Origin of the sequence: Serratia sp. X10, assembly GCF_017811775.1 — a bacterium.
Lineage (GTDB): Bacteria > Pseudomonadota > Gammaproteobacteria > Enterobacterales > Enterobacteriaceae > Serratia > Serratia ureilytica.
Genome location: NZ_JAEIOH010000002.1, coordinates 283,066 through 340,464 on the forward strand (window position 1 = coordinate 283,066; position 57,399 = coordinate 340,464).

Annotated in this window: 51 protein-coding genes (1 of these 51 only partly in view); 24 read left to right on the forward strand and 27 right to left on the reverse strand. The window is 59.6% G+C overall.

All coding sequences use genetic code 11. From position 1 onward, the window contains the following. Positions 1–20: 20 nt before the first annotated feature. Entirely contained in the window at positions 21–443 is a 423-nt protein-coding gene (locus J9788_RS06825) for an NUDIX hydrolase (protein ID WP_033652539.1), read from the reverse strand. A 247-nt stretch (positions 444–690) separates the two neighbouring features. Between J9788_RS06825 and fruB the strand changes: the two genes are divergently transcribed. Genes fruB through fruA form a run of 3 tightly spaced genes read left to right on the forward strand, consistent with a single transcriptional unit; the run spans position 691 to position 4,459 of the window. Further along, entirely contained in the window at positions 691–1,824 is a 1,134-nt protein-coding gene (fruB, locus tag J9788_RS06830) for a fused PTS fructose transporter subunit IIA/HPr protein (protein ID WP_046896363.1), read from the forward strand. Then, the gene (gene fruK / locus J9788_RS06835; protein WP_015378523.1) at positions 1,821–2,762 is read left to right on the forward strand and encodes a 1-phosphofructokinase; all 942 of its coding nucleotides are present in this window, start codon (positions 1,821–1,823) and stop codon (positions 2,760–2,762) included. The genes fruB and fruK overlap by 4 nt, the downstream gene beginning before the upstream one ends. A gap of 11 nt (positions 2,763–2,773) precedes the next feature. Next, the gene (gene fruA / locus J9788_RS06840; protein ID WP_182264143.1) at positions 2,774–4,459 is read left to right on the forward strand and encodes a PTS fructose transporter subunit IIBC; all 1,686 of its coding nucleotides are present in this window, start codon (positions 2,774–2,776) and stop codon (positions 4,457–4,459) included. Positions 4,460–4,520: 61 nt separating this feature from the next. Here fruA and nfo read toward each other — a convergent pair whose 3' ends face one another. Both nfo and J9788_RS06850 read right to left on the reverse strand, forming a co-directional pair. Further along, a complete protein-coding gene (nfo, locus tag J9788_RS06845; RefSeq protein ID WP_046896365.1) occupies positions 4,521–5,360 on the reverse strand; it encodes a deoxyribonuclease IV in 840 nt (279 codons plus the stop codon). A 98-nt stretch (positions 5,361–5,458) separates the two neighbouring features. Beyond that, on the reverse strand, positions 5,459–6,532 hold the full coding sequence (locus J9788_RS06850; RefSeq protein ID WP_033652542.1) for a YeiH family putative sulfate export transporter: 1,074 nt from the start codon (positions 6,530–6,532) through the stop codon (positions 5,459–5,461). Positions 6,533–6,726: 194 nt separating this feature from the next. Here J9788_RS06850 and J9788_RS06855 point away from each other — a divergent pair, with 194 nt between their 5' ends. From J9788_RS06855 to J9788_RS06865, 3 genes are all read left to right on the forward strand, one after another. Continuing rightward, positions 6,727–6,924: a hypothetical protein gene (locus J9788_RS06855; protein WP_046896366.1), complete on the forward strand. Its 198-nt coding sequence runs from the start codon at positions 6,727–6,729 to the stop codon at positions 6,922–6,924. Between the two features lie 97 nt (positions 6,925–7,021). Further along, a complete protein-coding gene (gene yieE, locus J9788_RS06860; RefSeq protein WP_021505917.1) occupies positions 7,022–7,888 on the forward strand; it encodes a DNA-binding transcriptional regulator YeiE in 867 nt (288 codons plus the stop codon). Between the two features lie 221 nt (positions 7,889–8,109). Then, entirely contained in the window at positions 8,110–9,588 is a 1,479-nt protein-coding gene (locus J9788_RS06865; protein WP_033643798.1) for an amino acid permease, read from the forward strand. A 45-nt stretch (positions 9,589–9,633) separates the two neighbouring features. Here J9788_RS06865 and J9788_RS06870 read toward each other — a convergent pair whose 3' ends face one another. Further along, entirely contained in the window at positions 9,634–10,734 is a 1,101-nt protein-coding gene (locus J9788_RS06870; RefSeq protein ID WP_046896367.1) for a GGDEF domain-containing protein, read from the reverse strand. A gap of 369 nt (positions 10,735–11,103) precedes the next feature. Between J9788_RS06870 and J9788_RS06875 the strand changes: the two genes are divergently transcribed. Both J9788_RS06875 and J9788_RS06880 read left to right on the forward strand, forming a co-directional pair. Continuing rightward, positions 11,104–12,186 (forward strand): iron ABC transporter permease, encoded by a 1,083-nt coding sequence (locus tag J9788_RS06875; RefSeq protein WP_033643796.1) that lies wholly within the window; start codon positions 11,104–11,106, stop codon positions 12,184–12,186. Next, the gene (locus J9788_RS06880; protein WP_033643795.1) at positions 12,183–12,971 is read left to right on the forward strand and encodes an ABC transporter ATP-binding protein; all 789 of its coding nucleotides are present in this window, start codon (positions 12,183–12,185) and stop codon (positions 12,969–12,971) included. Before J9788_RS06875 ends, J9788_RS06880 begins: the two co-directional genes overlap by 4 nt. Positions 12,972–13,004: 33 nt before the next feature. Here the strand turns inward: J9788_RS06880 and J9788_RS06885 are convergent, their stop codons facing one another. The 5 genes from J9788_RS06885 to puuR form a co-directional block, all read right to left on the reverse strand. Beyond that, entirely contained in the window at positions 13,005–13,952 is a 948-nt protein-coding gene (locus J9788_RS06885) for a siderophore ABC transporter substrate-binding protein (RefSeq protein ID WP_182264144.1), read from the reverse strand. A 55-nt stretch (positions 13,953–14,007) separates the two neighbouring features. Continuing rightward, complete coding sequence (locus J9788_RS06890; protein ID WP_182264145.1) at positions 14,008–15,996, reverse strand: ligand-gated channel protein; 1,989 nt, start codon at positions 15,994–15,996, stop codon at positions 14,008–14,010. Between the two features lie 244 nt (positions 15,997–16,240). Then, positions 16,241–17,236: an ABC transporter permease gene (locus J9788_RS06895; RefSeq protein ID WP_042785047.1), complete on the reverse strand. Its 996-nt coding sequence runs from the start codon at positions 17,234–17,236 to the stop codon at positions 16,241–16,243. After that, on the reverse strand, positions 17,233–18,744 hold the full coding sequence (locus J9788_RS06900; protein ID WP_182264146.1) for a sugar ABC transporter ATP-binding protein: 1,512 nt from the start codon (positions 18,742–18,744) through the stop codon (positions 17,233–17,235). Before J9788_RS06900 ends, J9788_RS06895 begins: the two co-directional genes overlap by 4 nt. A 154-nt stretch (positions 18,745–18,898) precedes the next feature. After that, entirely contained in the window at positions 18,899–19,456 is a 558-nt protein-coding gene (puuR, locus tag J9788_RS06905) for an HTH-type transcriptional regulator PuuR (protein WP_016927000.1), read from the reverse strand. A gap of 395 nt (positions 19,457–19,851) precedes the next feature. Here puuR and J9788_RS06910 point away from each other — a divergent pair, with 395 nt between their 5' ends. Beyond that, positions 19,852–21,270 (forward strand): glutamine synthetase family protein, encoded by a 1,419-nt coding sequence (locus J9788_RS06910; protein ID WP_182264147.1) that lies wholly within the window; start codon positions 19,852–19,854, stop codon positions 21,268–21,270. Positions 21,271–21,805: 535 nt separating this feature from the next. Continuing rightward, the gene (locus tag J9788_RS06915) at positions 21,806–23,173 is read left to right on the forward strand and encodes an APC family permease (RefSeq protein WP_025303526.1); all 1,368 of its coding nucleotides are present in this window, start codon (positions 21,806–21,808) and stop codon (positions 23,171–23,173) included. Between the two features lie 69 nt (positions 23,174–23,242). Here the strand turns inward: J9788_RS06915 and sbcB are convergent, their stop codons facing one another. From sbcB to J9788_RS06930, 3 genes are all read right to left on the reverse strand, one after another. Beyond that, positions 23,243–24,670, reverse strand: a complete 1,428-nt coding sequence (sbcB, locus tag J9788_RS06920; protein WP_033643788.1) for an exodeoxyribonuclease I — start codon at positions 24,668–24,670, stop codon at positions 23,243–23,245. Between the two features lie 90 nt (positions 24,671–24,760). Beyond that, positions 24,761–24,949, reverse strand: coding sequence for a DNA polymerase III subunit theta (locus J9788_RS06925; RefSeq protein WP_033643787.1), 189 nt, complete (start codon positions 24,947–24,949; stop codon positions 24,761–24,763). 54 nt (positions 24,950–25,003) lie between these two features. Then, positions 25,004–25,210, reverse strand: coding sequence for a hypothetical protein (locus J9788_RS06930; protein WP_046896373.1), 207 nt, complete (start codon positions 25,208–25,210; stop codon positions 25,004–25,006). A gap of 258 nt (positions 25,211–25,468) precedes the next feature. Here J9788_RS06930 and J9788_RS06935 point away from each other — a divergent pair, with 258 nt between their 5' ends. Then, positions 25,469–26,578 carry an SDR family oxidoreductase gene (locus J9788_RS06935; RefSeq protein ID WP_046896707.1) on the forward strand — a complete coding sequence of 370 codons (1,110 nt, stop codon included), beginning with the start codon at positions 25,469–25,471 and terminating at the stop codon, positions 26,576–26,578. Positions 26,579–26,614: 36 nt separating this feature from the next. Here the strand turns inward: J9788_RS06935 and J9788_RS06940 are convergent, their stop codons facing one another. Then, a complete protein-coding gene (locus tag J9788_RS06940) occupies positions 26,615–27,361 on the reverse strand; it encodes a helix-turn-helix transcriptional regulator (RefSeq protein ID WP_033643785.1) in 747 nt (248 codons plus the stop codon). A 176-nt stretch (positions 27,362–27,537) separates the two neighbouring features. On the opposite strand from J9788_RS06940, the gene J9788_RS06945 reads away from it, so the two are divergent. The 10 genes from J9788_RS06945 to araD all read left to right on the forward strand — a co-directional run bounded on the left by J9788_RS06945 (position 27,538) and on the right by araD (position 37,990). Then, positions 27,538–28,305, forward strand: coding sequence for an N-acetylmuramoyl-L-alanine amidase (locus J9788_RS06945; protein ID WP_182264148.1), 768 nt, complete (start codon positions 27,538–27,540; stop codon positions 28,303–28,305). A gap of 94 nt (positions 28,306–28,399) precedes the next feature. Beyond that, positions 28,400–29,467 (forward strand): FUSC family protein, encoded by a 1,068-nt coding sequence (locus J9788_RS06950; RefSeq protein ID WP_033643781.1) that lies wholly within the window; start codon positions 28,400–28,402, stop codon positions 29,465–29,467. 160 nt (positions 29,468–29,627) lie between these two features. Next, positions 29,628–29,945 (forward strand): PTS system regulator TmaR, encoded by a 318-nt coding sequence (gene tmaR, locus J9788_RS06955; RefSeq protein WP_004935612.1) that lies wholly within the window; start codon positions 29,628–29,630, stop codon positions 29,943–29,945. A gap of 354 nt (positions 29,946–30,299) precedes the next feature. Beyond that, a complete protein-coding gene (locus J9788_RS06960) occupies positions 30,300–31,367 on the forward strand; it encodes an alcohol dehydrogenase catalytic domain-containing protein (protein ID WP_182264149.1) in 1,068 nt (355 codons plus the stop codon). A gap of 136 nt (positions 31,368–31,503) precedes the next feature. Next, entirely contained in the window at positions 31,504–32,421 is a 918-nt protein-coding gene (locus J9788_RS06965) for an ABC transporter substrate-binding protein (RefSeq protein WP_015378502.1), read from the forward strand. A 54-nt stretch (positions 32,422–32,475) separates the two neighbouring features. Next, complete coding sequence (locus J9788_RS06970; RefSeq protein ID WP_182264150.1) at positions 32,476–33,966, forward strand: sugar ABC transporter ATP-binding protein; 1,491 nt, start codon at positions 32,476–32,478, stop codon at positions 33,964–33,966. Next, positions 33,963–34,952, forward strand: coding sequence for an ABC transporter permease (locus J9788_RS06975; RefSeq protein ID WP_147879934.1), 990 nt, complete (start codon positions 33,963–33,965; stop codon positions 34,950–34,952). Before J9788_RS06970 ends, J9788_RS06975 begins: the two co-directional genes overlap by 4 nt. Positions 34,953–34,960: 8 nt before the next feature. Beyond that, entirely contained in the window at positions 34,961–36,448 is a 1,488-nt protein-coding gene (locus J9788_RS06980; protein WP_182264151.1) for an FGGY-family carbohydrate kinase, read from the forward strand. After that, a complete protein-coding gene (locus J9788_RS06985) occupies positions 36,435–37,304 on the forward strand; it encodes an L-ribulose-5-phosphate 3-epimerase (RefSeq protein WP_182264152.1) in 870 nt (289 codons plus the stop codon). The genes J9788_RS06980 and J9788_RS06985 overlap by 14 nt, the downstream gene beginning before the upstream one ends. Further along, a complete protein-coding gene (gene araD / locus J9788_RS06990) occupies positions 37,298–37,990 on the forward strand; it encodes an L-ribulose-5-phosphate 4-epimerase (RefSeq protein WP_033651896.1) in 693 nt (230 codons plus the stop codon). Before J9788_RS06985 ends, araD begins: the two co-directional genes overlap by 7 nt. A 6-nt stretch (positions 37,991–37,996) precedes the next feature. Here the strand turns inward: araD and J9788_RS06995 are convergent, their stop codons facing one another. Further along, positions 37,997–39,001: a LacI family DNA-binding transcriptional regulator gene (locus J9788_RS06995; protein ID WP_182264153.1), complete on the reverse strand. Its 1,005-nt coding sequence runs from the start codon at positions 38,999–39,001 to the stop codon at positions 37,997–37,999. 513 nt (positions 39,002–39,514) lie between these two features. Here J9788_RS06995 and J9788_RS07000 point away from each other — a divergent pair. After that, positions 39,515–42,112 (forward strand): AAA family ATPase, encoded by a 2,598-nt coding sequence (locus tag J9788_RS07000; protein ID WP_182264154.1) that lies wholly within the window; start codon positions 39,515–39,517, stop codon positions 42,110–42,112. Between the two features lie 356 nt (positions 42,113–42,468). On the opposite strand, the gene J9788_RS07005 is transcribed toward J9788_RS07000, so the two are convergent. After that, positions 42,469–43,380: a LysR family transcriptional regulator gene (locus J9788_RS07005; RefSeq protein ID WP_182264155.1), complete on the reverse strand. Its 912-nt coding sequence runs from the start codon at positions 43,378–43,380 to the stop codon at positions 42,469–42,471. A 107-nt stretch (positions 43,381–43,487) separates the two neighbouring features. On the opposite strand from J9788_RS07005, the gene J9788_RS07010 reads away from it, so the two are divergent. Further along, positions 43,488–44,795, forward strand: a complete 1,308-nt coding sequence (locus J9788_RS07010) for a serine hydrolase (RefSeq protein ID WP_182264156.1) — start codon at positions 43,488–43,490, stop codon at positions 44,793–44,795. A gap of 108 nt (positions 44,796–44,903) precedes the next feature. Here the strand turns inward: J9788_RS07010 and J9788_RS07015 are convergent, their stop codons facing one another. The 10 genes from J9788_RS07015 to J9788_RS07060 form a co-directional block, all read right to left on the reverse strand. After that, entirely contained in the window at positions 44,904–45,677 is a 774-nt protein-coding gene (locus J9788_RS07015) for an ankyrin repeat domain-containing protein (protein WP_101453905.1), read from the reverse strand. A gap of 142 nt (positions 45,678–45,819) precedes the next feature. Beyond that, positions 45,820–46,578 (reverse strand): ankyrin repeat domain-containing protein, encoded by a 759-nt coding sequence (locus J9788_RS07020; protein WP_182264157.1) that lies wholly within the window; start codon positions 46,576–46,578, stop codon positions 45,820–45,822. After that, a complete protein-coding gene (locus tag J9788_RS07025) occupies positions 46,575–48,077 on the reverse strand; it encodes a phospholipase (protein ID WP_182264158.1) in 1,503 nt (500 codons plus the stop codon). The genes J9788_RS07020 and J9788_RS07025 overlap by 4 nt, the downstream gene beginning before the upstream one ends. Positions 48,078–48,300: 223 nt before the next feature. After that, a complete protein-coding gene (gene lptG, locus J9788_RS07030) occupies positions 48,301–49,380 on the reverse strand; it encodes an LPS export ABC transporter permease LptG (RefSeq protein WP_182264159.1) in 1,080 nt (359 codons plus the stop codon). Then, positions 49,377–50,447 carry an LPS export ABC transporter permease LptF gene (gene lptF, locus J9788_RS07035; protein ID WP_182264160.1) on the reverse strand — a complete coding sequence of 357 codons (1,071 nt, stop codon included), beginning with the start codon at positions 50,445–50,447 and terminating at the stop codon, positions 49,377–49,379. The genes lptG and lptF overlap by 4 nt, the downstream gene beginning before the upstream one ends. A 28-nt stretch (positions 50,448–50,475) precedes the next feature. Continuing rightward, on the reverse strand, positions 50,476–51,042 hold the full coding sequence (locus J9788_RS07040; RefSeq protein ID WP_182265081.1) for a YtfJ family protein: 567 nt from the start codon (positions 51,040–51,042) through the stop codon (positions 50,476–50,478). A gap of 20 nt (positions 51,043–51,062) precedes the next feature. Then, complete coding sequence (locus J9788_RS07045) at positions 51,063–51,932, reverse strand: hypothetical protein (protein ID WP_182264161.1); 870 nt, start codon at positions 51,930–51,932, stop codon at positions 51,063–51,065. Further along, on the reverse strand, positions 51,929–53,266 hold the full coding sequence (locus J9788_RS07050) for a lipopolysaccharide biosynthesis protein (protein WP_004935553.1): 1,338 nt from the start codon (positions 53,264–53,266) through the stop codon (positions 51,929–51,931). Before J9788_RS07050 ends, J9788_RS07045 begins: the two co-directional genes overlap by 4 nt. A gap of 72 nt (positions 53,267–53,338) precedes the next feature. Beyond that, a complete protein-coding gene (locus tag J9788_RS07055) occupies positions 53,339–54,133 on the reverse strand; it encodes a hypothetical protein (RefSeq protein WP_182264162.1) in 795 nt (264 codons plus the stop codon). Between the two features lie 30 nt (positions 54,134–54,163). After that, positions 54,164–54,889 (reverse strand): hypothetical protein, encoded by a 726-nt coding sequence (locus J9788_RS07060; RefSeq protein ID WP_182264163.1) that lies wholly within the window; start codon positions 54,887–54,889, stop codon positions 54,164–54,166. 368 nt (positions 54,890–55,257) lie between these two features. On the opposite strand from J9788_RS07060, the gene J9788_RS07065 reads away from it, so the two are divergent. After that, positions 55,258–55,989, forward strand: coding sequence for a thymidylate kinase (locus tag J9788_RS07065; RefSeq protein ID WP_182264164.1), 732 nt, complete (start codon positions 55,258–55,260; stop codon positions 55,987–55,989). A 65-nt stretch (positions 55,990–56,054) separates the two neighbouring features. Here the strand turns inward: J9788_RS07065 and J9788_RS07070 are convergent, their stop codons facing one another. Together J9788_RS07070 and J9788_RS07075 are read right to left on the reverse strand one after the other, a co-directional pair. After that, complete coding sequence (locus J9788_RS07070; protein ID WP_089194954.1) at positions 56,055–57,227, reverse strand: aminotransferase class I/II-fold pyridoxal phosphate-dependent enzyme; 1,173 nt, start codon at positions 57,225–57,227, stop codon at positions 56,055–56,057. Beyond that, a protein-coding gene (locus J9788_RS07075; protein ID WP_015378483.1) for an acyl carrier protein crosses the window boundary here: on the reverse strand, positions 57,214–57,399 show its 3' portion. Its footprint extends 75 nt past the window's final position; the window shows 186 of its 261 coding nt (coding positions 76–261); its start codon lies beyond the right edge, outside the window — the gene reads right to left on this strand; it ends in the stop codon at positions 57,214–57,216. The genes J9788_RS07070 and J9788_RS07075 overlap by 14 nt, the downstream gene beginning before the upstream one ends.

A 57,399-nucleotide genomic window follows, 5' to 3' on the forward strand; every position in this document is an offset into this window, starting at 1 on the left:
GCCGCGCGCTCGCGAAGGGCTCAGGCCGTTGGCAAGTAGGTTTGGCCGCTCAGCCACAGGCGGATCGCCGTGCGGCTGGCTTCGAAATGGGGTTCCGGCAGAGAGTCTGGCGCGCACCAGCGCCATTCGGCGCATTTTTCGGGTTCTTTCAGCTCGGCTTCGCCGCCGGGATGCGCCACCTGCAGACAGATGGACACCGTGTGTTTGCCTTCGGCGCGCCAGGTTTGCAGATTGTTGCTGACGCCAACGAAGCGCGGCGGATCGATGATCAACCCGGTTTCTTCGGCAATTTCGCGCTGGGCGCACTGCTCGAAGGTTTCACCGGCATCCAGATGCCCGCCGGGGATCGACCAAAAGGGCGCGTGGGAGCCGCAGCGTTTGCCCAGCAAAATCTCGCCTTGCGGGTTCACGATGATCACCCCGACGCCCGTCACTACATTCATGCTTTTCTCCGTCAGCAAAGTTTCAGCACAGTATGTCATTTTGCCCCGGCGCTGACCAATGCGCCGATGAAAGTGTGCGTAAGCTCAAAAATCTGCAATGGCGAAAGGGAGAAAGCTTGCTTTCATCTTGCGCTGCTTACACACTCCTTGAAACGTTTCAGCGTTATCCGACCGCTTGTGGGCAGCGGGTAACGCTCCTTTTTCTCAATGAAGCTGAAACGATTCAATTCAGCAGGAGAGGAGAATCATGTTCCAGTTGTCACCGCAAGACATTCATCTGGGCGCCGCTGCCGCCGATAAGCAGCAGGCCATCCGTCAGGTGGCCGCCGCGCTGACCGAAGCCGGCTGCGTTAGCGCCGGTTATGTGGACGGCATGCTGCAGCGCGAACTGCAGACGTCCACCTACCTGGGCAACGGCATCGCCATTCCGCACGGCACCACCGATACCCGCGATCTGGTGTTGAAAACCGGCGTGCAGGTGTTCCAGTTCCCGCAGGGCATCGCGTGGGGGGAGGGCCAGACCGCCTATGTGGCGATCGGCATCGCCGCCCGTTCCGACGAGCATTTGGCGCTGCTGCGTCAGCTCACCCACGTGCTGAGCGATGACAGCGTGGCGGAGCGGCTGGCGAAAACCACCTCCGCGGAAGAGCTGCGCAGCCTGTTGATGGGCGAACGGCAGAGCGCCGAATTCCAGTTCGACGTTTCGCTGATTGCGCTCGATGTCGCCGCCGACAGCCTGATGACGCTGCAGGCGCTGAACGCCGGCCGGCTGCAAAAAGTCGGGGCGGTCAACGCGCAGTTCGTCAGCGATGCCATCACCCGCAAGCCGCTGAATCTGGGGCAGGGCATTTGGCTGAGCGACAGCGTTGAAGGCAACCTGGCCAGCGCGGCCACCGTCAGCCGCCCGGCGCAGGCTTTTGTGGAAGACGGCGAGCCGGTGGCGCTGCTGCTGACGGTGTCGGTCGCCGACGCGCAGCCGCTGGCGGTGCTCAACTACCTCAGCGATCTGCTGCTGGCCAACAAAGCTGAACGCTTGCTGAAGGCGGATGCCACCGGCGTGCTGGCGCTGCTGACCAGCGACGTGGCGGAAGAGAGCAGCGTGCTGAGCGCCGAATTCGTGATCCGCAACGAGCACGGTCTGCACGCGCGGCCGGGCACGGCGCTGGTCAACGTGATCAAAAGTTTCAACAGTGACATCACCGTCACCAACCTGGACGGCAGCGGCAAGCCGGCCAACGGGCGCAGCCTGATGAAGGTGGTGGCGTTGGGCGTGAAGAAAGGGCATCACCTGCGCTTTACCGCCAATGGAGAAGATGCTGAAGCCGCGCTGAAGGCGATTGGCGAAGCGATTAATGAAGGACTGGGCGAGGGCGCAGCATGAGCAGAAGAGTAGCAACAATCACCCTGAACCCGGCGTACGATCTGGTGGGTTTCTGCCCGCAGATTGAACGCGGGGAAGTCAACCGGGTAAAAACCGCCGGCCTGCACGCCGCCGGTAAGGGCATCAACGTCGCCAAGGTGTTGAAAGATTTAGGCATCGACGTCACCGTCGGCGGCTTCCTGGGCAAAGATAATCAGGACGGTTTCCAGCTGCTGTTCAGCGATCTGGGGATCGCCAACCGCTTTCAGGTGGTGCCGGGGCGCACCCGCATCAACGTCAAGCTGACGGAAAAAGACGGCGAAGTGACCGATTTCAACTTCTCCGGCTTCGAAGTGACGCCGCAGGACTGGGATCGCTTCGTCAGCGACTCGCTGAGCTGGCTGGGCCAGTTTGACATGGTGGCGGTGAGCGGCAGCCTGCCGGCCGGCGTCGATCCCGACGCGTTCACCGACTGGATGACCCAACTGCGCGCCAAGTGCCCGTGCATCATTTTCGACAGCAGCCGCGAAGCGCTGGTCGCCGGGCTGAAGGCCTCGCCGTGGCTGGTCAAACCGAACCGCCGCGAGCTGGAAATCTGGGCCGGTCGACCGCTGCCGACGCTGGCGGACGTGGTCGAGGCCGCGCATGCGCTGCGCGAACAGGGCATCGCCCACGTGGTCATCTCCCTCGGCGCGGAAGGCGCGCTGTGGGTTAACGCATCCGGCGCCTGGATCGCCAAACCGCCGTCCTGTGAGGTGGTCAGCACCGTGGGCGCCGGCGATTCGATGGTCGGCGGCCTGATTTATGGCCTGCTGATGCGCGAATCCAGCGAACACACCCTGCGTCTGGCTACGGCGGTAGCGGCGCTGGCGGTCAGCCAGAGCAACGTCGGCGTGACCGATCGTCCCCAGTTGGCCGCGATGATGGCGCGCGTCGATCTGAAACCTTTCAATCAATAGCAGGAGGCAGAATGAAAACGCTGCTGATGGTAGACAGTTCGCAGGGACAGGCCCGTGGCCACCTGGCGAAACGCATGCTGGAGGCCGCCGCGGCCAAAGCCGGCCTGACGCTGGTCGAGTCGCTGCAGGACGCCGAACTGGTGGTGGTGGCGGGGCAGGCTGCGCCTGCTGACGCCGCACTGAACGGCAAATTGATCTATGTGGGCGAGGTAGAACAGGCGGTGCGTGAACCGGACGCGTTTCTGGCGCGCGCCCAGGCCGAAGCTGAAACCTATCAGGCGCCGCAGGCGACGGCTGCGGTGAAAGCCGATGGACAAAAACGCATCGTGGCGATCACCGCTTGCCCAACCGGCGTGGCGCACACCTTTATGGCGGCCGAAGCCATTGAAAGCGAAGCGAAGAAGCGCGGCTGGTGGGTGAAAGTGGAAACGCGCGGCTCCGTCGGCGCCGGCAACGCCATCACCCCGGAAGAAGTGGCGGCGGCGGATCTGGTGATCGTCGCGGCGGACATCGAAGTGGATCTGGACAAGTTTGCCGGTAAGCCGATGTATCGTACTTCCACCGGTCTGGCATTGAAGAAAACCGCGCAGGAACTGGATAAAGCGCTGGCCGAAGCCGAAGTATTCCAGCCACAGCAGCGCGGCGGCGCGGCGCCGACGGCGAAGAAGAAAGAGGGCAACGGCCCGTATCGCCACCTGCTGACCGGCGTGTCCTACATGCTGCCGATGGTGGTGGCGGGCGGTTTGTGCATCGCGCTGTCTTTCGTGTTCGGCATCAAGGCGTTTGAGGTCAAGGGCACCCTGGCGGCGGCGCTGATGCAGATCGGCGGCGGCTCCGCCTTCGCGCTGATGGTGCCGGTGTTGGCCGGTTTCATCGCCTTCTCCATCGCGGATCGTCCGGGCCTGACGCCGGGCCTGATCGGCGGCATGCTGGCGGTGAGCACCGGCGCCGGGTTCCTTGGCGGCATCATCGCCGGTTTCCTGGCAGGTTATGTCGCCAGGGCGATCAGCAGCAAGCTGCGCCTGCCGCAAAGTATGGAAGCGCTGAAGCCCATCTTGATCATTCCGCTGGTGGCCAGCCTGATCACCGGCCTCATCATGATTTACGTGGTTGGCACGCCGGTGGCGAAAATCATGGAAGGCCTGACCCATTGGCTGCAGTCTCTGGGCACCGCCAACGCCGTGCTGCTGGGGGCGATCCTGGGCGGCATGATGTGTACCGACATGGGTGGCCCGGTGAACAAAGCGGCCTACGCGTTCGGCGTGGCGCTGCTCAGCTCCTCGGTGTATGCGCCGATGGCGGCCATCATGGCGGCGGGCATGGTGCCACCGCTGGCGATGGGCCTGGCGACGCTGCTGGCGCGCCGCAAGTTCCCGAAATCCGAACAGGAAGGCGGCAAGGCGGCGTTGGTGCTGGGGCTGTGCTTCATCACCGAAGGGGCGATTCCGTTCGCCGCCCGCGATCCGATGCGCGTGTTGCCGTGCTGCATCGCCGGCGGGGCGCTGACCGGCGCGCTGTCGATGGCCTTCGGCGCCAAGCTGATGGCGCCGCACGGCGGCTTGTTCGTGCTGCTGATCCCGGGCGCGATTTCGCCGGTGCTGCTGTACCTGGTGGCGATCGCCGCCGGCACGCTGTTGGCCGGGGTGGCTTATGCCCTGCTGAAACGTGCTGAAGTACCGGCGGCCAGCGTGGCGTAACGGCGATCCAGCCATAAAAAAACCGGAGCCCAGGCTCCGGTTTTGTCGTTTGGGCGCCGCGTTACTGCTGCGCCTTCAGCCAGGCGATCTCTTCGGCCCAGATATCCGGATTTACCGTTTCCAGAATCAGCGGGATATTGTCGAAACGCGGATCGCGCATGATGTAGCTGAACACCGTTTTGCCGATGTTGCCTTCCCCCAGGCTGTGATGGCGGTCGACGCGGCTGTTGAACTCGCTCTTGGCGTCGTTCAGGTGCATGCCGCGCAGGTAGTTGAAACCGACGATGTCGCCCAACTGCTTGAAGGTGCGCTCGCACTCTTCTTCGGTGCGCAGATCGTAGCCGGCGGCGAAGGCGTGGCAGGTGTCGATGCAAACGCCGACGCGGCTTTTGTCTTCGACGCCGTCGATGATCGCCGCCAGGTGCTCGAATTTGAAGCCCAGATTGCTGCCCTGGCCGGCGGTGTTCTCGATCACGGCCGTCACGCCGGCGGTTTGATCCAGCGCGATGTTGATCGATTCGGCGATGCGCGCCAGGCACTTATCTTCGTCGATTTGCAGCAGGTGGCTGCCGGGGTGGAAGTTCAGCAGCGTCAGCCCCAGCTGTTCGCAGCGCTGCAGCTCGTCGATAAACGCCTCGCGCGATTTTTCCAACGCGTCGGCTACCGGGTGCCCCAGATTGATCAGGTAGCTGTCGTGCGGCAGGATTTGCCCCGGCCCGTAACCGTACTGGGCGCAGGCGCTCTTGAACTTATCGATCACGTCGGCGGCCAGTGGGGCGGCCTTCCATTGACGCTGATTTTTGGTGAACAGGGCGAACGCGGTCGCCTCCAATTCGTGCGCGCGGATAACCGCCTGATCCACGCCGCCTGACGCGCTGACATGTGCACCGACAAACTTCATCTTCATTCTCCTGTGTTATCGGTGACATTATGGCATTGATGGCGGGCGGATTGAATGGTGAAAAGCGGCGGCCCGCCGAAGCGGGGCGCCGAGGGAGATTACAGCAGGTGTTGCACCAGTTGGTTTATCGCGCCGCCGCCGACCAGCAGCCAGACGAACAGCAGCGTCGCCAGCAGAATCGGTTTCATCCCGGCCTGGCGCACGGCGCTGATGTGGGTGGTCAGCCCCAGCGCCGCCATCGCCATCGCCAGCATCCAGGTGTCGGCGGTGATCAGGTGCCGCACCAGCGTGGCCGGCAGCAGGTTGAAGGAGTTCAGCCCGGCGACGGCGATAAACAGTACGGCGAACCATGGAATGGTGATGGCGGATTTTTCCGCCTTGCCTGCGCTGCCGCGGCTGATGTAGCCCGACAGCAGCAGCAGGAACGGCGCCAGCATCATCACGCGGATCATCTTGGCGATCACCGCCGCATTTTCGGCGTCAGGCCCGATGGCGTGCCCGGCGGCGACCACCTGAGCCACTTCGTGGATGGTGGAGCCGGCGTAGATGCCGAAGGTTTCCTGGCTGAACGGCAGCCACTGGAAGTGTTCATTCAACTGATACAGCCACGGATAGGCGAAGATCGCCAGGGTGCCGAACACCACCACGGTCGAAACCGCCACCGCCACTTTGCTGGAGTCGGCCTTCAGCACCGGCTCGGTGGCCATCACCGCCGCCGCGCCGCAAATGCTGCTGCCGGCGCCGATCAGTATCGCGGTTTGGCTGTCGATGCCGAACACTTTCTTGCCGAGCCAGCAGGCCAGCAGGAAAGTGGTGATCAGGGTCAGCGCATCGATGATGATGCCGCTGGCGCCCACGTCGGCGATCTGCTGAAAGGTCAGCCGGAAGCCGTAAAGGATAATGCCCAGACGCAGCAGGCGCTGTTTGGCCAGCTGTACGCCGCTGTGACAAACGGTTTGCCAGCGGGGGTACAGCGTGTTGCCCACCAGAATGCCGAGCAGGATCGCCAGCGTTAGCGCCCCCAGCCCCAGCTCCGCCACCCAGGGAATGTCGCCGGCCCAGACGGCCAGCGCGGTGAGCGCGCCGGTCAGCGCCAGCCCCGGCACCAGCCGCGGCAGGCCGAACAGCGGGAAGCGTCGCTCGGGGTAAGTGTGAGTGGTATCAGTCGCCATATAAAGTCAGTCCTTCAGTCTGTTTCTTGCGGTCAAGAGTACGTTTGGGCTGAATAAAAGAGAAATTGATTATATATTTATAACCTATCTGAATAAGTGGTATGGGGTCAGCCATTGGCATAACGCCGCATTGCGGCTAGGGTGTGGAGGAGCGGCGAGCCCGCCGTCAATTTTCCAACTAACAGGAGCAGGCGATGGATACCGACGATCAACGCAGAGAGCAGGTAGATCAGGAAGTGGGCCGCGCGGTGCGGCGGTTGATTGAAGAAAACAAGGCGATCGACCGCGACCATCTCGCGACGATGCTGCAATTGATACTGCGGGACGAAACCGGCACGCCGCGAGAGCCGGTGCTGGCCGCGGCGGCGCAGCTGGTCGCGTTGGGCAAATAGCGCGCCGATCTGGCCGCAAACAGGGTAGCCTGGCCGGGCTGCCCATCACACCATGTTGGGTTCTCTGGCAGAACCTTCTTTCAATACCGGGACAGCTATGCATATCACGTTGCGTCAACTGGAAGTCTTTACCGAAGTGCTGAAAAGCGGTTCGACCACGCAGGCCTCGGTGGTGCTGGCGCTGTCGCAGTCGGCGGTCAGCGCGGCGCTGGCGGATCTGGAGGGGCAGCTGGGCGTGCAGCTGTTCGATCGCGTCGGCAAACGGCTGGTGATCAACGAGCACGGCCGGTTGCTGTATCCCAAGGCGCTGGCGCTGTTGGAACAGGCGGGGGAGATAGAGCAGCTGTTTCGCCATGATGGCGGGGCGTTGCGCATCGCCGCCAGCAGCACCATCGGCAACTACATGCTGCCGGAGATGATCGCCCGCTACCGCCGGGATTTTCCCGCCACGCCGCTGGAGTTGAACGTCGGCAACAGCCAGGACGTGATCGTGGCGGTGGCGGATTTTCGCGTCGATCTGGGGCTGATCGAAGGGCCTTGCCATATGCCGGAGCTGGTGACGCAGCCGTGGCTGGAGGACGAGCTGGTGGTGTTCGCCGCGCCGGATAACCCGCTGACCCGTCAACCGCCGACGCTGGAGGCGCTGGCCAATGCGCCGTGGATCTTGCGCGAGCGCGGTTCTGGCACCCGTGAGGTGTTGGACCATCTGCTGTTGGCGCATCTGCCGCACTTCCAGCTAGTGATGGAGCTGGGCAACTCGGAGGCGATCAAGCATGCGGTGCGGCACGGCATCGGCATCAGCTGCCTGTCGCGGCGGGTGGTGGCGGAACAGCTGGCCAGCGGCGCGCTGGTGGAACTGCCGGTGCCGTTGCCGCCGCTGCGCCGCACCCTGTACCTGATCCGCCATCGGCAAAAGCACGTCTCCAACGCGTTGCAACGTTTTCTCAGCTATTGCGTGCTGTAACCGGCGGCACGTCAAGCCCTCTGCTGCCGCGCAGGCCGGGAAAAGCATAAAAACCTGCGCGCGCTCACATTAATGAGAGTAAGTAAGGCTATAAGGGCCGCAGCTAATAATTGCCTCTGAATTATGAAGCTATCTTATATCGGTGCAATGTTGCTAGTTCACCGGCGGGTATTTGTTACAATCCGCCCTCATTTTTCGAAGAGCAGATAGATAGGGAACGAATGGCTCAGCAGGATATAAAAACATCGGGGCAGCAAGCACCCGGATTGCGCCGTGAATTGAAAGCTCGGCATTTGACCATGATCGCCATCGGCGGCTCCATCGGCACCGGCCTCTTCGTCGCCTCGGGCGCCACGGTTTCTCAGGCAGGCCCCGGCGGGGCGCTGCTGTCTTACGCTCTGATCGGTTTGATGGTGTACTTCCTGATGACCAGCCTGGGCGAACTGGCGGCCTTTATGCCGGTCTCCGGTTCATTCTCCACCTACGGCGCCAAATACGTAGAAGAAGGCTTCGGCTTCGCGCTGGGCTGGAACTACTGGTACAACTGGGCGGTGACCATCGCCGTTGACCTGGTGGCCTCGCAGTTGGTGATGAGTTACTGGTTCCCGGACACCCCGGGTTGGATCTGGAGCGCGCTGTTCCTCGGCCTGATGTTCCTGCTGAACTACATTTCGGTGAAAGGGTTCGGCGAGGCGGAATACTGGTTCGCGCTGATCAAGGTCAGCACCGTGATTATCTTCATCGCCGTCGGCGTGATGATGATCGTCGGCATTCTGAAGGGCGGCGAGCATGCCGGCTGGCAGAACTGGACGATAGGAGACGCGCCGTTTGCCGGTGGCTTCTCGGCGATGATCGGCGTGGCCATGATCGTCGGCTTCTCGTTCCAGGGCACCGAACTTATCGGCATCGCGGCCGGCGAATCGGAAAACCCGGGTAAAAACATCCCGCGCGCGGTGCGTCAGGTGTTTTGGCGTATCCTGCTGTTCTATATCTTCGCCATTCTGATCATCAGCCTGATCATTCCGTACACCGATCCGAGCCTGCTGCGCAACGACGTGAAAGACATCAGCGTCAGCCCGTTCACCCTGGTGTTCCAACATGCCGGTCTGCTGTCGGCGGCGGCGGTGATGAACGCGGTGATCCTGACGGCGGTGCTGTCGGCCGGTAACTCGGGCATGTATGCGTCGACCCGCATGCTGTACACCCTGGCTTCGGAAGGCAAGGCGCCGCGCATCTTCGCCAAGCTGTCGAAAGGCGGCGTGCCGCGCAACGCGCTGTACGCGACCTGCGTGGTGGCCGGCCTGTGCTTCCTGACGTCGATGTTCGGTAACCAGTCGGTTTACCTGTGGCTGCTGAACACCTCGGGCATGACCGGTTTCATCGCCTGGTTGGGCATCGCCATCAGCCACTACCGTTTCCGTCGCGGCTACATGCTGCAGGGGCGCGATCTGAACGATTTGCCGTACCGTTCCGGTTTCTTCCCGCTGGGGCCGATCTTCGCCTTCGTGCTGTGTCTGATCATCACCCTGGGGCAGAACTACCAGGCCTTCCTGCAAGACAAGATCGACTGGTACGGCGTGACCGCGACCTACATCGGTATTCCGCTGTTCCTGCTGATTTGGTTTGGTTACAAGCTGTCGCAAGGCACCCGTGTCGTAAAGTACAGCGAGATGGAATTCCCGAAGATGGACGTGAAGTAATTTTCGGTGAGTGACACGCGGCGGGGGCTCCCGCCGCGTTTTGTTTTACTTTTTCCCGCCTTTGGCTTCCGCCAGTGCCTGCTGCGCCGAGCTCATCAAACTCTCTACCGTCGCGTAATCCTGCGTCAGCGCCACAATGCCGGCGTTAAGCTGCATGTTCACCTCGCCGAACGCGCCAAAATCGTAGGGCGCCTCCAGCGGCGGCACAATGCGCGCCAGAAACTCGCTTTCCGCGCCGTAGGGCAGATCGTGCACCAGAATCAGAAACTGGCCGCCGGTATAGCGGCAGATATAGTCGCTGGGGCGGATCAGCGTCTTGAGGCGCTCGCCGACGGTGCGCAGCACGTCGTCGCCGATCTGGACGCCGTGGCTTTGGTAGAGCGCCGCCAGCGGGCCGAATTCAAGAATGAACAGGTGGGAGATCGGCTGCGTCGTTCCGGGACGGCAGATGCTGCGCATCACCGCCTCGCCGCCTGCGCGGTTGAGAAAGCCGGTCAGGCGATCGCGGTGCGACGCCTGCTGCTTCTCCCACGCCAGCGTGACATGCTGCACCAGCTGGCGGTGGTAGCGCGCGATCATACCGTGGGCCAGCACCAGCCACAGCGGCGCGAGGTCCGCCAGGACAAACAGGTTTTGCACGCGCGACAGCGGCGCCGCCAGCAGATAAGGCAGCGTCAGCGCGATCACCTCAAGCAGCGCGAAGCGCGGGGCGGCGGCGTGGCGCTGCATCAGCCAGCAGGCCAGGGTGGTGATCGTCAGGCCGGCGAACAGCATTAAGACGAAGCGGCCTGAGAGCATCGCCAGAGCGGCGCTGGCGCCGACCAGCAGCGCCCACAGTAGCACCGTCACCAGCATGGCGTTCGGCCAGGCCGGTTGACGCCGGCGCGCCAGCCAGGCTCGCCCGGCGGTCAACAACAGCAGCAGCAGCAGCAAACCGATGCCGAGCGGCCGCTGGACCAGCCAGGCGTACCCCGCCAGCAGCGCGGCCGGCCCTGCGGCATTCAGCCAGGGGGTGAGAGGAGAGGGCGTCAGCGTGAGACGCAGCTGGCGTTGAAACGGCTCGTCATCGGCGTGCAGCGGGCTGTATAACAGCCAGTTCAGCAGCGCCGGGCGTTTGGGCGTTACCGCCGGAGATGGACTTCTCATTACAGCCTCGTCAATCAATAAGGCCGCTCTTGCGGCGGCCTGAAGTTTTTTTGCACGCGCGGTGCTGTGATTTTGGATTCTATGTGGTTTTGCCGTTATTTGTCAGAGTCTGGTCGGATCAGGAAGAATTTTCAGAATAATTAACCTACTGGCCGTTGGCGGGGGAAAGCGTGGCGGTTTGAAAAATGGCGATAAAAAACAAATTATTACATTTCGACAACGCCGTTTTCACCTATTGATATGATTGATAAGTATTATCGTTTGTTTTATTGTTAACGGCTGTGCAGCAGGCTGCTGCCGCACACTTTTCGGTTCACGGCGGCCGCTTTCGCGCCGCTGTCATGATGGTTGCAACAGGTATCTTAACGAATGAGCGTATCCACCGATCCCATGACTGAAGCCAAGGGGCAACCCGACGCCGGCGTGATGGGGCGTTATCAGCATATTCTTCGCCATCGCCTGTTGATGATGGGCGTATTGGCATTGGCGATCCTGGGCTCGCTGCTGCTGGATTTCACCATGGGGCCGTCCGGCCTGTCGTTGTCGTCCTTATGGCAAACGCTGCTTGATCCCGCCGCGGCCGATGCCGGCACGCGGGTGATCGTCTGGGACATCCGCTTGCCCTATGCGCTGATGGCGGTGGTGGTGGGCTTTGCGCTCGGCCTGGCCGGGGCAGAAATGCAGACCATCCTGAATAACCCGCTGGCCAGCCCCTTCACCCTCGGAGTGTCTTCCGCCGCGGCCTTTGGCGCTGCGCTGGCGATCGTGCTCGGCATCGGCATTCCGGGCATTCCCGATCAGTGGTTCATCTCCGCCAACGCCTTTATCTTCGCGCTGTTCGCCGCGCTGATGCTGGACGGCATCACGCGCTGGACGCGGGTCGCCACCTCCGGCGTGGTGCTGTTCGGCATCGCGCTGGTGTTTACCTTCAACGCGCTGGTCTCGATGATGCAGTTCATCGCCAGCGAGGACACGCTGCAGGGGCTGGTGTTCTGGACCATGGGCAGCCTGGCGCGCGCCTCGTGGGACAAACTGGGCATTCTGTTCGGGGTGTTCGCCGTGCTGCTGCCGCTGTCGATGATGAGCTCGTGGAAACTGACCGCGCTGCGTCTGGGTGAAGACCGGGCGGTGAGCTTCGGCATCGACGTGCGTCGGCTGCGTTTGACCACGCTGCTGCGCATCAGCATGCTCTCGGCGCTGGCGGTGGCTTTCGTCGGGCCGATCGGCTTTATCGGTCTGGTGGCGCCGCACATCGCCCGCATGATTTTCGGCGAGGATCACCGTTTCTACCTGCCGGCCAGTGCGCTGATTGGCGCGCTGGTGCTGTCGATGGCCTCGGTGGCGTCGAAAAACCTGGTGCCTGGGGTAATCATCCCGGTGGGGATCGTGACGTCGCTGGTCGGGGTGCCGTTCTTCCTGAGCATTATTCTGCGCCACCGGGGGAACGTATGAGCCAGGGTTTACGGATAGAAAACTTCTCGGCGGGTTACCCGAAACGCCAGGTGATCGACAATCTGTCGGTGCCGATGCTGCCGCGCGGGCAAATCACCGTGTTGCTGGGGCCGAACGGCAGCGGCAAATCGACGCTGCTGCGCTCGCTGGCCGGGCTGAACCCGGCGCAGGGCAAGCTGTGGCTGGACGACGGCGATTTGATGCAGATGCCGTTCGCCCGTCGGGCGGAGAAAGTGGTGTACCTGCCGCAGTCGCTGCCCGCTGGAGTGCATCTGCACGTGCTGGAGTCGATCATCGTGGCGCAGCGCGCCTCGGGCGGCCGCAGCAACGCCGGCAGCGAAGCGGAAGTGATGGCTTTGCTGGAACAGCTGGGCATCGCCCACCTGGCGCTGAGTTATCTCGATCAGCTGTCCGGCGGCCAGAAACAGCTGGTGGGGTTGGCGCAGTCGCTGATCCGTCAGCCGTCGCTGCTGCTGCTGGATGAGCCGCTGAGCGCGCTCGATCTCAACTACCAGTTCCACGTGATGGATTTGGTGCGCCGCGAAACCCGCAAGCGCGATATCGTGACGGTGGTGGTGGTGCATGACATCAACATTGCGCTGCGTCACGGCGACCACGTGCTGATGCTGCAGGATGGCGATCTGATCGCCGACGGCGCGCCGGATCAGGTGATTACGCCGCAGAGCCTGGCGCGGGTCTATGGCGTGCGTGGGCGCATCGAGCGTTGCTCGCAGGGTACGCCGCAGGTGCTGATAGACGGTCTGGTGAACCAGCCGACGATATAATCCAGGAAAAAGCCCGGCATCGCCGGGCTTTTTTTATCGCGCAGCGCGGTTCAGTGCTTCGCTCACGCGTTCGACGACGTGCTGGGCGGTGACGATGCCGCCGGACAGATAGACCTCGGCCGCTGGCAGATAAACCACCTGGCCTTTTTTCACCGCCGTGGTTTTCTTCAGCGCGGTGCCGGTAAGGATTTTCTGCGGCGCCACCGCGTTCGGCCGACCGGTCGCAGCGTCTCTGTCGATGACGAACAGCCAGTCCGGGTTCAGTTTGGCGACCTGCTCAGGCGTCAGCTTATTGCCGCGCACGTCTTTGTCATCGGACTGCAGCGCGGACGAGAAGCCGAGGGCGTCATAGACGAAGCTGAAACGGCTCTTGGGGGCATAAGTGCTGATCTTGCCGCCGGAGAACAGCACCACCAGCCCGCGTCCGGCCTGGGCGGCCTGTGGTTTGACCGCCGCGATCTGCGCATCCAGCTTATCGATCGCCGCCTGCGCCTGTTGCTGCTTATCGAACAGCTCGCCCAACTGGCGGGTGCGCTGTTTCAGGCTGCCCAACTGATCCTGCTGATCGACGGACATGTTCAAGGTCGGCGCCAGCGCATTCAATTCGTCATAGGCTTTGGACGCCCGGCCGGCGATCAGGATCAGATCCGGTTTGGCGGCGCGCAGCACGGCCATATCCGGCTCGAACAGGGTGCCGGCATTGAGGTATTTCTCGTCCTGATAGCGCTTCAGGCTATCCGGCAAGTTCTTACGGTTGCCGGGCAGCGCCAGCGGCTCGACGCCCAGCAGCTGCAGCGTTTCCAGCGAGGCGTAATCCAGCACCACGATGCGCTGCGGGTGCTTCTTCACCTCGGTGCTGCCGTTCAGGTGCTGGACGTTGACGGTGGCCGAGGCCGCCGGCGCGTCGGTTTTGCTGTGGCAACCCGCCAGCGCCATCGCGGCCAGCAGGGCGATCATCAGGGGGGAGCGGCGTAATCTCATGGGGCTTCCTCTCGGTGATGGAATGAAAAGGGCGCGCAGCGCGCGCCCGGGGGCATCAGAAGTTGTAGGTCATGCCGACGGTGTAACGGCGGCCGTCCAGCGTGGTGCGGTAGTGATCGTAATCCACGGTCTTGTCGAGAATGTTGTAGACCCCGCCGGTCAGCTGCAGGTTTTTCGCCGCCTGGTAGCTCAGGCCCGCATCGACGAAGGTGTAGGACGGGGTGCTGGTCTCCATCGACGTGCGGCTCAGGTAGTCTGAGGTGCGGCTGCGGAAGTTAACGCGCGACCACAGGCTGAGGTCTTGCGTGGCCTGCCAGTCCAGCACGGTGTTGATCATGTGCTTAGGCATTTGGTTCAGCGCCTTGCCCTGGAACTCGCCGCTCTTCTGCTCGGAAGCGGTGTAGGTGTAGTTGGCGTTCCACTTCCAGTCTTTATTGATCTGCCAGCCGAAGGTGGCCTCTACGCCGCGCATATTGGCTTTGTCGACGTTGACGCGATCGCTGATAAAGTCGTAGACGTCATTGCCGATCTTACAGTCCGGCGTGTCTTCGCAGCGGCGCACTTCGGTGATCTTGTTCTTGAAGTCGGTGTTGAAGACCGTCACCCCGGCATTGACGCCTTTCAGGCTATCCCACATCAGGCCGATCTCTTCGCTCAGGCTCTTCTCCGGCTGCAGATCCGGGTTGCCGACGATGATGCCGTTACGCACGCCGCCACCCGTCGCCTGGCCCCAGCTGGCGGAGGATTGGCGCAGATCCGGCGAACGATAGCCGGCGGAGACGCCGCCTTTCATCGTCCACTGTTCGGTCAGGTGCCAGACGCCGTACATGCGCGGCGACCAGTGGCTGCCGAAGTTCTGATCGCGATCCATACGGATGCCGCTGGTCAGACTGAAGTCGTTGGTCAGCGCCCATTCGTCCTCGGCGAACAGCGCCCAGCTCCAGCGCGTCAGTTGATTGACGTCTTGCGCCGAGCTTAGCTGGTTGCCACTGTCGCCCAGTTTCTCATAGCGGTATTGGCCGCCGAGGTTCAGCATGTGGGCCCCCAGTTCGAACTGGTTCTGGGTGTTGAAGATGGTGTTGTACATTTTCATCTTGCGGCCCGGGTTGTTGGTCTCTTCGCGCTGAACGTAGCTGGTGGAGTTGCCGAAGTCGTAATAACCGTTGTGGGTCAGCGAGTAGTTGGTGCGGGTGTAGAGATTTTCGCTGCGTGAGGACGGTTTGCACTTGCCTTTGCTGCAGCGCTCCGCCACCACCGATTTGCCCGGCGTGCTGTTGCGATCCTGCAGCGAGCGGCCGATTTCAAAGTCGAATTCGTTTTTCTCGTCCGGGGTCAGGGTGAACACCGCGGTGCCGCTGCGCATGCGCTGTTCGTTGTAACCGTTGACGATTTTATCTTCCGCGCGGCGCGACAGCAGGCCGTTGACCCGCACGCCGAGCAGGCCTTCAATCAGCGGACCAGACGCGTAGGCGTTGGTCTGGAACAGATCGCCAGAATCGCGGTTTTCCTGAAGGGTGGCGTCGCCGTGCAGCGAGCCTTTCCACTCGGTGCGGGAGGTCTTGCGGGTGATGACGTTGATCACGCCGCCCATGGCGTCGGAACCGTACAGCGAAGACATCGGCCCGCGCACCACTTCGATACGTTCGATGGCTTCCATCGGCGGCAGCCAGCCCTGTTCGATGCCGGCGTTATCGCTGTTCGGCCGGGTGCCGCGGGTATCGACGCGCTTGCCGTCCACCAGAATCAGCGTGTACTTGGAGGACATGCCGCGAATGCTGATATCGCTGCTGCTGGCGCCGCCGGTGACGACCACGCCCGGCACGTCTTTCAGCGCATCGGTCACATCGCGATAGGCTTTATCTTCAATTTGCTGGCGCGGGATCACCGAGATGGAGGCGGCGGAGTCCTGAATTTTTTGCTGAAAGCCGGAGGCGGTGACGACCATGGTGTCTTGGGCGTCAGTCTGCGGTGCGGCCAGCGCGGCGGTGGCGCTGAGGGAGGCGATCACCAGAGCGGCGAGCTTGCTGTAACGTGGCGTTTCCATGAGGCAAACCTTTCCTGGATTGATGTGAAAGTAATTAACCAATTGAATTTCTGATGAAATTATTCATCGTTCGCTGAGAAATCCGGTGCTTCGTCAGCGTTGCGTGAGGGTATTGTAAGGATTTTTTACTTAATGTAAACGCTAATGATAATTCATATCATTTGTATGCTTGTTATTCTTGCTGGAAAGAGTAACCGGATGAATTAAAGGGAAAACCGGCGCAGCGGATGTGCGCCGGGGAGGATCAGCGTTTCTGGATGTAAGTGATGGCCAGCGCCAGCGCCAGCACCAGGCCTTTGATAATGTCCATGGCGTAGTAGGGCACTGACAGCATCACCAGGCCGTTTTGCAGCACGCCGAGGATCACCGCGCCGATCAGGGTGCCGAGCGCATTGGGTTTGCCGGAGCCGGCCAGCGAGAAACCGATATAGGCCGCCGCCACCGCATCCATCAGATAGCCGCCGCCGGCGTTGACCTGCGAAGAGCCGATACGTGACGCCAGCAGGATGCCGCCAAGCGCCGCCAGCCAAGAGGAAATGACGTAAGCGGCAACCCTGTAACGCACGGTGCGAATGCCCGACAGGCGCGCCGCCTCGGGGTTACCGCCGATGGCGTACATGCGGCGGCCGTGCTTGGTCAACGACAGGAACAGCTGTACCGCCACGGTGACCGCCAGCATGATCAGCACGATCACCGGCACCTGGCCGAGGGCGGAAAACACTTCCGGGATCAGGCCTTCCGCCATGTCGCCATTCGGCAGCACCATGTTTTGGGTGATGGAGCCGCCGTAGCTGTAGGTCATCGCCACGCCCTGGATCACGAACAGGCTGGCCAGCGTCGCCAGCATATCGGGGATTTTGAGCACCACGATCAGCAGGGCGTTGAACAGGCCGACCAGCGTGCACAGCAACAGCGTCACCACGATGGCGCCGGCGGTGCCGAACCCGTGCCAGACGAACAGGGAAATCACCAGCGCGTTGGCCAGCGAGGCGGTCGAGCCGACCGACAGATCGAAACCGCCGACCGACAGCGAGATAGAGACGCCGATGGCGATCACCGTCACGATGGCGATCGAGCGCAGGATATTGATGATGTTGTTGGCATCGAGAAAGTTGTCCGACGCCAGGCCAAACAGGGCGACCAGCGCCGCGACGGTCAGCAGCATGCCCCACTTGTAGAGGAAATCAAACAGCTGTTGGCGCCAGGGCAGCGCAGGCCGCAAGGCAAATTCTTTACTCACGCAGGGGTTCCTCCGGTGGAATAGAGCAATAAGGTTTCTTCGTCGGTATCGGCGGCGTTCAGCTCCGCCACGATGCGGCCATCCCACAGCACGCAGATGCGATCGCACAGGCCAATCAGCTCGGCGAACTCGCCGGAGGCGTAAATCACGCCTTTGCCGGCGCGGGCCAGGCCGTCGATCAGGCTGAACAGCTCCTGTTTGGCCTTGATGTCCACGCCCTTGGTCGGCTCATCGAAGATCAGCACGTCGGCGTCGCCGCGCAGCCACTTGCCGATCGCCACTTTTTGCTGATTGCCGCCGGACAGGCGCGCCAGCCGCTGTTGTGGGCCGGAGGCGCGAATGTTCAGACGCTGCATGATCTCGCGCGCCCAGCGCAGCTCTTGTCGCCGGCTGAACAGGCTCCAGCGCGAGAAGCTGTCGTCGGCGCTGACGCTCAGGTTCATCGGGATCGCCTCATCGATAAAAATGCCTTCTTTGCGGCGCTCTTCCGGCACCAGCGCTAATCCCTGTTCGACCGACAGATGCGGCGCGCGCGGCGCCCAGGGCTGCCCGCGCAGTTCGCCGCGTTCCAGCTGCGCGGCGCCAGCGCCGAACAATGCCTTGCACAGCTCGCTTTTCCCCGCACCGGCCAGCCCGGCGATGCCGAGGATCTCGCCTTCATGCAGCCGCAGCGAAACGTCGCGCAGCTTATGGCGATCGCGCAAGCCCTCCACCTGCAGCAGCGTATGCCCAGCGTGCGGTGGGCGCGGCGGCGGGAAAATGTCGTCCAGCCGGTGGCCGAGCATTTTCTCGACGATCTGTTCGCCGCCGAGGCCGCGCATGGCGTCTTCGCTGACGCGGCGGCCGTCGCGCAGCACCGTTAGCCGATCGCAAATGTCGCTCAGTTCGTGGATGCGGTGAGAAATGAACACGATGCCGATGCCTTCGGATTGCAGGCGGCGCACCACGTTGAACAGGCGCTCGCTCTCGGCGCGATCGAGCGGCGCGGTCGGTTCATCGAGCACCAGAAAACGGCAGCGGTGCGACAGCGCGCGCGCCAGCAGCACCTGCTGTTTTTCCGCCAGCGTGCAGTCCGACAGGCGTCTGCGCGGATTGAGCGGCAGCGCCCATTGCTGCAGCAGCTGTGCGGCGCGGCGGTGCAGCTCCGCCCAGTTCAGCCAGTGGCCCGGTTCGTTCAGCCAGTCCAGCATGATGTTTTCCGCCACCGACAGCGTGGGGATCAGCGCGACATCGACTTCTTGCTGCACCACGTGGATGCCGTGGCGGCGCGCCTGCAGCGGGGAATGAATTTCCACCGCCCGGCCGTCGATCAGGATCTCGCCGCGGTAGTGATCGTGGGCGCCGGAGAGGATCGCCATCAGCGTCGACTTGCCCGCGCCGTTGGCGCCGACCAGCGCGTGGATTGAGCCGCCGTGCAGCGTGAAGTCCACGTCCTGCAGCGCGTTGAAGCCGGCGAAGGCGATCGAGATATTGCGCATCTCGAGGCGCGAAGGTGTTGCGGTTGACATTGCGTAGTAAGGCCGTTTAGATGTTTAGATGGCTGTTTTGCTCTGTTGTAACACAGATTGCGCCGTTGGCAACCAACAAAATGGCATAACGACGATGAAAGCGTGGGCGGGCAGGGGCGCAACCCGCGTCAGGCTGCGCCGGAGCGATAAACGGTCAGAAGGTGGTGGGGGTGTGTGCGCTGACGATGCGGCAGATGCGCGCCGAGGTATTGCTGAAGCTGTGCGGAATGCCGGTGTTGATGGCGTAGCTCTGACCGGCGGTCAGGCAGTAACTCTGGCCGTTGATGGTCAGCACGATCTCGCCCTCCAGCAGGGTGCCTATCTCTTCGCCCTGATGCTTGATCTTTTCGCCGGTAGTGGTGCCGGGCTGGTAGGTTTCCAGCATCATCGCCAGGTTGCGCGTCGGGCTGCCGTTGTGCACCAGCTTCATCGATACTCCCTGGCTGCCGATCTCAATCAGATCCTCGGCGTCGATCACCACGCGCGGCTCGTCGACGGCCTCCGGTTCGGCAAAGAATTCCGACAGCGACAGGCCATACACCTTAAGCAATTTTTGCAGCGTGCTGATGGCCGGGCTGACTTTGTCCTGTTCGATGGTGCTGATCGCACTGTGGGTTAACCCGGACAGTTCGGCGACCCGGCGCTGCGACAAACCCAATTGCTGGCGGATCTGCGACAGGCGTTTGCCCGGTGCCAAGCTGGCTTCGCTCATAGCGGTACTTCCTTCTGGTAAGGGCGACAGGCAGAAATGACGATCGGTATCGGGCGCCTGCCTGGTCGATAACGATGCTGCATGATATCGGTAGTTAGGGTAGGTTTGGAAAATATATTGCCCATGCTCACCGTCGGCGCGGCGGACAAAATAGTTGACGTGAAAATGGCGGCAAGGCCTTTTCGGTCAATATTTTATCAATTTAGCAGCCGGTGGCGAATAATCAAACAGGATTGTAACATTTGCAAACCCATTCTGTTAAGACTATGTTTCATGTTGTGGATGTTATTTTGAGCGCCCGGCAGCGGCGCGACCTGGTGAGAAATCCAATCATGTGTTGAATCGAACGGCGGACGGGCGCCAACGCGCCTTAAGAGCATAATGGCGGGTGACGTATGCAAACCAATAGCGCAGCAGTTGAACATTTTGCACAGCATCATGAAGAGAGGCGAAGTAGCGCGTTCCAAAATGAGGTCGCTCATTATTTGGAACGCCATCCCGCCACGCAGTATATCGATATCCTTCTCACCGATCTCAATGGTTCCTTCCGCGGCAAACGCATACCCGTCTCAGGGTTGAAAAAACTGGAAAAAGGCAGCTACTTCCCCGCGTCGGTGTTCGCTATGGACATCCTCGGCAACGTGGTGGAGGAGGCCGGCCTTGGGCAGGAACTCGGCGAACCGGATCGCGTATGCCTGCCGGTGCCCGGTTCGCTGACGCCGTCGGCGGCCGATCCGCAGCACATCGGCCAGGTGCTGCTCACCATGCTGGATGAAGATGGTACTCCCTTTGACGTTGAACCCCGCAATGTGCTGAACCGCGTGTGGCAGGCGCTGCGACAGCGCGGCTTGTTCCCGGTGGCAGCGGTAGAGCTGGAGTTTTATCTCATCGATCGGCTGCGCGACGCGGAAGGCGATTTGCAACCGCCGTGTGCGCCCGGCACGCAGGAGCGCAACACCCAAAGCCAGGTGTACTCCGTCGATAACCTGAACCATTTCGCCGAGGTGCTGAACGATATCGACGCGCTGGCGAAGCTGCAGGGGCTGCCGGCGGACGGCGCGGTGGCGGAGGCCTCGCCGGGGCAATTCGAGGTCAACCTGCGTCATACCGACGATATCTTGCTGGCCTGCGACCACGCGCTGGCGTTGAAACGGCTGGTGCGGCTGGTGGCCGAGAACCACGGCATGCACGCCACCTTTATGGCCAAGCCCTATGAGGATTACGCCGGCAGCGGCATGCACGTGCACGTCAGCATGCAGGATGGCGCGGGCAACAACCTGTTCGCCGACGCCGAAGGCGAGGATTCGCCGCTCTTGAAACAGGCGCTGGCCGGGATGATCACCCTGATGCCGGCGTCGATGGCGCTGTTGGCGCCGAACGTCAATGCCTATCGGCGTTTCCAGCCGGGGATGTATGTGCCGATCCAGGCCGCCTGGGGCCACAATAACCGCACCGTGGCGCTGCGCATTCCCTGCGGCGAACCGGAGAACCGTCGGGTGGAGTACCGCGTGGCCGGCGCCGACGCCAATCCGTATCTGGTGATGGCGGCGATCCTGGCCGGCATGCTGTACGGGCTGGACAACCTACTGCCGCTGCCTGAGCCGGTGACCGGCAACGGGCTGGAGCAAGAGGGGCTGCCGCTGCCGATCCGCCAAAGCGACGCGCTGTACGAGTTTGAACATCAGCACGCGCTGACGCACTATCTCGGCGAGCGTTTCACCCGCGTTTATCACGCCTGCAAGACCGACGAACTGCTGCAGTTTGAACGGCGAGTGACGGAAACCGAGATCGACTGGATGTTGAAAAATGCCTGAATAGGCGTATAAAGTAAGAGGTATGTGCGGGCGACTGGCCTGCCGGCAGCGGATTAATTCGCCTGCCAGGCTGGTTTTCCGTGCGATCGACAAAAAGAATTTGTATTTGAGGGTTTCCGGATCTTGTCATTCGGAGGCATTCTGGTGCAAAATATCTCAAATGCAGATAGCCGACGTTTTGAAAGCGTCGGTTATTTTTTTTGCATTATGTTTTACCAACGTAGCGTTTCATACACCAAGCGAGGCCGGACACCGATCCGGATAGATAAATAGTTTCGTGCACGATCAAACAAAACTTTATGGTCGTGACTCATGAGGATTAGAAAGATGGGGCAATTTTTCACTTTAGCGCCGGTGCCCGCCGGTTTCCGCTGTGGCCGCAGCGACTATGGAGCAGCCGAGGTTACCTCGACCCGTTATCCAGCTTACAACCCCCTTCTTTTAGAATTAAGTCGCTCGTTGCGAAGTTTCCCCGCAACCTTAAGTCTTGGCGTGTCCGCCATCCGCAAGGCTCAAGGTAAGGGGGGGCTGAACAATGTCCGATAACACCATCAACGCCGCTCCGGCTCAGCGCACTCAGCTGCGTAAAACCCTGACTTTAGTTCCGGTAGTGATGATGGGCTTGGCTTACCTGCAGCCAATGACCATTTTCGATACCTTCGGCATCGTATCCGGCCTGACCGATGGTCACGTCGCGACCGCGTACGCCTTCGCTCTGCTGGCGATCCTGTTTACCGCCCTGAGCTACGGCAAGCTGGTGAAGAAGTTCCCTTCCGCCGGTTCCGCCTACACCTACGCCCAGAAAGCCATCAGCCCGCACGTCGGCTTTATGGTGGGCTGGTCATCGCTGCTGGACTACCTGTTCATGCCGATGATCAACATTTTGCTGGCCAAGATTTACCTGGAAGCGATCTTCCCGGGCGTACCGTCCTGGATCTTCGTGGCGGTGCTGGTCGGCTTGATGACGATTTTCAACCTGCGCGGCATCAAGCTGGTGGCTAACCTGAACTCCATCATCGTGGTGGTGCAGGTGGCGATCATGATCGTGTTCCTCGGCCTGGTGATCAACGGCATTTACCACGGCGAAGGCGCCGGTACGCTGGTCAGCAGCCGCCCGTTCTGGTCCGATAACGCTCACGTGGTGCCGATGATTACCGGCGCGACCATCCTGTGCTTCTCGTTCCTGGGCTTTGACGGCATCAGCTCCCTGTCCGAAGAGACCAAAGATGCGGAAAAAGTGATCCCGAAAGCCATCTTCCTGACGGCGCTGATCGGCGGCATCATCTTTATCGTGGTGTCTTACTTCGTGCAGCTGTACTTCCCGGACATTTCGCGCTTCAAGGATCCGGACGCTTCGCAGCCTGAAATCATGCTGTACGTAGCGGGTAAATTCTTCCAGTCGGTGATCCTGGTGTTCTCCTGCGTGACGGTATTGGCGTCGGGCATGGCGGCGCACGCGGGCGTTTCGCGTCTGATGTACGTGATGGGCCGCGACGGCGTGTTCCCGACTCGCTTCTTCGGCTATGTGCATCCGAAGTGGCGTACCCCGGCGCTGAACGTGCTGCTGGTAGGCGCCATCGCGCTGTCCGCGGTGTCGTTTGACCTGGTGACCGCGACCGCGCTGATCAACTTCGGTGCGCTGGTGGCCTTCACCTTCGTTAACCTGTCGGTGATCTCGCAGTTCTATATTCGCGACAAGATGAACCGCACCGTGAAGGACACGTTCAACTACCTGATCCTGCCGGTGATGGGCGCACTGACCGTCGGCGCGCTGTGGATCAACCTGGAAGCCAGCTCGATGACGCTGGGCCTGGTTTGGGCGGCCATCGGCCTGATCTACCTGGCCTTCGTCACCCGCAGCTTCCGCCTGCCGGTGCCGCAAGCGAGCGAAGACGCCGCCTAAGCGCGAGCCGTCTCCTCAGCCACAAAAAGGCCGCTTTCGCGGCCTTTTCCTTTTCTGCTGCGGCGGGTTTTATCCCACCAACTCTTTGCCGTAATCGAACAGCGCTTTCAGCAGGGCGGTTTTCTCTTTGTCGCCTTCGTGCAGGTTATACAGCGACTCGAGCTGCAGCAGATAGCTCTGCACGCGCTCCGCGCTCAAGGCTTCCTGACGATGTTGCAGCCAGCGGCGCTGCTCGGCGTCGTCCAGCGTATTCGGGTAGTTGCGCGCGCGGAAGCGGAACAGCAGCTCTTTCATGCGGCCGTCGCTGAAGGCCAGATCCAGCGCCGGCAGGTTCTGCGGCTTGGTCTGCTGGATAATCCTCATCGCCGCCTTGTCGGCATCGCTGAAGAAACCATCGTACAAGCGGGCGTCGACGTCCTCGGAACCTTTGAACGGCTCGGCTTCGGCGAACAGCGCGACCACTTTCTCGCGCACTTCCGGATGCTGTTTTAGCAGCTGCAGATTTTGCAGGCACGCCTGACGATCGATGCCCAGCCGCTCGGCGTTCTCCGGCAGCAAGGTTTTGGCCGGGGCCAGCACCGGGCATTTGTTGATATGCACCAGCTTGATCGGCACCGGCGCCTGATCCGGCGCCAGATCGTCGCGGCGGGTGTACAGCCGTTCACGCAGCTGCTCGGCGCTCAGCGTCAACAGCGGCGTCATGTCGCCGGCCAGATCGCACATGATCACCGCGTTCTTGTTGTCCGGGTGCCAGGCCAGCGGCGATACCCAGCTGGTATTGCCGCGCGCCGCGCCGAACATGCCGGAGACGTGCACCAGCGGCGTCATGTCAGCGACGTCGATCAGGGCGTTCAGCTTGTGTTTATTGCGGTGCTGCAACAGGAAATCGAACAGCCGCGGCTGCGCCTGCTTGACCAGCTTGGCCATGGCGATGGTGGCGTAAACGTCCGACATCGCATCGTGAGCCTGCGTGTGCTCGACGCCGTTGGCGCGCGTCAGGTGTTCCAGGCGGAAGCTGGGGAAACCGTCTTCGTTTTCCGGCCAAACGATGCCGTCCGGGCGCAGAGCGTAGCAGGCGCGCATCACATCCAGCAGATCCCAGCGCGAGTTGCCGTTTTGCCAGCTGTAGGCGTAGGGATCGTAGAAGTTGCGATAGAAGATATTGCGGCTCACTTCGTCATCGAAGCGGATGTTGTTGTAACCGAGAATGCAGGTGCCGGCCACGCTGAAGGCCTGATGGATTTGGCGGGTGAATTCGGCTTCGTTAACGCCTTTGGCGCGCGCCACCTGCGGCGTGATGCCGGTGATCATCACCGCCTCCGGTTCCGGCAGGTAATCGTCGGCCGGGGCGCAGTAGATGACCAGCGGCTCTTCGATAATGTTGAAATCCATATCGGTGCGCACGCCGGCGAACTGCGCCGGGCGGTCCAGCGACGGGCTCTTGCCGAAGGTCTCGTAATCGTGAATATAAAATGTGGCCGTTGCCTTGCTGCTCAAAATCGCGTCTCTTCAGTGGCGGATACAATATGCCTCTATTGTAACGGCGTGGGGAGCGATGCCAAGCGGCGGTTAGCGAAATGCGCGCAATTACGCACGGCGATAATAATTCAGCCGTTGATGAAAGTAGGGGAGCAGGTGGTCGGGGACCTGTTGTTCTGTTTCCGCCTGAGTGGAGGCGATGCCGTAGCGTTCATTGTAGATCACGCTGATGGCCAGCAAATCGGTTTCTATTTTCTCGCGTTGCGCCTGCGGTAAGCTATCCAGCTTTCGAGCCATCGTTATCTCCCTGTTAACCTTAGGGCATAATAGGATCGTTAGCGGATATTGTCCCTACCCATTCCGAGGGGCAGTCGACGCCTGAGCGCCGGGTTGCGCGCAAGGCGCCTGGCTGTGGCGGGCGGCGAACTCGCTCTCTGCGTGATGTGCCTGGAAGCGATCCACGCGTTGGTACAGCGAACAGGCACCGCCGATCACCGCCACCCAAAACAGGGTGCATAGCAGCAAAACCCCCAACCAGATTTTTTGGTTATAGGTCATAAGTCCTCCACGGACGCTAAGAGAAATAACATTGACCATTAAATTAAATCAGGGGTTACATCAATGGTATTTAAACAGTAGGGATTAATCGTAATCTTGTCCCGACTCTTTTGTTACTAAACCCATGATGGATGTTTCAAAAGATTCCTTAAGATAATATTAAGAAAAGTGTTTAAGGGCGCCGTAATTCTATTTAATAATTGTTTAATTATCCGCAGATACAATCTTCCACATTCAATGCCAATGTGGGTGACAATTATGAAAACGCTGCTGTTGACCGGCGCTACCGGCTTTCTCGGTGGTGCGGTTCTTGAAAAATTATTGATTGAAAATCAGTCCATTAATTATCTTTTGCTGGTGCGCGCCGACGATGCGCAGCAAGGGCTGGCCCGTATTCGCGCGAATATGGAAAAGTTTAATATCGACGCGAATCTGCTGTCTAAAATTACGATAGAAAATATATTGTTGGGCGACCTTTCCGAGCCGGCCAACTTTTTAACTGACGCACGCATTAACAAAGTCACGCATGTTATTAATTGCGCGGCCGTTGCTTCTTTCGGTAATAACCCGCTCATTTGGAAGGTAAACGTAGAAGGCACACTGGCCTTTGCCGAAAGAATGGCGCAGGTGCCGGGATTAAAACGCTTCCTGCACGTCGGTACCGCCATGTCCTGTTCGCCGGAGCCGGGTTCGCTGGTGTCGGAGAGCGGCGAGTTTGAGGAAGACGCCGAGCACCTGGTGGAATATACGCGTTCCAAATCCACCATTGAACAGCTGATGCGCCAGCGCTGCCCGCACATGCCGCTGACCATCGCCCGTCCGTCGATCGTCGTTGGCCACACTCGCCTGGGCTGCCAGCCTTCCAGCAGCATTTTCTGGGTGTTCGGCATGGCGCTGATGCTGCGCAAGTTCATGTGTTCGCTGCAGGACAATATCGATGTGATCCCGGCGGACTACTGTGCGGATGCGTTGGTGATGTTGATGAACAGCGAAACGCTCGAGAACGACGTTTATCATATCTCCGCCGGTGAGGAGAGCAGCGTCAGCTTTGCCGAAATCGACCGCGCCATGGCGGCGGCGCTGGAAAAGGCGCCGGTGGGCGATGAGTATGCGCAGGTGACGTATGACGCGCTGGTGAAAATGCGCCGTCAGCTGAAAGACATTTTCGGCCCGTGCAACGAGCGGCTGATGCTCAAAGCGATGCGCCTGTACGGATCGTTCGCCATGCTCAACGTGCGTTTCAGCAACGAGAAAATCCTCAAGCTGGGCATGCCGAAACCGCCGCGCTTCACCGACTACATCGCCGGCTGCGTGCAGTCGACCCGCGGGCTGTCCATTCAGCAGCAGATGGTGGTGGACTTCAAATAACCGGCGGGCGCCCTGGGTGCCCGACGCTGTGGTCCGTTACCAGGACGAAGATGACCAGAAGACGCGGCCGAGCACCACCAGTTGCTCTTTGCGCTGCTGATAGCTGAGATGCTCGTCCTGGTACTCTTCCCGGTTGAGGGAGCGGATGATGACGCCACCGTCCGGCTGCTCGATAAGCACCTTCACCCGCAGCAAATTGCCGTGGCGGATGGCGTAGGTCTTGCCCTCGCGGATGCGCGTGTCGTCGGTGTTGATGCCGACCACGTCGCCGTCCTGCAGGCGCGGTTCCATGCTGGAGCCGGAGATGCGGATAATGCGCGCGGCGTTGACCGCCACCCCCATCTTGTGCAGATAGTAACGGCGAAAGATCAGCGAAAACTCCTCGCGATCGACGATTTCGTAGCAGCCGTCGCCGGCGGAAAAATCGATATCCAGCAGCGGGATCTCCACAAACTCTTCCTTGTCTTGTTCGGTATCTTCCCATACCACCGGTTTCAAGCGGGCGGGTTGGAAGTCCGACTCCGCCGCCACGTTGTCAAACGGGCGCACCAGCTGCTTTTCATGAAACACGTCGAACCAGCCCTTGGGCAAATTCAGCTTGGCCTCGATCCGCCTGGCCAGATTGTCGCCAAGATTGCGGGAGGATTTCTCCCCGATGATTTGGCTCAGCGTCGGCGCGGAAGACTCAACCAGCGTGGCGAATTCATTCTGGTTGACGCCTTGCCGGGCGTAGCGGGCCATCAATTCGCGCAGATTGTTGCGCCTGATTTCTTTAGTTTCCATCGTGCAATGATCGCACTCTTTAGCAAAAAGGTAAATAACGATTTTGCTAAAAAAGACTTGCGCATGATTTAGCAATTAGCTAAAACAAAAAGGGTGAGCCAAGGGTTCACCCGTGCGGGGCGGTCTGTCATGATGAGGGGCCGCTCAGTGAAATCAAACGAGAGAGGGACTTTACGATGTACAAGATTGATTACAATAGCTACCGATCGGTCGCCAGCTTCGGCCGCCGCGTGCGCTTTCTGGTGCTGCACTACACGGCGCAAAACTTCGCCGACTCGGTGAAGTCGTTGACCGGAAAATCGGTCAGCGCGCACTATCTGGTGCCGGATCCGACCGAGGCGACCTATCAGGCCGCCGGCTTCAGCGGCGTGCGCATCTTCAACCTGGTGGACGAGAATGAGCGCGCCTGGCATGCCGGCACCAGCCAATGGGGCACCCGCAGCAATATCAACGACACCTCGATCGGCATCGAGATTGTCAACCTGGCGAGTGGCGACGGTGGAAACATCACCTTCCCGCCGTTCAATCCGCAGCAGATCGAGGCTGTCACCCAGCTGGCGCAGAACATCCTGCAGCGTTATCCGGACATCTCGCCAGTGAACGTGGTGGCGCACTCCGATATCGCGCCGGGCCGCAAGAGCGATCCGGGCCCGCAGTTCCCGTGGCAGCAGCTGTATCAGGCCGGCGTCGGCGCCTGGTATGACGAAACGACCAAGCAGCAGCGCCAGCAGGAATACTGCAGCCAGGGCCTGCCGGCGCAGGCCGATCTGCTGAAACTGTTCGCCCAATACGGCTACGACACCTCGGCGGCGAGCACCGCAGAAGGCTATCGCCAGCTGGTGCGCGCGTTCCAGCTGCACTTCCGTCAGCAGAAGTATGACGGCGTGATGGATGTTGAAACCGCCGCCGTTCTGCGCGCGCTGGTCGACAAGTACGTCGCCTGAGCCTGAAGGTGAATGGGGGACGCCTCATTCGCCTTTTCCTCGCCGGGCTTCCTTCGCTAAAATAGCGGCCTGGCTGGTCTTTATCGGAGGCACTGTGCGCCTCGATCGAAAAATCTCTTCCCTTGAACTGCTGACCTATCGCCACTACCGCATCGTACACGGCGTGCGCATCGGGCTGGCGTTTATCCTGACCTTTCTGCTGATCCGCCTGCTGGCGGTGCCCGAAGGCACCTGGCCGCTGATCACCCTGGTGGTGGTGATGGGGCCGATCTCGTTTTGGGGCAACGTGCTGCAGCGCGCGCTGCAACGCATCGCCGGCACGGTGTTCGGCGCCGCCTCCGGCCTGATCGCCCTGTATCTGGAACTCTATTCGCTGCCGCTGATGCTGGTTTGGTGCGGCGTGGTGATGTTCGTCTGCGGTTACCTGACGCTCGGCAAACGGCCGTATATGGCGCTGCTGGTGGGGATCACGCTGGCGGTAGTGTGCGGCGCGGGCGCCGGCGACATGCACACCGCGCTGTGGCGCAGCGGCGACGTGATCTTCGGCTCGCTGTTGGCGCTGCTGTTCACCAGCATCTACCCGCAGCGCGCCTATATTCTGTGGCGCATGCAAATGGCGGACTGCCTGCAAACCGCCGCCCGTCTCTACGGCGCGTATTTTTCGCCGAACGTTATCGAGCGGCCGCGGCTGGAGCCGCAGCTCAAGGATCTGTTGAATCAGGTGGTGAAGCTGCGCAGCCTGATCGTGCCCGCCAGCAAGGAAACCCGCATCCCCAAAGCGGTGTTCGAAGCGGTGCAAACCCTCAGCCGCAATCTGGTATGCACGCTGGAGCTGATGGCCGATGCCTACTGGGCCTCGCGCGAAACGCACTTCATCATGCTGAACGCCCGCACGCTGCGCAGCACCCAGCTGCTGACGCTGAGCTCGCTGGAGTCGCTGGCGGTGCTGATGCGCGAAGGGCCGCAGGCGCAGCGCCAGGCGGCGGCGGGGCAGCTGGCGGAAATCGCCGGCGAGCTGAAAACGCTGATGCAGGAAGTCAGCGTCGGCCAACACGGCGAAGCGCCGATTTACGGCTACGTTTGGCTCAGCATGGAGCTGGCGCAGCAGTTGGAAGAGCTGGGGGATTTGCTCCAGGTTTGCACCGCCGCCGGGCGCGAATAAGGGGTCAGATCATGAAGGCGGCGCTTTGGGTTTTGGCCGCCGGGGCAAAGTGGGTAAGATAAGCCAATCACTGTTGTGCCGGACCGCCACAAACCTGTATCTTGGTGCCATGTGGCCGTAAGCAAATGAATCTGTGTATTACTAAAGCAAGGGTATAAAGATGGATAATGCAAATAAGCCGAGTTTCCAGGACGTGCTGGAGTTTGTGCGTATGTTCCGCCGCAAAAACAAACTGCAACGCGAGATCGTCGACAACGAAAAGAAAATTCGTGATAACCAGAAGCGCGTGCTGCTGCTCGACAACCTGAGTGAGTACATCAAGCCCGGCATGAGCATTGAAGACATTCAGGGCATCATCGCCAACATGCGCAGCGACTACGAAGATCGCGTTGATGACTACATCATCAAAAATGCCGATCTGTCCAAAGAGCGCCGCGAGCTGTCCAAAAAGCTGAAAGCGATGGGTGAAGTGAAGTAACCCGCTCTATCGGGCCGGGCGCGATGCCTGGCCCGCATTCCTGCCAATCATTTTCTTCCCGCCGTTTCGATCATCTCCCGATCCTCATCGATCCTGTAAATGGGATCACGATCCGCATTTGTAGCATTTTTAGCCGCAATGTTAACGAACTGTGATTTTGTTCAAACAATTCTTTTTGCAGCTTTGGTTATATGTCGATCAATGTTCACGTTGTCATTTTGGTTTTTCGGGATATGTGATGATTAATTCATTGAAATTTAACATGTTGTGGCGTTACTCATTTTTTGTTGAATAAAAATGACAACGTCAACATTTAGAATTTTCAAGCGTTTAACGAGTGTATTGGAGGAAGAGATGAGCCAGTTGCCGGAAAAAATGCGCGCGGTCGTTTGCCATGGCCCGCAGGATTATCGTTTCGAACAGGTGCCTACGCCGCTGCCGAAGGCGCGCGAGCTGGTGATCAAGGTGGAAGGCTGCGGCATCTGCGCCGGCGACTGCAAATGCAAGAACGGCGCGCAGATGTTTTGGGGCGAGAATCCGTGGGTCAAACCGCCGGTGGTGCCGGGGCACGAGTTCTACGGCCGCGTCGCCGCGTTGGGCGAGGGCGCGGAAGGCAAATACCAGCTCGGCGAGCGGGTGATCGCCGAGCAGATCGTGCCGTGCTGGGAGTGCCGTTACTGCAAATCCGGCAGCTACTGGATGTGTGAGACGCATAACATTTACGGCTTCCAAAGAGACGTGGCGGAGGGCGGCATGGCGGAGTACATGCGCTTTTCCGAAAACGCCATCGTCCACAAGATCCCGGAAAGCCTGAGCCATGAAGACGCGGTACTGATCGAGCCGATGGCCTGCGCCATCCACACCGTGGCGCGCGGCGACATCCAGCTGGACGACGTGGTGGTGTTGGCCGGCGCCGGGCCGCTCGGGCTGTGCATGGTGCAAGTGGCGCGCCTGAAAACGCCAAAGAAACTGATCGTGATCGACGCCATCGACGAGCGGCTGGCGCTGGCGAAGGAATTCGGCGCCGACGTGGTGATCAACCCGCTGAAGGAAGACGCCGACCAGATCGTCAAATCGCTGACCGGCGGCTACGGCTGCGACGTCTACATTGAGGCCACCGGCGCGCCGATCGGCGTCACCCAGGGGCTGCAGATGATCCGCAAGCTGGGCCGCTTCGTGGAGTTCAGCGTGTTCGGCAAGGAAACCACCGTCGACTGGTCCATCATCGGCGATCGCAAGGAACTGGACATTCGCGGCGCGCACCTGGCGCCCTACAGCTATGAGATCGCCATCGATCTGTTCGAGCGCGGGCTGGTGACCTCAAGCGGCGTGGTGACCCACAGCTATTCATTGAACGACTGGGACGAAGCCTTCGCCCTGGCGGACTCGACCGACTCCATCAAGGTGATCCTGGTTCCCTGACCCTCCCGCCGTACCGCTGTTGCAGTCATGATCGCCGGCCCGCTCCGCAATGGGGGGCCGGCCGGTCGGCCAAACGTAAAGACATGCTGTTGCTCTGATAACCACAACAAGAAGCTTCCCTACAGGAGAATTGGCTATGTTTTCATTATTCAAAAAGACCCTGCCTTTTATCGTCGCCGGTGGAATGTTGGCGGCCAGCCATGGGGCGCTGGCCAAGCAAATCACGATCGGTATGTCGTTCCAGGAAATGAACAACGACTACTTCGTCACCATGAAGCAGGCGCTGGATCAGGCGGCGGCGGATATCGGCGCCAAGGTGTACGTGGCCGATGCGCGCCATGACGTCGCCAAACAGATCGGCGACGTGGAAGACATGCTGCAGAAGAAGGTGGATATCCTGCTGATCAACCCGACCGACTCGGTGGGGGTGCAGTCGGCGGTGATCTCCGCCCATAAGGCCGGCGCGGTGGTGGTGGCGATCGACGCGCAGGCCGAAGGGCCGCTGGACTCGTTCGTCGGCTCGGAAAACTACGACGCCGGCTTCCAGGCGGGCGAGTATCTGGCGAAAGCGCTGGGCGGCAAAGGCAAGGTGGCGATCCTCGACGGTATCCCGGTGGTGCCGATCCTGGAGCGCGTGCGCGGCTTTGAAGCGGCGATGAAGAAATACCCCGACATCAAGATCGTCACCAAGCAAAACGGCAAGCAGGAGCGCGACACCGCGCTGACCGTCACCGAAAACATGCTGCAGTCGGCGCCGGATCTGGCGGGCATTTTCAGCGTCAACGACGTCGGCGCACTCGGCGCCCTGGCGGCGATCGAAAGCAACGGCGCCAAGGTCAAGCTGGTGAGCGTCGACGGCCAGCCGGAAGCCATCAAAGAGATCCTCAAGCCGAATTCGCCGTTTATCGCCACTTCGGCGCAGTTCCCGCGCGACCAGCTGCGCATCGCGCTCGGCATTGCGCTGGCCCGCTACTGGGGCGCCACGGTGCCGAAAACCGTGCCGGTCAAAGTGAAGCTGATCGACCGCAGCAATGCGGCCGGCTTTAGCTGGTAACAGCGGCCGGGTTCGCCCCGCTGCGGCGGGGCGTTCGGCGCGGAGGGCAATGCGGTGACACCTTTACTGGAACTGAAGCGAATAAAAAAGAGCTTTCCCGGCGTGAAGGCGCTGGACGGCATCGATCTGGCCATTCAACGCGGCGAGGTGCACGCCCTGCTGGGCGAAAACGGCGCCGGCAAATCGACGCTGGTGAAAATCATGTGCGGCATCTATCAGCCGGACGAGGGCGATATTTTTATCGACGGCGAGCAGCGCCGCTTTAACAACTATCGCCAGGCGATCGAGGCCGGCGTCGGCATTATTTTTCAGGAATTCTCGTTGATTCCCTACATGAGCGCCATCGACAACATCTTCCTCAACCGGGAGATCAGGAACCGCTGGGGCCTGCTGGATCGCCGGGCGATGCGGCGCAAGGCCGAGGCGATCTTCAAGCGGCTGACGGTGGCTATCGATCTCGATTGCCCGGTGGAGCAGCTGAGCGTGGCGCAGCAGCAGTTCGTTGAGATCGCCAAGGCGCTGTCGCTGGAGGCGCGGGTGCTGGTGCTGGACGAACCGACCGCCACGCTGACGCCGGGCGAGGCCGAACACCTGTTCAGCGTGATGAACGATCTGCGGCTGCTGGGCGTCGGCATGGTGTTCATCTCGCACCACCTGGACGAGATCTTCACCATCTGCGATCGCATCACCGTGCTGCGCGACGGCGCCTATATCGAAACGCTGGCGACCGGTGACACCAACGTGGAAGAGCTGGTGCGGCTGATGGTCGGGCGCAAAATCGAGAACGCCTTCCCGGTGAAGCCGCACCCGGTCGATACCGCGACGGTGCTGCTGGAGGCGGAGATCCAGCGCGAGAAGCACGGCGCGACCGACCGCTTCCACCTGCACAAGGGCGAGATCCTCGGCTTCGCCGGGCTGGTGGGCTCCGGGCGCACCGAGACCGTTTCGGCGCTGATCGGCGCCAGCCGCTGCCACCGCAAACGCGTTCGTCTCGGCGGCCAACCGGCGGCGCTGCGCTCCCCGGCGCAGGCGCTGGCGCAGGGCATCGGCCTGCTGCCGGAGAGCCGCAAAACCGAGGGCCTGGTGCTGCCGTTCTCGGTGGCGCAGAACATCACCCTCAACCGGCACCATCGGCGCGGCAAGATCTTCGTCAGCGCCCGCAAGGATCGCGACGTGGTGCAACGGCTGATCCGCGCCGTGGGGGTGAAAACCCCGGACGCCGAGACCGCCGTCAGCACCCTGAGCGGCGGCAACCAGCAGAAGGTGGTGATCGCCCGCTGGCTTAACAATGACTGCAACATCCTGATCTTCGACGAGCCGACGCGCGGCATCGACGTGGGCGCCAAGGCCGAGATCTACCAGCTGATGCAGCAACTGACCCAGCAGGGCATCTCCATCATCATGATTTCTTCCGAACTGCCGGAGATCATCGGCGTGTGCGACCGCGTGCTGGTGTTTCGCGGCGGCCACATCGTCGCCGAACTGACCGGCGACGAGATCGAATCCAACCACATCATGCTTCACGCGACCGGGAGTGCCTTATGATCGGAATTGAACAACCCGCCGTGGCGCGCCGCGCCGCCGGCCCCAGCCTCGGCAAGCGCTGGGAAAAACTGCTGCATCACCCGGCGGTCTTGCCGTTTATCGGCTTCGTTGTCCTGTTCGTGCTGATGAGCCTGCTGAACGACAGCTTCCTCAGCGTCAACAACCTGACCAACGTGGCGCGCCAGGTGTCTATCAACGCCATCATCGCGGTGGGCATGACCTGCGCCATCCTGACCGGCGGCATCGATCTCTCGGTGGGGCCGGTAATGGCGCTGGCCGGTTCGGTCGCCGCCGGGCTGATGCTGGCGGCGGTGCCCATCCCGCTGGCGATGGTGGCGGCGCTGGCGCTCGGCGCGCTGTTCGGCCTGGCCAACGGCGCCTGCATCGCCTACCTGCGCATGCCGCCGATCATCGTCACCCTGGCGTCGATGGGCATCGCCCGCGGCCTGGCGCTGCTCTATACCGGCGGCTACCCGATCTCCGGCCTTCCCGACGTCTTCTCGTTCTTTGGCCGCGGCACGCTGCTGGGCATCCAGGTGCCGATCCTGATCATGCTCGGCGTGTACCTGCTGGCCTGGCTGATGCTCAACCAGCTGCCGTTCGGCCGCTACGTCTACGCGATGGGCGGTAACGAAGAGGCGGCGCGCCTGAGCGGCATCCGCGTGCCGCGCTACAAGATGCTGGTGTACGTGATCAGCGGCCTGACCGCCGCGCTGGCCGGGCTGGTGCTGACCTCGCGCCTGATGAGCGGGCAGCCCAACGCCGGCGAAGGCTTCGAGCTGGACGCCATCGCCGCCGTAGTGCTGGGCGGGGCGGCGATCTCCGGCGGGCGCGGCGCCATCGTCGGCACGCTGGTGGGGGCGATGATGCTCGGGGTGCTCAACAACGGCCTCAATCTGATGAACGTGTCGCCGTATATCCAGAACGTGGTGAAGGGCGGCATCATCCTGGCCGCCATCTACCTCAGCTCCGTGCGGCGCAAATAGGAGGCACGATGTCAGTCTTTCTTGGCATAGACGTCGGCGGCACGGTGATCAAGGCCGGGCTGTACCGGGCAAGCGGCGAAGAGCTGGCGATCGCCGAGCGCGACGGCGCGGCGATTGCCGCCCAGCCGGGCTTTAGCGAACGCAATATGGACGCGCTGTGGGATGACGTGTGCGCGGCGATCCGCCAGACGCTGCACGCGGCGGGGCTGTCGGCCGGGCAGGTGCGCGGCGTCAGCTTTTCGGCGCACGGCAAAGGGCTGTACGCCATCGACCGCCACGGCAAACCGGTCGGCAACGGCATCCTCTCTTCGGACAACCGCGCGGCGGCAACAGTGGCTGAGCTGCGCCGCGCCGGCGTGGACGCGCAGACCTACCCGCGCAGCCTGCAGCCGCTGTGGCCCAGCCACCCGGCGCTGCTGCTGCGCTGGCTGAAGCAGCGGCAACCGGCGCAGTACGCTGCCGTCGATCGCATCCTGATGGCGCACGACTACCTGCGCTTTCGCCTCACCGGCGAGGCGGCGGCCGAAGTGACCAACATCTCCGGCAGCAACCTGTTTAACCAGCGCAGCGGCGCTTACGATCCGGCGCTGATGGCGGCCTTCGGCATCGAAGAGGCGCAGGAGAAGACCGCGCCAACGATCGGCTCGGCGCAGCTGGCCGGGCGGGTGACGGCCGCGGCGGCGGCGCAGTGCGGCCTGCGAACGGGCACCGCGGTGTACGGCGGACTGTTCGACGTGGTGGGCGCGGCGCTCAGCTCCGGCGTGGCCGACGATCGCACGCTCAGCGCGGTGGCGGGCACCTGGTCGATCGCCACCTGCGTGACCGAGCGCATCATTCCCGCCGATTACCCCTACGCCTGGGGGCGCTACTGTATCGACGGCCGCTATTTCGTGCACGAAGGCAGCCCGACCTCGGCCGGCAACCTGGCCTGGTTCCTGCGCCAGTTCTGCGCCGACGACCGGCAGCGCTACGCCCAGTTCAACGCCTGGGTGGCCGAGCGCCGCGAGCAGCCCAGCGGGCTGCTGTTCCTGCCGTATCTGTACGGCTCCAACCTCGGCGGCAACACGCCGGGCGGTCTGATCGGCCTGAGCGCCCACCACGAGATGGCGGACGTGGTGCAGGCGATCTACCAGGGCATCGTGTTCTCGCACCTGATCCATCAGGAGCGCATGGTGCAGTTGAACCCGCGCATCGAGCGGGTGCGCATGACCGGCGGGCCGACGCAGTCCGAGGTCTGGATGCAGATGTACGCCGACGCCGGCAACCTGCCGCTTGAGGTGGTGGAAACGCGCCAGAGCGGCTGCCGCGCCGCCGCCCTGTGCGCCGCCGTCGGCGCCGGGGAGTACGCCGGGTTCTCCGAAGCGATCGCCGCCGCGCCGCCCAAATTGCGCTGTTATTATCCCGCGACCGCCGCCCACCGGCGCCTGCGCGCCCAGCAGGCGCGCTATCTGGCGGTCGCCCAGGCTTTGAGTGAGGTGACTGATGCAAACGACTAACGCCGCCTGCCTGGGGCTGTATGAAAAGGCGCTGCCCGCCGATCTGGACTGGCCGCAGCGGCTGGCCACCGCCGCCGAGCTGGGCTTTGAGTTCGTGGAGATGTCTATAGACGAACAGCCGGCGCGCCAACAGCGGCTGGACTGGGATCGCCGCCAGCGGCTGGCGTTTATCCAGGCGCGGCTCGACAGCGGGGTGACGGTGCCGAGCCTGTGCCTGTCGGCGCACCGGCGCGATCCGTTTGGCAGCCATGACGCCGCCACCCGTGAGCGGGCGCGGGTGCTGATGAGCAAGGCGCTGGAACTGGCGACGGATCTCGGCATCCGCAACATCCAGCTGGCGGGCTACGACGTCTATTATGAACCCGCCGATCGCCACAGCCGCGCGCGCTTTATCGAGGGCATGCAGTGGGCGGCGGCGCAGGCTGCCAGGGCGCAGGTGATGCTGTCGGTGGAGGTGATGGATACGCCGTTCATCAACAGCATCAGCAAATGGCGCGACATCGCCCGCCACGTCAACAGCCCATGGTTCACGGTGTATCCCGATCTCGGCAACCTCAGCGCCTGGGGCAACGACGTCGCCGCCGAGCTGGCGCTGGGCATCGGCAGCATCACCGCCGTGCACCTCAAAGACACCGTGGCGGTGGGGCCGGGCAGCGCCGGGCAGTTCCGCGACGTGCCGTTCGGCGAGGGCTGCGTGGATTTCGCCCACGCCTTTTCCGTGCTCAACGCGCTCGGCTATCGCGGCCCCTATCTGCTAGAGATGTGGGCGCGTGAAGACGGGCAGGACAAGCAGCGCATCGCCCAGGCCAAGGCCTGGATCGAACAACAAATGAATGAGGGAGGCATCGCATGCTGAACGAACTCAAGCGGCAGGTGCTGGCCGCCAACCTCAGCCTGCCGGCATACGGGCTGGTGACCTTTACCTGGGGCAACGTCTCGGCGATCGATCGCCAAAGCGGGCTGGTGGTGATCAAGCCTTCGGGCATCGCCTACGAGGCGATGACGTTGGAGGATCTGGTGGTGGTGGATCTGGAGGGCAAGGTGCGCGAAGGGCACCGCAAGCCCTCATCCGACACCGCCACCCACCTGGCGCTGTACCGCGCCTTCGCCGATATCGGCGGCGTGGTGCACACCCACAGCCGCAACGCCACCATCTGGGCGCAGGCCGGGCAGCCGATCCCGGCGCTGGGTACCACCCACGCCGACTACTTTTACGGCGACATTCCCTGTACCCGGCCGATGAGCGAGGCGGAGATCGCCGGCGATTACGAAGGGGAAACCGGCAAGGTGATTATCGAGACCTTCAGTCAGGCGGGGCGCGATCCGCAGCAGGTGCCGGGAGTGCTGGTTTACTCCCACGGCCCGTTCGCCTGGGGCAAGGACGCGGCGGATGCGGTGCACAACGCGGTGGTGCTGGAAGAGGTGGCGATCATGGCGATGGCGACGCGCCAGCTGGCGCCGGCCATCGCCCCGATGCAGCCGGAACTATTGGACAAACATTTCCTGCGCAAGCACGGCAAACACGCCTACTACGGGCAATAGCGCCCGTCAGTGATTCAACAGCGAGCCGGTGAAGAACTCTCTGCGCACCGGCAGCTCGCCGCGCGGGCTGTTAATGGCGCTGAACAGCAGCTCCGCGGCGATCTCCCCGAGTTTCTGCGTATCGTGATACACCCCCGGAATGTGCAGGCCGTAAGCGCTGGCGCGCGGCGGCTCGTCGATCGAGAAGAACTTCACCTGCTGATAAAGCCCCATCTCGTGGCAAATGGCGATGGCGCCCAGCGTGATGATGCCGTTCAGGCCGATGATGTAATCCGGGCGGTTCTCCGGCTGCGCCAGATAGGCGCGCACCTCGCTCTCTTGCGAGGTGAAATCGTAGTCGCCGTTGATGATATGAATCTCACGCCCGCTGCCCTGCAAGGCCGCGACGATGCCGGCGGTGCGCGTTAAGGTAATTTCCGAATCCGCCGGGCCGCCGATAATCAGCAGCTTCTGCTCCGGCTGCTCCGCCAGATAACGTCCGGCCAGCACGCCAATCTCGCGGTTATCGAGGAACACGCCGCTCAGCTGCTGATCGTAGAGATCGCGGTCGATCAGGATCAGCGGCACGCCGTACACCTCGGCCAGCTCGAGATAGGCGGGGCGGTAGCGCTTGTCGTCGCGCACCGCCGACAGCAGGATGCCGCGCGCCTTGTAGCCGAACAGCGCCTGAATGGCGCGCATTTCAGCCTCTTCGCTGCCGTCGGTGTCGAACAGCATGATCTGATAGCCCTGCTGACGCGCAATGCGCGACACGGTCTTGATCAGGCCGGAATAGAACGGGTTGTACATGCTGCTGGTGACGATGCCGATAATCTGGCTGCTGCTGCTTTTCAGCCCCTGCGCGAACGCGTTGGGCACATAGTTCAGCTCTTTGGCGATGGCGTGAATGCGCTCGCGGGTTTCCGGCTTGACCAGCTCGGGCTTATTGAAGGCGCGGGAAACGGTGATATTGGTCACCCTGGCGCGGCGGGCGATATCCACGATAGTGGCATTGGGATTGGCTTTCGACACCGTCTTTCCTTGCGTTATGCCTCAACAGATCCCTTATTGTAGGGAAAGGGCGGGGGCGGTGCTAGGGGGGAGTTGGGGGAATAAAAAATGCAGAGATAGGTAATAATGATATTTATTTATTAATATCATACGAGATCATTTCATATGACTATTTTTTGTTGAAGGAATCTTCGGTAAGGTGTGTTCCACGAGAGAAGTCAAGTATGGAAAGCTGCTTTATGCCATGAGCAGATAGTTCGAACATAACAGAATGTCAGATATCTAAAAACTCATGGTCAGCCGGTATGAGAGACTTGCACCCGGGCTCGACGGTGCAGTCATCATGGTAGTGTCAGTCCGAAGGTTTTTTTAACAGGTCTAGGATATGTTCGCGGGCCCACTTTCACTCTGCAAGATACAATGTCAGACAATCTGTCAAACATGACAAAAGTCACTATAACACAATGATTTTTTTGAGATGATTTCTGTTCGATATCATTTTTATTGGTCAACAGGATTACTTAAGGAGTTTGTATGATGCCTATAGAAAAAATAGCAGATTGGTCTAAAAATAAACCTGTCTGGTGGCGACACTCGCTACGTCTTGCATTAAATAATGGAACATTAGAGCAAGATGACTTCAATGAAATATTCGAGTTGGCTCGCATGGAGCATGGTTTGCTGGAGAAAGATGCTTATTTTTCTGAATGTGAAAAACCGATAGATTTTACCGGCTATGCGGCTGAGCTACATGAGGTGTCATTAAAATCACTTTACGATGTAAAAGGCGTTGGGCTACTGGCAGAAAATCAAACGCTAAATTTTTCAAACAATGGCCTGTTTATCGTTTATGGTGATAATGGTGCCGGAAAGTCAAGCTATGCAAGCATCTTAAAAAACGCATGCTTAACCCGAGGGGATAGTCCTGCCATTATTGGGAATGTTTTTTCAAAACTTAACTTACCTCCTCAGGCAAAACTCGCTGTTTCATGTAATGGTGTGGATGAAATCCATTCATGGAATCAACAGGCATCAAGTATTGAATCATTAAAGTCTATACGTGTATTTGACAGTTCATCTGCAAGCCATTACGTGAACAAAGAGGATGCTCTGGGGTTTAAACCTGTTGGGTTAAATTTACTTACTGAGTTAGTTCGTGCCATCGGAAGCGTCAATGCCATAATCAATGAAGATATTATGCCCGGAAATGGTCTTGTTACATTGACGAAGTTACAGTCAGGTAGTATTACGGCTAGCTTCGTCAATAGTCTTTCGGCAAATACTATTGAAGACGATGTAAAAAAACATATTGCTACTGATTTTGACTTGCAACGAATAGATAATTTGAGAAGAGAAATAATTCAATACAAGTCTCAGACGGCTGAAACGATAAAAAGCACACTGGAACAAAATAAGAGAACACTTACTCCTCTTAAAAAAATTTGTGATAGCTCTCTTAAGCTGTTAGGTAATGAGGGTATTTTAGAGCTGAGAAAACTGCAGACCGAGCAAGAACGAACACAACATCTTTCTGAAGAGCTACGTAAGGCTACTTTGCAAAACCTACCACTAGATACAGTCGCAGGTCTTAGCTGGCAGAATTTATGGGAAGCTGCTAAAAGCTTTATTGAACAGGAAACACGAAAGCAAAATTTCCCTATGCAAAGAGGCGAACATTGCCCACTTTGTTTACAAGAGGTTAGCCCGGAAAGTGAAAGAAGAATGGCTGCGTTAGGGCAGTATTTAAATGACAAAACGGCACAGTCAGCAAAAAACGCAAAGGATAATGTTGATAACGCATTAAAATTGTTATCTTTACATTCTCTCGAGCTCGCGCCTTACATTGCGGCTATTGAATTTCTTAATAGCAAGCATCCTCCAATGGGAGATGACGTCAAAAAGATGTTTACAGCCTTAGTGGACAGGAAAGAAAATATTTTATCAGGTAAAATTAACGGTGCATGTGCCGAGATAAATACTGAGTGCGTAAATCAGCTTAGTAAAATCATTGAGAGTATTGACCAAAATATACTCAATGTTAATTCAGATGCAGATCTTTTGACTTTAATCAAAAGAGAAGAGATGGAGTTAGCACATCTGGAGGATAAGAAATATGTATTGGAGAATATTTCTAATGTTATTTCTAATATCAGGCGACTCAAGATTATTAAAAAACTTGAAAATTTGCAGACGCAATGCGGAACAACATCAATTTCAACCTTGTCATCTCAGATAAGTCGTTCTGGTGTTGTTGAACCGTTGGTCTCAGCATTCAACGACGAGTTACGTAATTTTGGTTTTGAGCGTTTCAAAGTGAAAGTTGATACCCGAAATCGTTCTGGTGAGCAGCAGTTTAAATTGTCATTGGCTGATGAAAATGATACGACTATTGCCACACTCGGAGTTACAAGTGAGGGGGAGCAGCGGTGTATTGCTATCGCCAGCTTCCTTGCTGAAATGAAGGCTGATGCAAGAAAGTCGGCAGTTATATTTGACGATCCAGTGAACTCATTAAGTCATGAGTGGAGTAGCCGGGTTGCAAGGCGGCTAGTTTCAGAGTCGAGAAATAGACAGGTTATTATTTTTACGCATAGTATTGTTTTTTACAAACTGCTGCTGGAAGTTGCTGAAGAGACAAGTGCAAAATACTCCAGCATTGCTCTTGAACGCTCCAGGAAATTTGCGGGTTTCGTCAGAGAAGCTGCCCCTTGGGAAGCAATGACTACGCGAAGCAGATATAAGGAACTTAAGGTTAAGCTACAGGAACTTAAACGTTTAGAAAAAAGGGATGAGACAACAGCTATTGAGTTACGTTTGGCCTCTTGCCAGTTTTATGGTTTTCTACGCGAGGCTTGGGAAAGGCTTGTTGAAGAGAAGCTTCTTAATAAAGTAGTGACTCGTTTTGAGAGAGGCATTTCTACCCAGCGATTGGCTCGGTTAACAGACATCACTCAAGATGACATTGATAAGATTGATCGTGGGATGTCTAAATGTAGTGCTTATTTTAGAGGGCATGATAGTGCGCCTGCTGTCGGTGATCCTTATCCGACGATTGCTGAAATAGAGCAGGATTTAGAAGCGATTGATATATTTTTAACTGCACTTGAGAATCCCCCCAGAAAACGAAACTAATCATTAATCTCATAATGAGACCCTGTGTTTAATACGGGGTTTTTTTACTTTATGTAAGTATTTCATAAAATAATCACAGTAAATTTTTAAACCCTTTAGAAGTCTAGCCAAGTCAATTCCAGCCCTCGCTCGAGACTGCCCTCTAATACCGCCGATTAAAGCGACAAACCAGCACCAGTAGCGCTGGGGTAAAGATGGCGAGAGGCTCATTGGGGAAAACAGTAATCCCCGCTTAAGAACGATCGTACAAACAACGTAGGTGATGAGCATTACTATCTACTACCGATAACAACACCGCTAATCTGGCTGCGACTTTTCAGCCAAGTTTAAACACACCGTTTACCTGGCCTAGTTTTCTAGCAATGCCCCCAATGTTCACCCCCAACCCCCCGCCACAACCCCGGCAACAGCGCCAGCGTCTCATCAATCAGCGTTCGCCGGTCATTGCCAGGCTTCCAGATGGTGACCATGGTTTGACTTATTCCCTGGCTGCCCACTTCGGTACGCAGCGTGTTAACGTTTTTCCACTGTTCGGCATGCATATGCGTCGGCAGGAATCCCCAGCCGCAGCCCTGTTCGAGCAGGGCGCGCAGCATCTCCAGCTCGTTGGTAAATATTGTATGCCCTGAAATTTGCAGACGGCGCGCCACGGGTTCGTCAGAGTCCGGGTGCATGATTACCTGCGGCGTGAGTGAGAGCTCCAGCAGCGAGAGCGGCTGTTCCGCGCCGGGGAAAAGCGATTTGGCGGCGTAAAAATCCATCTCTATCGCCCCTAGGGCGCGCCACTCCATGGCGTCGCCCACGCTGCGATGGCGTGCCTGGCAGATGCCCAGATCGGCCTGGCCGCTCACTAGCAGCCTTTCCGCTTCGTCGCGCGAGGCGTTAATCAGGCTCAGGCGCGTGTTGCGCTGGGCCATGGCGGCAATCAGCGCCTGCAGCAACGCGCGGGGCGTAAAGGGATCGTAAACCAGCGAGATTTCCTGCGCCGCGCTCTTCGGCACGTCTTTGGCAAACGCCTCAAACGCTTTCACCTGCCGCATCAGCAGGTGCGCCTGGCGCTGCAGCTGTTCGCCCTCTGGCGTCAGGTGCAGGCTGCGCCCTTCGTGCAGGAACAGCGCATAGCCCAAGCCATCCTCGAGAAAATCAATCAAATCGCGCAGCGTCGTGCGGTCTTTGCCCAGCTTGAGCGCGGCTTTCGCCAGGCTGCCGTGCTCGGCCACGGCGGTGAAGGCTTCCAGTTGGGCAAAGGAGTAAATCAGGCTCGGCACGCGGTTCTCCCTTCGATTTTGCGGGGGATTTTCCCCCATCAGGCGTTTTTTATTATAGGCCGCGTTTTTTTAAGCTGAACGCCTTCCTGAGCTAAACGAGAAAAAATATGAAAAGCAAAGTGTTTAACCGCAGCCTGCTAGCGGGCGTTGTCATCAGTCTCTGCAGCGGTCTGTTGGTGCCCGCCGCGCTGGCCGCCTGTGCGGGCACCGAACTCAGCGCCTGTCCCGCGCCTTTCGATGCGCAATTGCCGGACACGCACAAGATGCTCACCTGGAGCCAGAGCGACCGGGTGATCGGTTTTCGTAACGACTACCGCAACTATGCCGGGGACGTGTTTCACCACGGCAACGCTGCGCCGCTGCCGGCTGCCGCTAAACAGCTAACGGACGCCAGCTATCGGGTGAATGGCAAAACCTACCACCTGCAGGATTACCTGCAGCGCCAGAACGTCAGCGGCATGCTGGTATTGAAAGACGGCAAAATCGCCTGGAAATATCTGGGTGAAGGCAATACCGACGCCACCCTGTGGACGTCGCGCTCGGTGGGCAAATCCGTGGTCGCCACGCTGGTGGGCGTGGCGATTAAACAGGGCAAGATCCGCTCGCTCGACGATCTCATCACGCAATACGAACCCGATCTGAAAGGCACCGCGTGGGACGGCGTGACCCTCAGGCAGCTGATCACTCACACCTCCGGCGTGGCGTGGAATGAGGATTACACCAACCCGAAATCGGACTTCGCGCAGCTGACCGAGTGTGAAGCCAAGCCCGGTACCTACGCCTGCGTGCGCAAGCTGGTAGCCGGTTTGCAGCGTGCGCATCCGGCCGGGCAGAACTGGTCTTACTCCTCCGGCGGTGCGTGGCTGCTGGGCGACGTGCTGGAGCGCGCCACCGGCATGCCGCTGGCGACCTATCTGGAGCAAAGCATCTGGCAGCCCTACGGCATGGCCAGCGACGGCGTGTGGCATGCCTACGCGAAAGGCCAGCACGACGTGGGCGCGCACGGGTTCAACGCCACGCTGGAAGACTGGGGGCGCTTCGGCGAATTCATCCTGCATAACGGGACGCTGCCGAACAGCAAACAGATCTTGCCGGAAGATTGGGTAGCCCAGTCGTCCAACTGGACGCGGGCGGCGGGCTCGGTATCGGCGGCGCATCCCAACGGCATTTACGGCTTCCAATGGTGGAACAACGAAGTGCCGGCCAATGCGACTAACGTAGAACCCGCTCCGCAGGCGTCCCTCAAGCATTCCCTGTGGGCGCTGGGGATCTTCGGCCAGATGATCATGGTGAATCAGGCGGAGAATCTGGTGATCGTCCAGTGGTCCACCTGGCCGCAGGCGGAGCCTTCTTTCAGCGCGCAACCGCTGGAGGCGTCGCTGATGTTTAGCGCGATAGCGAAGGAGTTGCGTTAATGTCGGCAACTATCGGCAGAGCGAGCAGGGGCGGTTGCCATTTCGCCCCTGAGCGGTATATTACATGTCTTCGACGTCGACCTATCCATGCCGTAGGGTAGGGGAGTATCAATTCTCTACAGGTAGAGGAGGCCAGTCTCCACCGTTTTTAATTAATAACTCTTTTATCTTGTTAATTTTCTCCTTATCCTCGGCATCGCCTACCCCTCTATCTATAAAGCGTTGGAGCTGATTGCCCATAGTCCAACCAAACTTACCCTTGATTTTATTATCTGCACCTCTTTCCAATAAAAGAATCGTATGATCAAACGAGCGATAGTCTAGGGAGTTTATTAACAAGGTATTCCCCAATGAATCCATTGTATTTATATCCGCACCATAATCCAGCATCACCTTTAACGTTTCAGGGTTTTTCGCTTCTAACGCTTCGAATATAATGGGTTGATTGAATACCTTATCTTTTGCGTTTGGCGGTAAACCACCGTCGAGCATGGCCTTGATCCAAATTCCCTTGTCGGCTTTCATGACAAATTCCGCCGGGCTGCTTCCCCCTTCCGGTCTGGGCTGCAACGGGTCTGCACCCGCTTTAACCAACTCAGTAATAATCCTCAGTCTTTTTGGCGTATTTTTATCGTAGATTGCGTTTAGCACCGACCAAAACAGCAGGGTCATGTCTGCTTTCACTGGTCGATTCAGTTCTTCCTTGCTTATAGAGGGAAGCTTCTCTTTCAGTTTCACTTCATCGCCATCATAAATCAGCTGTGCGATGTCCAGCTGCCGGCCTTCAAAAAAATCCTGTGGCTCATATTCCATGCTTTTGTTGCATCCTTGCACCATGAGGACAGTAAACAGTAGCGCTATTGCCATTATCAATTTGCTCATACTCTCCCCCTGAGAATGGTGACACCCTCGTCTCTTCAATCAGTTTTATTTGTGTGGTCTATAGCGTGTGTATCGGAAAACAGATGCAATCTGACAGCCCCGGTATAAATACCCGGCAGCTGTCAGAACCGAGTTGGTGAAATTACTGCGTTTCCTTTGCCCCTTTCAAAAGCATGAGCTCGAGTATTTTCTTACACTGTTCATTGTATTCTGAGCCATCTTGGCTGTCTTTTATTTGCCGATTCACTGCTGTTAACAGCGAAAGATTGTTTATATTTACTGGGTTAGGATTCGCACCCCGATTGAGCAGTAGGGTCATGTGCTCAAAGGCTGAGCTAAAAAAAGCATCCATTAATAAGGTTTGTTGCAAAGAGTCTCTGATATTTATGTCCGCTCCGTACTCCAGCATCACCTTTAACGTTTCAGTGTTTTTGGCTTTGATTGTTTGGAATACAATGGGTTCATTGAATACCTTATCTTTTGCGTTTGGCGGTAAACCGCCGTCGAGCATGGCTTTGACCCAAATCCCCTTGTCGGCTTTCATGACGAACTCCGCTGGGCTGCTTCCCCCTTCTGGTCTGGGTTGCAGCGGGTCTGCGCCCGCTTTTACCAGGTCGGTTATTATTTTCAGCCTTTCCGGCGTGTTTTTATCGTAGATTGAGTTCAACACCGACCAAAACAGCAGGGTCATGTCCGCCTTAACCTGTCGGTTCAGTTCTTCCTTGCTGACAGAGGGAAGTTTCTCTTTCAGTTTCACTTCATCGCCATCATAAATCAGCTGCGCGACTTCCAGTTGACGGCCTTCAAAAAAATCCTGTGGCTCATATTCCATGTTTTTTTTGCATCCTTGCATCATGAGAACAGTAAACAGTAACGCCATGGCCATCATCAACTTGCTCATATTCTCCCCCTGATAGTGGCGACGTCCTCGTCTTTCTGATCTTCAATCAACTTTATTGTCTGGTCTATACCGTGTTTATCGAGCAGGGTTCCTGTCCCACCGGCAAGCGTGTGCGGTATGCCGGCGGCATCAGGCATCGCCAGCGATGACCACTCTTTCAAGGTGAAAGGCAATGCTACGCCCCAGGATTTTTGCAAAGAGTCGGGCAGGGCATTTTTTATAAGCTCATAATCACTTTCGTTATTAACCTCCTGTAACGTGGTTAACAGTTCTCCTTCCACTCGATAGGCCTGTATGTTCTTGGCTGAACCAATCATCTCAGCTCCGTATTTCCCTACAGTTCCATGATGGAGTCCGGCTGCATTAAACGTCCAGGCGGGTTTCCCACTGGTCATTGATGCAGCTGAGGCCATTCCCCCGCCCAATGAATGACCAGAAATATCGACGCCGGAGGAGTGCTTTACTTGTAATCCTATTTTAACCGCCTGCTTATAATAATCAGAGCTCGCCCCCATCCCCTGCGCGCCATTATTTATCCAGTCATTCACATTCTTAATTCCTGACAAATCGCCCCTAAGGGCCTTTTTGGCGGCGCTGCCGATTCCCTCCGGGAATTCTGGCGCTCTTGAACCTCTGAACACGACCGTCGGATTCATCTCTTTACCAAAAACACGGCTATCCGGTTGATATACCCTTGCCAAAAAATCCGGCGATTCATCTCTGTCGAAGAGCATATTTCTGTTTAGCCCAATTTTACTGAGGGCCGCATTATCGTTACTGATATCTTTCCAGCCCTCAGGAACGCCGGGAGTCTCCTTTAGCGGATTCGTGGTCTTGTAGATATTCTCCGCCAGCTTTGCCTTCTCGACGGCGACATTATTTGCCGCCAAGCGTTCCGAGGCGATTCGGGCGTCCGGGTAGATACTCCGTTGCCCGCGGCCAATGAGGTATTTTCGCTCTTGCCAGCGTTGCGCCTTGGTCAAGGGCCCAGACACGACCTGCTGTGAAGCTCTTCCACCTTGCGCCGGGATATCCGGGCCAAGGGCCGGTTTGGCCCGCGTGACTTGTGCGGGGAAGACGGACGGGCGCGCCCGGCGGCCACCGTAAGACTTCACGGCCTCTTCGTACCGCCTCACTATCTTGTCCACCGGGTAGTTTGGCTCTTGTTTCTCCTGCGGTATCAGGTAGCCGTCGATGTCGGCGTAAAATGGCCCCATCGTCGCCAACACGCCGGGTCGGGTTTCGACCGCTACGACAACGCCGCTCATCAGGTCGCTCTGCACTCTTGCGCGCAAGTTAGAGCTTATTCCGTTTTGCGTAACGCCAACTTCACGGCGGATCCGCTCACCACCGCGAAAACCAGAAAAAAGCGACAGAATGTCTTTGTCCGGCATGTATGAAAGGCCGTGACAGGCGCGGGAAGGGCTGACTATACGGGGGAATTCATCAGGTGAAATAATATCATCGGCGATATATAGCAGTTTCAAACTGGAAAACATTGCGTGTCTCTTCCTTTGCTTGCTGCACCTTGGCCTGTTCAGGCGGGCGCTCGCACTCCTTGCACTCGATGGGCCCTGAGTGGGCATGTTATCGAACGGCAGTCAGCGGTAGCTAACGGCGCATAGGACACCAGATAAGGGATGATAACGGCTCAAGCCAATTTGTAAAGCCGGCCAAATGTTAACCGGAAAGTTCTTGTTTTCCAAAGGCTGCTGTGGGTTTTTAACCCCGCCGATCAAACCGATAAACCAGCGCCAGCGCCAACGCCAGGAGCAACAGCGGCGGGGCGAGGGCGGTGAAAGGCGCGTTGAGGGCGAACAGCAACCCCAGGTTGAGGACGATCTGGTAAGCGATGTAGGTCAGCAGCCCGACGATCACGCCGAGCGCTAATCGGCTGCCCACGCCGGGCGCACGTGGGGCGGTGAAGGTAAACGGGATGGCTAGCAGAATCATCGCCAGCACCAGCAGGGGCTGGCCGAGTTTTTTCCACAACGCCAGGCGGTATTCGGTGCTGGGTTGCCCAGAACCCTGCAGATAATCGATATAGCGATCCAGCTGTTGGAGCGAGAAGCTGCCCGCCGGCAGGGTCAGCTCTTTCAGGCTCGGCACGGCGAACAGCGAGCGCCACGGCAGGCTGCTTTGCCGCTCAATCGTTTCCTTTCTGCCTTGCCAGCTTTTCTGCATCACGTTGTGCAGCAGCCAGTTGCCGTCGGCGGCGGTGCTGGCGCTGTCGGCGTAAATGTAAGACTCCAGCGCGCGGTTGGCCTGATAACGGAAGATCTCTATGCCGTGGGGCTGGTCGTTCTCATCGACGGTTTTGACCGTCACAAACTCGTTGCCGCGCCGCGCCCACAGCGGGTTCACGGTGACGTCGTTAGCGTTCGACTGCGCCAGCGCGTTGTTCTTCATCTGCAGCGCGCGCTGCTGCAGCGGCGAGGCCGCCCATTCATCGAGAGCGCCGAGCGAGAGGTTCATCAGCAGCCCGGCGGCGAGCATCACCAGCGCAATGCGGAATATCGACATCCCGGCGGAGCGGATCGCCGTCAGCTCCAGGGTTTTAGACAGCTGCCCCAGCCCGACGATGCCGCCGAGCAGTGCGATAAACGGCCCCAGATCGACAAGGCTGCGCGGCAGGGTCATCACGGTCACCAGCAGCGCCTGCTGCCAGCGGTAGCCGCTCGGGGTCACGTCCTCCAGCTCGTTGATCAGCGTGAAGGTGGTGAACAGCGGGATCAGCAGCCCGGCCGCGGCGGCGAAGCCGATGAACACGTTGCGCATTAGGTAGCGGCTAAAAATAGTCATCGGGAGGGTTTCCGCAGCAGGGATAAGTCGCGCGCCAGCAGCAGGGCGATGCCGACAGCCATGGCTATCGGCACCAGCCAAACGCCGGGGATCGTTGGCAGAGAGCCGTTGGCCACCAGCGTGCGGCAAATGTTGCCGCCATAGAAAATCACGGTAAACAGCACCGTCAGGGGCAGCAGCGCGGCGTAGCGTCCCTGTCGCGGCTTGATGCGGCTCAAGGGGATCGCCAGCAGCACCATCAGCACGGTGGTCAGCCCGCGGCTCTCGCGCCATTGCAGTTCGGCAGCGTCGCCCGGATCGGCGGAGCGCGCCAGCTCCGCCGGCGAGGCCGACTTGTGCTGGCTCTCGGCGCTGGGCACGAACGGTTTGAGCGCGATATCAAAGTTGTCGTAGTTCTGCCCGTTGTCGTCGGCGCCCTCACGATCCAGCACATAGGCGGTGCCGGTTTTCAGCCGCACGGCGGGGCTGGCAGGGGAGGCGTCGAGCACCTCCACCGACTGCGCGCGGTACAGGTTGGTGTGATGGCTGCCGCGCACATAAATCAGGGCGTCCGTCAGGTGGTTGGCCGTTTTGTCGACGTGATTGGCGAGGATCATGCGGCCGTTGCCGCTGACGTTGAATTTGTCGGCTTGCAGGTGGCTCACGTCCAGCACCGACTGCGACTGTTGTTGCAGCTGATAAATATTGGCGTACGCCCAGGGCCTGCCATACAGCGACAGCAGCGTGACCGCTATCGCCAGCGGCACGGCGAGCAGCAGCACCGCCTTGTACAGCCGCAGCGGGCTGGCGCCGGCGGCCAGCATGGCGGTGATCTCCGCATCGCTGTACATCTGGCTCAGCGCGACCGCCACCGAGACATACAGCGCGACGGGCAATATCATCTCCAGCGCGATCAGCGATTTATAGAAAACCACGTCGGCCACCACCCGCAGCGCCAGCGTGCCGTTGGCGGCGTCGGTCAGGTAGCGCTGGGCGGAGTAGCTGGCGAACATGAAGATCAGAAACCCGGCGATCATCATCACCAGGCGGCGGATCTCAACCGTGATATAGCGTTCAATCAAAGGCATGCGTCATCGGCTCCCGGCGGCGTGCGCGTCATGGCGTCTCCTGCGCGATCAGCGCGCGCAGCAGGGCGATCACCTGGTCAACTTCCTGCGGGGTGAGTGCGCCGTCCTTCGCCCACTGTACGCGCCCGGCCTTGTCCAGCACTACGATGGTTGAGCTCTCCTCCGGCAGCCGCCAGGCCATGCGCCCCAGCCCGTCGCTGTCGATGATGAACTGCGCCCAGGGGTAATGCCGCTTGTTTTTCTCGATCTTGCCGCGCACGAAGAAGCCGGAGCCCGGTATCGCATCGTCGGTATTAACGATGGTGGTCGGCTGGAAGCGGTCGCCCGGCAGGTTCGCGTCCTTAACGGCGTTGATCAGCAGCGAGTTCTTCTTTTTGGCGGAGGTGCGCCCGGCGATGTACTGGATCACCCGCACCTTGCCCGCCAGTTTTGCGCTGTTCCACGGCCGGTAGCTGAAATCGCCGTTGCGCAGCAGCAGCTCGCCGCGATCGGCGATGGCGATCGGCGCCACCGGCCGGCCCTGCACGAAGTTATGCGCTGGCGCCGCCAGCGGCGACAGCAGCAGCGCAAGGGCCAGCAAGCGAGGTAACGTCATCATGGCTACGGGCAACGCGCTTATCTGCCGGCCGCGACGGCCGACGGGGAAAACGACAGCGGAAAACGCGCCAGCAGCAGCTCCAGGCGCTGGCGGATGTCGATGTCCAGCGTCGCCGGCCGGTCATAGATATCGCCGCCGGCCAGCTTGTCCGCCACCATCACGTCGTGCCGGTCGCCCATCAGGCCGTTAATCGCCGCCAGGAAGCGCGAGATCTGCCGGGCCTCGCGGTTGTCCGGATCGATCGATCTCAGCGTGTCGTAAAACGACACCTGGCGGCTGACGATTTTGCGCACGTCGTGGAACTGATGCCCGGTCAGCGCCGGGCCGGCGATCAGCGTCTGCAGCTGGCGCATCTGCGCCTGGCGGTAGGCGATAAAGCCCTGTGCGCTTTCCAGGCGGGTGTGGCGCAGCGCATAGCGCACGTAAGACCATACCGGCTTGCTGAGCAGCAGCCGCAGCAGGTTGCCGTACAGCGTCAGGTTCTTCTGGTTGCCGTTGCGAAACGCGTCCTGAAAATGGCCGAGCACCACGGTGGTGGTGTGGAACAGGCGGTTGGCGCGGTGGGGCGCGCCGTACAGCTGCTGGGCGAAGCGCAGGTGCTTATAGCGGGCGCGGATATATTTGTAGCGCATGCGGGTGGCCGCCGCCAACTGCGGGTCTTGCAGGAAACCGTTCACCAGTTGCAGCAGCTCGCGGCGGGAAAAGCCGTCTTCCCAAAACTGCAGGCACAGCGCGTAGTTGTCCCGGATGCTCTCGGGGGAGCATTCCAGATCGATCTGCTGCGGCAGGCTGATATTCGCCTCGACCAGGTCATCCTCTTCCACGGCGACAAACAGCGCCTGGGTGGTTTCGGCGGAAAACTTCTTCCAATTCGTGTTAGCGGTCATTGATTACTCTCTTTGGGCACATTCAGCCCCAACATAAAGCGATTGCGGTAGGCGCCGATCGTCGGTATCAGGGATAACAGCACGTCTAAACATTGCCCCAGTAAATAAGCGAAAGCGGCGCCCTGCACGCCGAAGGCGTACGCCATCGACACCAGCAGCGCGATATAGGCCGCCGAGGCCGTCGCCTGCGCGATCAGGAAGGCGCGCTGCTTGCCCGCCATAAACAGCAAGGATTCCTGCGGGAAGCCCATCATCGAGACGATGATCGCGCCCAGCATGATTTGAATCAGGTCATAGGCTTCCAGGTATTGCTGCCCGAACACCGCGGAAATGAGCGGCTTGCCCACCAGCAGCATCAACACCGCGACGGCCAGGCCGATGCCGCCGGCCAGCAGCGAAGAGCGCAGGCCCAGCAGCCACGGGGTCTTGGTGCGCGGATCCAGGCGCATGATCTCGGGATAGAAGCTTTTCTCCAGCAGCTTGGCCGGGGTGCCCGTCGCATCGAAGAAGGTCATGGCGATCTTGAACAGCCCGGCGGCGGCCGGCCCGAGCACCACGCCCACCAGCACGGTGGTGCAGGAGTTGCGCGCGGCCCAGATGGTATGGGCGATGTTGGTGGTCCAGACGAAGTTCCAGGCGCCCTCGATGCGGCGCGCGACGTTGAACAGGCGCGGCCGCAGCGCGCCGTGGATATCGCGGCGGCGCAGCTCGCGCGCGGTGAACCACCAGAACAGCGTGCCGCCGATCAGGTTAGAGGCGTACCAGGTGACGATAAAGCCGGGGAACCCCAGATCGAAATAATAGGAGATGACGCTGCCCACCGCCTGCAGGAACGGCTTGATCGCTTGCTGAATGGCGATGAGATCGAAGCGGTTGAAGGCGCGCAGCACGCCGGTCGGCGTGGACGAGGTCATCGACGGGATCAGGGTGCAGTACAGCATGGCGAGCCAGAAGCTTTCGCTGTCCAGCCCCAGGGCGTGTGACAGGAACGGCAGCATGATCATGCCGCCCAGCACGGCGATGACGCCGCTGGCGATATCCAGGCCGAAGGAGAACGCGACGACGTCGCGGAAGCGCCCGGTATTTTGATGCTCCAGCGCCGGGGTGCCGAATTGCACCACAAACTGCCAGGTCTGGAATTTGATGAAATCGCTGACCGCTTTGGTATAGGCCTGGATCACCACCAGCACGCCGAACATTTCAGGCGACATGCCTTTACCGGCGCAAGAGAGCGCCAGCAGGCCAAGCAGTGCGCTGGCGACGCTGCCGGAGCCTAAATAGGCGGCATTACGTAAGATGGAACGAAACGCGCCATCGGAAAACCATCGTTTCATAACTTAAACCAGCCATCATCGTTATTTTTGTGCATCTTGTGTTCCGCACTCATGCGCTTGCCCTGTCTCTTTTTAATAAACCTGAGTTTCTTCACCGGCGTTTTCGCCGGGTTGCCCGATGTCGCTCTGGGGGCGCTTCGCGGGGTTCACCACGGCGGAAATGGCGTTGAGCGCGTTGCTCAATACCTCGTCGTAAGGGGCTCTGGCGTCCAGCTCGATGATGCGCGCGCCGTTGTACTGCAGGCGCACCATGGCGGAAATCTTGTCTTTCAGCTCTTCATAGCTGTGATCGGGCTTGCGGGAAAACGCCGTATCGACGTCGATATCCAGGCGAATGATCAGCTCCGGCCGATAGACGGCCATGCGTTGATATAAACGGCGTTCGCGCGCCGCCAGGCGGTGCAATAGCCGGCCTTTTGCGCGTTCCACACCGATGCCGGGCCCATCGTAGTAAAAACCGGAAATTTCCGCCTGCGGGTAGCGATCGCTGATCACCAGCACGCCGCTCTGCGCCAGCCGCCGCACCTTGCGCAGGTTGGAAGCACGCCACAGCGAAAAGCCGTACATGATCAGCGCCGCCCACAGCGCCGGCGGCCTGTTGCTCATGCGCTGGGTTTTATCGGATTTGGCCGCCAGGCGCCGCTCCAGCCACACGCCGATGAACGGCAATTTCTTGATTTTGTCGCCGTCTTCGCCGGAGATCAGCCCCAAATAGCGGCGCTGCGTGGGGCGATGCTGCTGCAGGTTTTTCACCAGATCGGCGGTCAGCGTAGATTTGCCCGTGCCGTCGCTGCCCACCACGGCAATCAGCCCGGTGATGCAGGCGGGAGAGGTATCCTGTGCGGCAGTGAGTTTATTTTTTTTCATCTGTTTCGCTACGAAAAGGTTATTTGGCGGCTAGGCATTGGCGGCCCTCAGCGATATTTTAACGGCGCGCAGCGAAGCATCGAAAATATGCTTGGCCGGCTCGCGGCCGTCCAAATCCAATATGTTAGCGCCGTTAAACGTCAGGTGTGGGATGACGGCGATCTTTTCACGCAACGCCGCCAACGAGTGATCGGGTTTGCGTGAATAGGCCGTTTGCTCGTCAATATCCAGCCGAATTAATAATAACGGCTGATAAGACGCCATCCAGTGGTACAGACGTTGTTCGCGTTTTCTCAGCCAACGTATCCAGCGATTGCCGCCGGCGGTTTTCGCCAGCTGCGGGCCATCGAAACGAAATCCCGCCACTTCGGCCTGCGGATAACGATCGGTAATCAGCAATACGCCGCGGCGACTTTTCTTCAGCATGCGGCGGAATTTAAAAACGCGCCAATAGGAAAGTAAAAAGATCACCAGCGCCGTGGCATTATCCGGCGGCGTAGCAGGGCGATCGTGCACGCGCTGTGATTTCTTCAGCAAATAACGCCCGAAGGGCGCGCCAATAATCGGCAGCGAACTGATCCATTCGCCGATACGCCCGGAAGACTGGCCGAGATAAAGCAGTTCGGCAGGTTCTTGCGCCGATAAGGCATCGACCAGACTGGCGGCCAGGGTGGATTTTCCCGAGCCGTCACAGCCGGTTATCGCTATTACGCGCACGGGCGAGCGATCAGATGAAGGTCTTATCTGCTGACTCACAATAATTAATCCAATGCGAAAAAAACTATTGTATTCCAATACGCCTTGGGTTCAAGATATTTATTGTGCTTTGCCGCGATAAAATAATGGGTTCGGTATTCCTGTGTGTTATTTGAATCGATATTTATGGCGTCCGTTCTTGTTATTTTGTGCTAATTGGTCGGGCGTGAGCCGGTTTCGCTTTTTATGTTAACTTTCGGCCTGGCTCACGGCGAAAAAAGAGCAGAGGTTTTCCATTTTCGCTTAATCTTTTGTGCGGTTTGGCGCGGCGTTATGGCAATTATCTTCGCGCTGCCGTCGCGGCCGTGAGCGATATTTCGTTGCAAATAGGGCATGCCGTTTCTGGTGTATTGAAAGAGAGTCTGATTATGAATGCAAAATTTCCGCCGCTGATTGCGGTTATCGGCAGCGACGGATCGGGTAAGTCCACCGTTTGTGAACATCTGATCGAATATGTGCAACATTATGGCCCGGCGGTGCAGGTGCATCTGGGCAAACAGGCGGGCAACGTCGGGCGCGCGGCGGCGAAACTGCCGCTGCTCGGGCGCTCGGTGGGCAAGGCTATCGAAAGCAATACCAAAAAAGTCAAAACGAAAAAATCCCGCATCGGCCTGTTGCCGTCGGCGGTGATCATCGCCTTCGTGGGGCGGCGGCTGCTGCGGTTTCGTCGCATGCTGGCGTTTCGGCGGCAGGGGTTCATCGTGCTGACCGACCGTTTTCCGCAGGCGCAAATCCCCGGCGCGTATGACGGCACGGTATTTCCCGTCGATGTCGAAGGCAGCCGTTTCGTCCGTTGGCTGGCGGCGCGGGAGCGGGCGGCGTTCCAGTGGATGGCGAAGCAAAAACCGGATCTGGTGCTCAAGCTGAATGTCAGTCTGGACGTGGCCTGCGCCCGTAAACCCGATCACCGCAAAGCGGCGCTGGAGAAAAAGATCGCCGTCACGCCGTTATTGACCTTCGAAGGCGCCGACATCGTGGATCTCGATGCCGATCGGCCGATCGAGGAGGTGCTTTCGGCGGCGGAAAAAGCCATCGCGGAATTTATGGCGGCGCAGGGGTATCGCTATTCGGCGGATGGGGCATCACCGGCTGCGCGCTGAGGCGCAACGATTCGGCAGGGCGGCGATGGCGTTTTCGCCGCCGCCGCGGCCGAGAGGGAAAGGCTTTATTTTTTCAGCGCCGCAAAGGCGCGCACGATGGTGTCTATTTCTTCATCGCTGTGCGCGGCATTGACGCTGCAGCGCAGCAGGGTGACGCCCGCCGGCGCGGCCGGCGGCAGCACCAGATTCACATACACGCCGTGGGCGATCAGCTCGCGCCAGAAACGCAGGCCGTCCTCCTTCGAACCGATCATCACCGGCACCACCGGGCTGATGCGCGGCCCCAGGGTATAGCCCAGCTCGGCGAGGCCGTGATACAGGCGATGTGCGTTGCTCCACAGTTTTTCCCGCAGCTCGGGATGGCGCGCGATTTTTTGCAGCGCCGTGCGCACCGACGCGATGCTGGACGGCGACGGCGAAGCGGTAAAGATATACGGCCGGCTGCTGTAGCGCAGCACGTCCATCCCCTTGCCGCCGACGGCGAAACCGCCGATCGAAGCCAGGCTTTTGCTGAAGGTGCCCATGATGATATCCACGTCTTGCTCGACGCCCAGCGCTTCGGCCAGGCCGCGGCCGTGTTCGCCCATTACGCCGAAGGAATGCGCTTCGTCGACCAGCAGATACCCGCCCAGCCGCCGCTTGATATCGACGATTTCCACCAGCGGGGCGACGTCGCCCAGCATGCTGTAGATGCCTTCCACGATAATGAGCGCCTCGCGGGCGCGCTCGCCCAGGCGCACCATGCGGCGCTCCAGATCGGCGGCGTCATTGTGGCGAAAGCGAATAATCTCCGCGCCGCCGAGGGCGCAGGCGTCGTAAATGCTCGCGTGGCTGTCCGCGTCGATCAACACCACGGATCCCGGCCCCGCCAGCGTGCTGATGACGCCCAGGTTGGCGGTGTAGCCGGTGGAGAACACGATGGCGCTCGGGCGATCGAAGAATGCCGCCAGCTCCCGTTCGAGCGCCAGGTGCGATCCGTAGCTGCCGTTCGCCATGCGCGAGCCGGTGGTGCCGGTGCCGAGCGCGGCCAGGGCAGATTGGCCGGCGGCGATCGCCTGCGCATCGAACGTCAGGCCAAGGTAGTTATTGGTGCCGGCGAGGACAATCTTTTGATCGCCGATGCGCCCCTGAGTGGCGGAATAGACTTCGTCGATGCAGGTGCCGAACGGATTCAGGCCGGAGGTTTGAAACTGTTCGCGATCGCCCGCGAGCCGCGCAAACTTGTCATACAGTCCCATGGTTTTTCTCCAGATAAGGGCGCAGCGCGTCAAGCAGTTGCTCAGGCGTTCTGACATCAAGCAATATATTGATCGGAATGGAGATATCTAATTCATCTTCCAGCATCATCAGCAGATCCAAGACTCTGATGGATTCCAGGCCAAGATCATTGACGAGATCGCTATCAGGTTT

What these genes read in the sequence shown, in the direction of transcription:
- J9788_RS06915 (WP_025303526.1), top strand. Translation starts at nt 21,806, where the DNA reads ATGTCCGATAACACCATCAACGCCGCTCCGGCTCAGCGCACTCAGCTG.
- J9788_RS07010 (WP_182264156.1), top strand. Translation starts at nt 43,488, where the DNA reads ATGAAAAGCAAAGTGTTTAACCGCAGCCTGCTAGCGGGCGTTGTCATC.
- tmaR (WP_004935612.1), top strand. Translation starts at nt 29,628, where the DNA reads ATGGATAATGCAAATAAGCCGAGTTTCCAGGACGTGCTGGAGTTTGTG.
- J9788_RS06885 (WP_182264144.1), bottom strand. Translation starts at nt 13,952, where the DNA reads ATGAGATTACGCCGCTCCCCCCTGATGATCGCCCTGCTGGCCGCGATG.
- J9788_RS06875 (WP_033643796.1), top strand. Translation starts at nt 11,104, where the DNA reads ATGAGCGTATCCACCGATCCCATGACTGAAGCCAAGGGGCAACCCGAC.
- J9788_RS06925 (WP_033643787.1), bottom strand. Translation starts at nt 24,949, where the DNA reads ATGGCTCGAAAGCTGGATAGCTTACCGCAGGCGCAACGCGAGAAAATA.
- J9788_RS07045 (WP_182264161.1), bottom strand. Translation starts at nt 51,932, where the DNA reads ATGACCGCTAACACGAATTGGAAGAAGTTTTCCGCCGAAACCACCCAG.
- J9788_RS07000 (WP_182264154.1), top strand. Translation starts at nt 39,515, where the DNA reads ATGATGCCTATAGAAAAAATAGCAGATTGGTCTAAAAATAAACCTGTC.
- J9788_RS06855 (WP_046896366.1), top strand. Translation starts at nt 6,727, where the DNA reads ATGGATACCGACGATCAACGCAGAGAGCAGGTAGATCAGGAAGTGGGC.
- J9788_RS06945 (WP_182264148.1), top strand. Translation starts at nt 27,538, where the DNA reads ATGTACAAGATTGATTACAATAGCTACCGATCGGTCGCCAGCTTCGGC.
- J9788_RS06850 (WP_033652542.1), bottom strand. Translation starts at nt 6,532, where the DNA reads ATGGCGACTGATACCACTCACACTTACCCCGAGCGACGCTTCCCGCTG.
- J9788_RS06975 (WP_147879934.1), top strand. Translation starts at nt 33,963, where the DNA reads ATGATCGGAATTGAACAACCCGCCGTGGCGCGCCGCGCCGCCGGCCCC.
- J9788_RS06935 (WP_046896707.1), top strand. Translation starts at nt 25,469, where the DNA reads ATGAAAACGCTGCTGTTGACCGGCGCTACCGGCTTTCTCGGTGGTGCG.
- J9788_RS06930 (WP_046896373.1), bottom strand. Translation starts at nt 25,210, where the DNA reads ATGACCTATAACCAAAAAATCTGGTTGGGGGTTTTGCTGCTATGCACC.
- fruB (WP_046896363.1), top strand. Translation starts at nt 691, where the DNA reads ATGTTCCAGTTGTCACCGCAAGACATTCATCTGGGCGCCGCTGCCGCC.
- J9788_RS07020 (WP_182264157.1), bottom strand. Translation starts at nt 46,578, where the DNA reads ATGAGCAAGTTGATGATGGCCATGGCGTTACTGTTTACTGTTCTCATG.
- J9788_RS07055 (WP_182264162.1), bottom strand. Translation starts at nt 54,133, where the DNA reads ATGAAAAAAAATAAACTCACTGCCGCACAGGATACCTCTCCCGCCTGC.
- J9788_RS06900 (WP_182264146.1), bottom strand. Translation starts at nt 18,744, where the DNA reads ATGTCAACCGCAACACCTTCGCGCCTCGAGATGCGCAATATCTCGATC.
- J9788_RS07070 (WP_089194954.1), bottom strand. Translation starts at nt 57,227, where the DNA reads ATGGGACTGTATGACAAGTTTGCGCGGCTCGCGGGCGATCGCGAACAG.
- nfo (WP_046896365.1), bottom strand. Translation starts at nt 5,360, where the DNA reads ATGAAGTTTGTCGGTGCACATGTCAGCGCGTCAGGCGGCGTGGATCAG.
- puuR (WP_016927000.1), bottom strand. Translation starts at nt 19,456, where the DNA reads ATGAGCGAAGCCAGCTTGGCACCGGGCAAACGCCTGTCGCAGATCCGC.
- J9788_RS07050 (WP_004935553.1), bottom strand. Translation starts at nt 53,266, where the DNA reads ATGAAACGATGGTTTTCCGATGGCGCGTTTCGTTCCATCTTACGTAAT.
- J9788_RS07040 (WP_182265081.1), bottom strand. Translation starts at nt 51,042, where the DNA reads ATGACGTTACCTCGCTTGCTGGCCCTTGCGCTGCTGCTGTCGCCGCTG.
- J9788_RS06980 (WP_182264151.1), top strand. Translation starts at nt 34,961, where the DNA reads ATGTCAGTCTTTCTTGGCATAGACGTCGGCGGCACGGTGATCAAGGCC.
- J9788_RS06880 (WP_033643795.1), top strand. Translation starts at nt 12,183, where the DNA reads ATGAGCCAGGGTTTACGGATAGAAAACTTCTCGGCGGGTTACCCGAAA.
- J9788_RS06985 (WP_182264152.1), top strand. Translation starts at nt 36,435, where the DNA reads ATGCAAACGACTAACGCCGCCTGCCTGGGGCTGTATGAAAAGGCGCTG.
- J9788_RS06870 (WP_046896367.1), bottom strand. Translation starts at nt 10,734, where the DNA reads ATGAGAAGTCCATCTCCGGCGGTAACGCCCAAACGCCCGGCGCTGCTG.
- J9788_RS07065 (WP_182264164.1), top strand. Translation starts at nt 55,258, where the DNA reads ATGAATGCAAAATTTCCGCCGCTGATTGCGGTTATCGGCAGCGACGGA.
- J9788_RS06825 (WP_033652539.1), bottom strand. Translation starts at nt 443, where the DNA reads ATGAATGTAGTGACGGGCGTCGGGGTGATCATCGTGAACCCGCAAGGC.
- J9788_RS06965 (WP_015378502.1), top strand. Translation starts at nt 31,504, where the DNA reads ATGTTTTCATTATTCAAAAAGACCCTGCCTTTTATCGTCGCCGGTGGA.
- J9788_RS06910 (WP_182264147.1), top strand. Translation starts at nt 19,852, where the DNA reads ATGCAAACCAATAGCGCAGCAGTTGAACATTTTGCACAGCATCATGAA.
- lptG (WP_182264159.1), bottom strand. Translation starts at nt 49,380, where the DNA reads ATGACTATTTTTAGCCGCTACCTAATGCGCAACGTGTTCATCGGCTTC.
- fruK (WP_015378523.1), top strand. Translation starts at nt 1,821, where the DNA reads ATGAGCAGAAGAGTAGCAACAATCACCCTGAACCCGGCGTACGATCTG.
- araD (WP_033651896.1), top strand. Translation starts at nt 37,298, where the DNA reads ATGCTGAACGAACTCAAGCGGCAGGTGCTGGCCGCCAACCTCAGCCTG.
- J9788_RS06890 (WP_182264145.1), bottom strand. Translation starts at nt 15,996, where the DNA reads ATGGAAACGCCACGTTACAGCAAGCTCGCCGCTCTGGTGATCGCCTCC.
- J9788_RS06940 (WP_033643785.1), bottom strand. Translation starts at nt 27,361, where the DNA reads ATGGAAACTAAAGAAATCAGGCGCAACAATCTGCGCGAATTGATGGCC.
- J9788_RS07025 (WP_182264158.1), bottom strand. Translation starts at nt 48,077, where the DNA reads ATGTTTTCCAGTTTGAAACTGCTATATATCGCCGATGATATTATTTCA.
- J9788_RS06960 (WP_182264149.1), top strand. Translation starts at nt 30,300, where the DNA reads ATGAGCCAGTTGCCGGAAAAAATGCGCGCGGTCGTTTGCCATGGCCCG.
- J9788_RS06865 (WP_033643798.1), top strand. Translation starts at nt 8,110, where the DNA reads ATGGCTCAGCAGGATATAAAAACATCGGGGCAGCAAGCACCCGGATTG.
- lptF (WP_182264160.1), bottom strand. Translation starts at nt 50,447, where the DNA reads ATGCCTTTGATTGAACGCTATATCACGGTTGAGATCCGCCGCCTGGTG.
- yieE (WP_021505917.1), top strand. Translation starts at nt 7,022, where the DNA reads ATGCATATCACGTTGCGTCAACTGGAAGTCTTTACCGAAGTGCTGAAA.
- fruA (WP_182264143.1), top strand. Translation starts at nt 2,774, where the DNA reads ATGAAAACGCTGCTGATGGTAGACAGTTCGCAGGGACAGGCCCGTGGC.
- J9788_RS07015 (WP_101453905.1), bottom strand. Translation starts at nt 45,677, where the DNA reads ATGAGCAAATTGATAATGGCAATAGCGCTACTGTTTACTGTCCTCATG.